We start from the raw sequence: 45,481 nt of genomic DNA on the forward strand, positions 1-45,481 counted from the left end.
GGCCAAATCTGCTTCCACAGCGGCGACGAAGCCGACTTCATCGCCCGCCGGGAGACTTCTTCAACGGCCTGCTAGGCCTTCCGCTTCATCCGCACTTCGCGCACCGTGCCGGTCGACGAGTTCATGACCAGGGTGTGGGTGTGGACGAAGCCGTCCTTGTAGGTCACCCCGTCCAGCAGGTTGCCCCAGGTGACGCCGGTGGCCGCGAAGATCGCGTCGGCGCGGACGATCTCGTGCAGATCGTACTTCTTGTCCAGCTCGGTGATGCCCCACTTGGCGGCGCGGGCGCGCTCGTCGCCGTTGCGGAACAGCAGCCGTCCCTGGAACTGGCCGCCGACGCATTTCAGGGCCGCGCAGGCCAGCACGCCTTCGGGCGCGCCGCCGGAGCCGACATAGAGGTCGATGCCGGTCGAGGGGTCGGTGGTGGCGATCACCCCGGCCACGTCGCCGTCGGTGATCAGGTTGACCCGCGCCCCGACCGAACGGACGCTGGCGATGATCTCGGCGTGGCGCGGGCGATCCAGCACGCAGACGGTGATCTGCTCGGGCGCGACGCCCTTGGCGGCGGCCACGGCCTTGATGTTGTCGGCGGGCGACTTGTCCAGGTCGATCACCCCGGCCGGCAGGCCCGGACCGCAGGCGATCTTGTCCATGTAGGTGTCGGGGGCGTTCAGCAGGCTGCCCTTGGGCGCCCAGGCCATCACAGCCAGGGCGTTGGGCATGGCCTTGGCCGTCAGGGTGGTGCCTTCCAGCGGATCCAGGGCGATGTCGATGGCGGGGCCCTGCCCCGTGCCGACCTTCTCGCCGATATAGAGCATGGGCGCTTCGTCGCGCTCGCCCTCGCCGATCACGATCTCGCCGTCGATGGCCAGCTCGTTCAGCGCGTTGCGCATGGCGTCGACCGCGGCCTGGTCGGCCGCCTTCTCGTCGCCCCGACCCACCATCGTCCACGAAGCGATGGCGGCGGCTTCGGTCACGCGGACCGCGTCCAGGACCAGCGCGCGGTCCAGGGTCTTCGAACTCATCAACGTCTCCCAGCCTAGGCGAGGCTTTTCGGTCCGACCGCTTGGCGCGGTTCTCAGATGCGCGCGACGCGCAAAAGGCGGGGACGCTCTAGCACGGCGTGCAGCTTTTCGATGCGACTAATCGCGTCCAGGAGGTTGGATTCGGGCGTCGCGTGGGTGACGAGCACGATCGGCACGCCCCCTGCCCCCTCGACGGGCTTCTGCAGGAAGCTGTCGATCGACACGGCGCATTCGGCCAGGGTCTCGGAGATGGCGGCGATGGCGCCGGGCTCGTCGCGGACCATGATCCGCAGATAGGCCTTGCCCACCGAGCGGGTCGGATCCACGGCCACGAACGGCTTCAACTGGCCGGCGGGCGCCTGGAACACCGGGCGTCGCGCGCCGGTCATCACGTCGGCGATGTCGGCCGCCACGGCGGCGGCGGTGGGGCCCGCGCCCGCGCCCGGTCCCTGGATGAAGATCCGGCCGATCCGCTTGCCCTCGATGAACAGGGCGTTGAGCGCCCCGCCCGCCTGGGCCAGGGGATGCTCCAGCGGAACCAGGGACGGATGCACCTTCACCGACACGCCGTCGTCGCTCTTGGCGGCGCCGGCCACCAGCTTGATCCGATAGCCCAAGTCCTTGGCCAGCTTGATGTCCAGCAGTTCGACCTCGCTGATGCCCTCGATCTCGGCGGCGTCGAACTTGGGCGCGCAGCCAAAGGCCAGGGCGGCCAGGATGCTGATCTTGTGGCCGGCGTCGAAGCCCCCGACGTCCATGGTCGGGTCGGCCTCGGCGTAGCCCAACCCTTGCGCCTCGCGCAGCACGTCGGCGAAGTCGCGGCCGGTCTTCTCCATCTCGCTGAGGATGAAGTTGCAGGTGCCGTTGAGGATGCCGGCCACGCCGACCACCTCGTCGCCGACCATGGCCTCGCGCAGCATCTTCACCGCCGGCGTGCCGCCCATGACGGCGGCCTCGAACAGCAGCGGGGCGTCGTTGGCCTCGGCCAGGGCGGCCAGCTCGGCGCCGTGCTCGGCGATCAGGGCCTTGTTGGCGGTGACGACCGGCTTGCCCAGCTTCAGGGCGGCCTCGACGGCGGCCTTGGCCGGACCGTCGCTGCCGCCGACCAGCTCGACGAACAGGTCGACGTCCGGCGACGAGGCCAGGGCGACCGGGTCGTCGAACCAGGCCAGGCCCGAGATGTCGACCGTGCGCGGCCGCGACCTGGAGCGGGCCGAGACCGACGTCACCACCGCCCTGTCACCGGCGGGAGCGAAGTCGGGCTGTTCGGCCAGGAACTGCAGCAGCCCCCCGCCGACGGTGCCGAGGCCGGCGACGCCGACGCGCCAGGTCTTCTGGGTCATGTTCGCGTTCCTAAACTCTGCGGCCGGGCAGCGCGTCCGCGCCCTAGACCTGTTCCATCTTGTTGTGCGCCTTGGCCAGGATCGTGTCGGCGTTGGCGATGAACTTCTTGACGTTGCGGGCGGCCTGCTTGATCCGCTGCTCGTTCTCGACCAGGCCGATGCGGACATAGCCCTCGCCATACTCGCCAAAGCCGATGCCGGGGGCGACGGCGACGCCGGCCTCCTCGATCAGCAGCCGCGAGAACAGCATCGAGCCGGCGGCCTCGAACGGCTCGGGAATCTTGGCCCAGGCGAACATCGAGGCCGGCGGGTTGGGGATCTCCCAGCCGGCGCGCTTCATCGACGACACCAGGGTGTCGCGGCGGCTCTTGTAGATGCCGCGGATCTCGTCGACGCAGTCCTGCGGGCCGTTCAGGGCGGCCGCGGCGGCCACCTGCACCGGCGTGTAGGCGCCGTAGTCGAGATACGATTTCACCCGGGCCAGGGCCGCGCAGATCCGGGCGTTGCCGACCACCATGCCCACGCGCCAGCCGGCCATGGCGTAGGTCTTCGACAGCGAATTGACCTCGACGGCGATGTCCTTGGCCCCGTCGATCTGTAGGATCGAGGGCGGCGGGTTGTTGTCGAAATAGATCTCGCCATAGGCCACGTCGCTGATCACCAGCAGCTCGTGCTTCTTGGCCAGGGCGACGGCGTCCCTGTAGAAGTCCAGGTCCACCCACTGGGCGGTCGGGTTGGACGGATAGGACAGGATCAGCACGCTGGCCGGCGGCACCGAGTGCTTGGCCGCGCGGCTGATGTTGGACAGGTACTGCTCGGGCGAGAGCGCCGGCACGTGGCGGATCACGCCGCCGGCCATGATGAAGCCGAAGGCGTGGATCGGATAGGCCGGGTTGGGGCAGATGATCACGTCGCCGGGGGCGGTCAGGGCCTGGGCCAGGTTGGCGAAGCCCTCCTTGGAGCCCAGGGTGGCGATCACCTCGGTGTCGGGGTTCAGCTTCACGCCGAACCGGCGGCCGTAATAGCCGGCCATGGCCTTGCGCAGGCCGGCGATGCCCTTGGAGGCCGAATAGCGGCCGGCCTTGGGGTCGCGCGCGGTCTCGATCAGCTTGTCGACGATATGCTTGGGCGTGGGCATGTCGGGATTGCCCATGCCGAAGTCGATGATGTCGACGCCCTCGGCGCGGAGGCGCGCCTTGATCTTGTTGACTTCTTCGAAGACGTAGGGCGGCAGGCGACGGATGCGATGGAAATCGGAGGTCATGAAATGCTCAATGCGCCGCAGCGGCGCGCCGGGAGCGGATGTCGGGCATGGATAGACCCCGAGCGGGGCATAGCCAAGCCAGCTACGGGAATTTTATGCCTCCGTCGCCCTATTGGGGCTTGGACGGAGGCGCGGTAGCTCGCTCGCGCGCCGCCTTGGCGAAGGCTTCGGTCGCGGCGCGGTCGGCATCGGTGGGAATGTCGCTCGGCGGCGCCTTGCCGATCTTGCGGGCCTTGGACGCATAGCCTTCGGTGTCGGACAGGGTCCAGGTGCTGGGCGCGGTGTCGCGCTTCAGCTTGTCGGCGGCGATCTTCTCGGCGCCCACGGCCTTCTTGAACTGGACAGGCGTGCGCACGTCGGTCGGGATCGCCGGAATGTCGATGAAGCGCGGCGCGACGGCGTCCTTGGAATCCTTGGCGGCGGCGTTGGCCGCGGCGGCCACCGGCGAGCCGGGATCGGCCGGCGGCGGCGTGAACGGCGAGATCGACGAGGCGCACGCGGTCAGTCCCGCCAGCAGGCTCGTGAGAGCCGCGCCGCGAAAGAGTACGCCAAGACGTACGATTTTACCGGTTTCGTCGTTCATCTTGTCTCAGGTCTTATGCGATGATCGCGACGAGCGAAAGGCCATCCGCACCGCCAAGGCGAGATGGCTCACGACAAGACGGCGGAAGGAAGTCCATGGCCACGACCCAAACCTCCCCCAAAACGCGAAAAAAGCCGGCGGCCAAGGCGGATGCGGCGCCATCCGCAGCCAAGACCAGGACAAAGGCCACGCCGAAGGTTTCACCGGATCGCGCGCCGGACTCCCGCGCCAAGGCGGCCGAATCGGCCACGCGCCCCGAACGGCCGGATCCGCCGCCCGTCTCCAGCGCCCTGCCCGACTTCGAAACCTTCCTGTCGCCCGACCAGCGCCAGATGCTGGAGACGCTGTCGGCCAACCTGGCCCGCGCCGCCGTCACCGCCCAGGGCGCGATCGCCGAGGCCGCCCTGCGCCAGGCCGACCGCCCGGCCGCCCTCAGCCCCGATCCCTTCCACGTCGGCCCGGCCTTCAACGAGGTGATGACCAGCCTGGCCGCCCAGCCCGACCGGTTGCTGCGCGCCCAGGCCGACCTGTTCAGCCGCTACATGGACCTGTGGCAGTCGGCGGCCCGCAAGATGACCGGCGAGCCGACCCAGCCCGTGGTCACCCCCGCCCACGGCGACAAGCGGTTCAGCGATCCCGACTGGGCCTCGAACCCGATGTTCGACATGATGAAGCAGAGCTACCTGCTGTCGTCGAACTGGCTGAACGAGCTGGTCTCGCAGGCCGAGGGCGTCGATCCCGGCGCCAAGCGCCGGGTCGAGTTCTTCACCAAGATGCTGACCGACGCGTTCTCGCCGTCGAACTTCCTGATCTCCAACCCCGCCGCCCTGCGCGAGGTGATGCAGAGCAAGGGCGAAAGCCTGGTGCGCGGCATGGAGAACTTCGCCGCCGACCTGGAGCGCGGCGGCGGCCAGCTGGCGATCAGCCAGACCGACCTGGCCAAGTTCAAGGTCGGCGAGAACGTCGCCACCGCCCCCGGCAAGGTGGTCTACCAGAACGACATCCTGCAGCTGCTGCAGTTTTCTCCCACCACCGAGACGGTGCACGAGATCCCGCTGCTGATCTTCCCGCCCTGGATCAACAAGTTCTACATCCTGGACCTGCGCCCCGAGAACTCGATGATCCGCTGGCTGACCGGCCAGGGCTTCACGGTGTTCGTCGCCTCGTGGGTCAATCCCGACAACCGCCAGGCCGACAAAACCTTCGAGGACTACATGTTCGAGGGGATCTATGACGCCTGCCAGCAGGTGATGGCCCAGACCGGCGTCGACCGGGTCAACACCGTCGGCTACTGCATCGGCGGCACCCTGTTGTCCTGCGCCCTGGCCCACATGGCCGCCAAGGGCGACAAGCGGATCAATTCGGCCACGTTCTTCGCCGCCCAGCAGGACTTCTCCGAGGCCGGCGACCTGCTGCTGTTCACCGACGAGGCCTGGATCAAGACCATCGAGGAGCAGATCGACCGCCAGGGCGGCTACCTGCCCAGCCAGTCGATGGCCGACACCTTCAACAGCCTGCGCGGCAACGACCTGATCTGGTCGTTCTTCATCAACAACTACCTGATGGGCAAGGAGCCGCGGCCGTTCGACCTGCTGTTCTGGAACGCCGACCAGACGCGCATGCCCAAGGCCCTGCACCTCTATTACCTGCGCAACTTCTACAAGGACAACGCCCTGACCCAGGGCCGGCTCACCCTGGGCGGCGAGGCGCTGGACCTGTCGAAGGTCAAGATCCCGATCTACGTGCAGTCCTCCAAGGACGATCACATCGCGCCCTATCGCAGCGTCTATCGCGGCGCGCGGGCGTTCGGCGGGCCGGTGACCTTCACCATGGCCGGATCGGGCCACATCGCCGGCGTGATCAACCATCCGGACGCCAACAAATACCAGCACTGGACCAACGAGCACCTGCCCGGCTCGGTCGAGGGCTGGCGGGCCGGGGCGGTCGAGCATCCCGGCTCGTGGTGGCCGCACTGGGCGACCTGGCTGAAGGCCAGGTCCGGCACGCAGATCCCGGCCCGCGACCCGGCCAAGGGACCGTTGAAGCCGCTCGAGGACGCCCCCGGCAGCTATGTCCGGGTGCGGTCGAACGTGGCGACGTAACAGGTTGTCATCCCGGAAGCCTCGCAGAGGCTGTCCGGGACCCAGGGGGCCGGGCGAAGGCCTTGCGGTTCACCTGGATCCCGAGGCAAGCGCTACGTGGCTTCCGGGAGGACACCATGAGGATGGGCTCGTCAGATGCCGTGCGAGCCCGCTCAGATCAGCCCCATCTCATAGGCCAGCTCGACCGGCATCGCCTCGGCGCGGTCGATCAGCGGCTGCACGCGTTCCAGGTGCTCGGTGAACCGCGGATCCCGGCGGAAACGCTCGGCGTCCTGGGCGGTCTCGAACGACGAGATCAGCACCACCACCCCCTTGGCCGGCGATTTCAGCATCCGGCTGCCGCGCACGCCCTGGACCTGACCGCGCACACGCAGGAACTGGGCGTGCTGCAGGGCGACGAACTCGTCGAACTTGCCGGGCTTGGTCTGGATGATGCTGATGCTGAAGACCGGCGGATCGGACAGGGCGGCGGCGACCGTGGCGCGATCGGGAACGGTGAGCGTGGTCATGGAGGCTCCTGGAAAGGCGTTGCCGTGGAAGGAGCCTTCCCTGTAAAACCTCAACCAAAGTTGAGGTCAAGCGCGAATGTCCAGGCTCGATGAACCTGTCTTTCCCGGCGGCACGCTGAGTGTCGGCGAGGTGGCCAAGCGCAGCGGCGTGGCGGTTTCGACCCTGCACTTCTATGAGGCCAAGGGCCTGATCCGCAGCCTGAGGACCGAGGGCAACCAGCGGCGATATCCGCGCGGGATCCTGCGCCGGGTGGCGGTGATCAAGGTGGCCCAGCGCACGGGCATCCCCCTCGCCACGATCCAGGCGGCCCTGGCCCGCCTGCCCGACGGCCGCGCGCCGACCGCCGACGACTGGGCCGAGCTGTCGCGCGCCTGGCGGTCCGAGTTGGACGAGCGCATCCGCAAGCTGGGCCAGCTGCGCGACCAGCTGGACGACTGCATCGGCTGCGGCTGCCTGTCCCTCAAGACCTGCCCGCTCCGCAATCCTCAGGACGTGCTGGGCGCGCAGGGTTCGGGCCCCAGGCTCCTGGAATCCGAGGCCAGCTGACGGCGAACGAGCTTCGCCCAAAACTCGCCAGGATTGTACTGGAGCTTGCGGGCATGGGACTCAACCGCCGGACCGCCCTGGGCATTCTGGTCGCCTCGCCGATGGTCGGCGCGCGCCAGGCCTTCGCGCGCCCGGCCGTCGCCTCGAACGGCCAGCGCCTCGCCCAGGCCGCGCGCAGCCAGGTCGGCGTCACCAAGGACTACGACCCCAGCTACCGTGCGATCCCCTACCCTAATGGCGACGTGCTGCGCTCGACCGGCGTCTGCGCCGACGTGCTGATCCGCGCCGCCCGCGACGCCTGGCGCGTGGACCTGCAGCAGCTGGTCCACGAGGACATGACCCGCAACTTCGACGCCTATCCTTCCCGACGCGCCTGGGGACTGAAGGGGCCCGACTCCAATATCGACCATCGCCGGGTGCTGAACCTGGAAACCTATCTGACGCGCCAGCGTGCTCGCCTGGCCGTCGCGCCGGCCAAGGCCGCCGGCGACCGCTTCGACGGTCTCTTGCCCGGCGACATACTGACCTGGCGCGTCTGGGGCGGCCGCCCGCACATCGGCGTCGTCAGCGAAGGCCCCGGGCGGGTGCGGGTGGTCCACAACATCGGCGGCGGGGCGCGCGAGGAGCCGCTGTGGATGTTCAAGCTCCACACCGCGGTGGGGCACTATCGCTGGCGAGCCTGAGGCGAGCTTCCATGAATAGCGGCGTCGAGAGCGACCGTTTCTGACGCCCCCTCCCTCCATGATGGATACACCCTACCGGGTGATCCTCACCCGGCGCGTGCAACGAGCGTTCGCGTCGAACGTCCATCGCATGCTCCATCTGGGTAACCAACTTTGGAGACAATTATGTCGGCCCTGGACAACGAATGGCCCAATCCAGATTTTCAAGTCGTCGATGGATCTTTGATCGTCAAAAAATGGAAAGAAGATTTTTCTGGTCGGCGCGGTGATCTTCAGGTCACCGGGATCAATTGGGTGGTGCTGCCGGACGGACGAGCGAGCGTAAATTTTTTGACCACGAACACCGACGGCCTCGTCCCTGGTGAACTGGTCCAGTGCAATTCACCCGCCCCGCCAGCCTGTCTGCAAACCCCGCTACGCGTCTTGAGCGTAACGGCGAATACGTCATTCACAGCGACGCTTGAAAAGCTTTCAGGCGTTCCAACCACATCGACCGCATTTACCGTATCCATCGTCACACGAGGCGATGATACGGGCGCCGCCGGCGGCGCGCTCACCACCCTGCTTACCAAGAACATCAATGATGGCGCTAGTGGTTGGCCCTATTACCAGGTTGGGGACTACGCCTCGCTGAGGAAACGGTTCAATGGATGCGTCCGATATCTCGTATTCCAGAAAAAGACATCCGGTCTGGAGTATCTGTATTGCCAAGCCTCTTCTGAACGTCTTCAGCAGTTTTCACGCCAGAAACGCGCATTCGCATGCGCGGTCATCCCCATCACTTCTGGGGGAGTGGCCAAGGCCTACGTCGTCAACGGCGATGGAACAACTCAGTATGGAACGCAAGCGACGACACAAAACGTCAGAACCTGGATCGAGATCGGTGCGACCTGCACTGAAAACCCGAACATCTGGCGGGAAGGTGTGGAGTTCTCGGGCCCAGCTAACGCGATATTCGTCCTCGCGGAATTCGTATCCGCATGGGCGACTTCGATTCCCGACGGCGCTTACAGCGCGGCCCGTGGATACAAGTTTGTCACCGGCAATACCGTTAACCCTTGGGTGAGCGTGGAATTCGCAACGCCCAGCACGGCCGACGCGTCAGGTTCCTATGGCTTCACGGTCGATGTCGTTCAGGCGTCGAAAGGGGTAATCGGCCCCAACGTCACAAGCATGACCGGAATGGTCGAAGGCCGGTCTGATCTGGCGCACAATCAGCTCGCCTTCAAATCCGCCGTTGTGGGAGCTGTTCTATATGGGCCGATCCTGAACATGCCGGTCGCCTCCAGCAGCGTCAGCCCAGGAGATCTTGCCTACGCCTGGGGATCCATTCGACCAAGAAATGGGTACTTCGTCGCTTACTCGATAAGTTCGGGCGCCCAATCGTTTTTCACTGTGAGCTTCGATTTCGCCGAGTTCGAGGTCGGCGGCCTACCGTAGGTGCGTCGACGCCCGCAATAGACTGAACAAACCGAGTCTTCCAAGAGTCGGGCCGAGAAATCGCGCCCGGCTTTCGGACGATCGGCCGAAGGGCCTTTACTCGCGACGAGGCTTCCAGCCAAAGCGTCACATCGAACGCCTCGCGTCTAAAGCCCCGCGCCTTCCTTCAGTCCCAGCATCAGGTTCAGGTTCTGGACCGCCGCGCCGGACGCACCCTTGCCCAGGTTGTCGAGCAGGGCCACCAGGCGCACCTGGCCGCTGCTTTCCGAACCGAACACGAACAGCTTCAGGCGGTTGGTGCCGTTCAGGCCCTCCGGGTCCAGGGTGGTCAGGCCCTTGGTCTCGTTCAGCGACGCCACCTCGACAAAGGCCTCGCGCGCGTAGTGGTCGGCCAGGGCCTCGTGGATCTCGGTCATCGAGACGCTGCCGTTCAGCATGCTCAGATGCAGAGGCAGCTCGACCAGCATGCCCTGGGCGTAGCGCCCGACGGCCGGGGTGAAGATCGGCCGGGTCAGCAAGCCGCCGTGGGCCTGGATCTCGGGCAGGTGCTTGTGGTTCAGGCCCGTGGCGTAGATGCGGTACGGGACCTTGGTGTAGTTCGGCGAGGTCTCGTCCTCGAACTCGGCGATCATCGCCTTGCCGCCGCCGGTGTAGCCCGACACGGCGTTGAACGAGAGCGGCAGGTCGGCGGCGATGATGTCGTTGGAGACCAGCGGCCGGACCAGGGCGATGGCGCCCGTCGCATAGCAGCCGGGGTTCGACACCCGGGTCGACCAGGCGACCTTGCCGCGCTGCTCCTCGTCCAGTTCTGGGAAGCCGTAGGTCCAGCCGGCCGCGGTGCGGTGGGCGGTCGAGGCGTCGATGACCTTGACCTTCGGGTCCTCGATCAGCGCCACGGCCTCCTTGGCCGCGTCGTCGGGCAGGCACAGGATCACCGCGTCGGCGCCGTTCAGCATCGCCTTGCGGGCCTGGGGATCCTTGCGCTTGTCCGGGTCGATCGAGACCAGTTGCAGGTCCTTGCGGCCGACCAGGCGTTCGCGGATCTGCAGCCCGGTGGTGCCCGCTTCGCCGTCGATGAAGACCTTGGGGGCCATGCGCCCTCCCGTACCCGAACCATGAGGAGCGGACGATCTAGCCTACTCCGCCGGGGAGCGAAACGGATCTTTGATCCAGGTCCGGGCGGTTTATTGCGCCGCAACAACCTGGGCGGCGGCCTCCGAGCCCAGGACCCTTTCGGCGATCGCCCGCGACAGTCGGCGCGTCCCCTCCCCGCGCGCGTCCAGGTGGTCGCTGTCGACGAAGAACGAGCCCTCGTAGGACTCGTCGTCATAGGCGTTGAGCATCTTGATCGGCACGGTCCAGGGAAACAGCCCCACCACCTCGATCAGCTCACGGAAAAGCACGCTGGACCGGGTGTTCAGGGTGTTTCGATAGAGCGGGGTCACCGGCGGGATGACGATGGTCACCCCGTGTCCCAGGCGATTGGCCAGGGCCAGGATCTTCAGCAGGTAATAGTCCGCCCCGGCTTCGTAGTTGCGCCGGATGTCGGCCAGCAGGCGGGTCTGGAACTGCTCCGTCGCGGCCCCCGCCTTGTCGTTCGGCAGGAAGCCGGCGCGGCCGTCCAGCGTGGCGGCCTCCTCGATCAGGGTGGCGGCCATGCCCTCCTGCAACTGCTGGGTCAGGGCCTTCGCCAGATTGTTGAGAGGGTCGGCCGGGTACTCGACATCCAGCTCGAACAGCGCGCTGAACAACGGCCCGATGTCGCTCTCGTCGAGGCTGCGCTCCAGCACGGCGCCGGGCGAGAACACCGAATAGAACAGCACCACGTTCTTCAGGTTCGGACACATCGCGATGGTCCGCTGGTACAGGGCGTAACAGTGCTTGAGGTCCAGCGACCGGTAGCAGAGGTTGAACGAATTGGGGACGTGGGCCGGGTCGAACCCGTAGTCGCCCTGCGACGGGCCCAGGACGATCGTCTCCAGGGCGTCCCGGGCCTGTTCGAGCATGACGCGCTTGGCGCCCACCTGCAGGATCGACTCCCGGACGACCTGACTGACTTCCATGACGCCCTCGACATCCGCTGCGAGATGGAAGCGCATCAGCAAACGTGACTGCGGCCATCGATCGGGCCGCAAGGTACCGGCAGATTCGGGGATTCCGGGCAAAAAAAAAGAGGCCGCGGAAACCGCGGCCTCTTTCTTCGGTGTCGGGACGCCTAGCGCTTCGAGAACTGGAAGCTGCGGCGGGCCTTGGCCTTGCCGTACTTCTTACGCTCGACGACGCGGCTGTCGCGGGTCAGGAAGCCGTGCGGCTTCAGCAGGGTGCGCAGGCCGGGCTCGTAGTAGGTCAGGGCCTTGGACAGGCCGTGACGCACGGCGCCGGCCTGGCCCGACAGGCCCGAGCCTTCCACGGTGACGACGACGTCGAACTGGCCCAGGCGGTCGGTGACCTCCAGGGGCTGGGCGATCATCATGCGCAGCACGGGGCGGGCGAAGTACACTTCCTGGTCGCGACCGTTGATCGTGATCGAGCCCTTGCCGGGCTTGATCCAGACGCGGGCGATCGCGTTCTTGCGCTTGCCGGTCGCGTAGGCGCGGCCCTGGGCGTCGATCTTGGGTTCGGCCGGAGCGGCCGCTTCGGGGTTGCTGGACAGGCTGGCCAGCGCGTCAAAGCCTTGAGCTTCGGACATGACTTAGGCGCTCCGGGTGTTCTTGGCGTTGCGCGAAGCGAAATCGATCACTTCGGGGCTCTGCGCTTGGTGCGGGTGCTCACCGTTGTTGTAGATGAGCAGGTGGGTCAGTTGCTTGCGCGCCAGGGGGCTTTCCTTGGGCAGCATGCGCTCGACGGCCTTTTCCAGGACGCGTTCCGGGAAGCGGCCTTCCAGCAGCTTGCGCGGGGTGGTCGACTTGACGCCGCCCGGGTGACCGGTGTGGCGGTAGTAGACCTTGTCGTCCAGCTTCTTGCCGGTGAACTTCACCTTGTCGGCGTTGATCACGACGACGAAGTCGCCGCAGTCGACGTGCGGGGTGTAGTCGGGCCGGTGCTTGCCGCGAAGACGCATGGCGATGAACGTCGCCAGACGACCGACAACGGCGTCCTGGGCGTCGACCACGATCCACTTCTTCTCGACCTCGGCGGGCTTCAGGGAAGCCGTGGTCTTTTGCATGGGATTGATCCGTATTCCTTGTGCGTCGGGGGCCAAGGAAAGCGGCTCCGTCTGCGTGAGGGGCGGCAGGTACAGGAGCGTTCGCGGCCTGTCAACAATGCGCGCGCAAGAAACTCCGCAAACCCTTATGCAGCAAGGAATTTCGCGATAGGGTATTATAATACCATATCGCATCCCCCTTCTCAGTTGTCATCCCGGCCGAAGCGTAGCGAAGCGCCGGGATCCAGGGCGGCCGCACCGCTTGCGCCCAGTCTCCTGGGTCCCGGACAGCGCTACGCGCTTCCGGGATGACAACTTCAGGGAAAACGGAGAGGGCGCGACGAGAGCCCCTACTTCGCCGCCGCGTCGAACCCGTAGGCGTGGCGCATGATCTGGTAGAGGTAGCTCTCCTCGACCACGCCGCGCACCAGGTAGGATCCCGGCCCGTCGGCGAACACGCCCACGTCTTCGCCCGAATGGGCCGAGCTGGCCAGGAAGGCCGTGGCGTTCTGGTGGTAGTCGATGTCGTCGGTGTCTTCCTTGGCGGGGTCGGCGCGCAGGTTGGAACCTTCGGGACCGCCGGGGCCGGTGGCGAAGCTGAGCACCGTGTAGGGCTTGCCGTCGCCGGCCACGACCGGCTCGCCCTCGTTGCCGGCCAGGCCCAGGATCGGGGCGTTGCGGGCGGCGTAGCCCGAGATCACCAGCCCGTGGCTATGGTCGGCGGTGACGATGACCAGGGTCTCGTCCAGGTTCACCTTATCCAGCACCGCCTGGACCGCCTTGGAGAACTCGACCGTCTCGCTCAGGGTCCGCTTGGCGTTGTTCAGGTGGCTGCCCATGTCGATCTTGCCGCCCTCGACCAGCAGGAAGTAGCCCTTGGGGTTCTTCGCCAGCAGGTCGACGGCCTTGGTCGCCATGGCCGCCAGGGTCGGCACGCCCTGGCCCAGCACCGGGCGCTCGACCTCGTAGGGCAGGTGCTCGTTGGCGAACAGGCCCAACACCGGACCGGTCCTGGCCGGATCCAGGGCCGCCAGCTCGGCGTCGGTGGTCACATAGGCGGCGTTCGGGGCCTTCAGCCATTCGGCGGTCAGGTCGCGGCCGTCGGCCCGCTTGCCGTCCTTGGCCTCGGGCAGGAAGCGCGAGCGCCCTCCCCCCAGCGCCACGTCCAGGCGGACGCCGGCCGGCGCCTCGACCAGCTGGCGGGCGATGTCCTTGCAGCCGGCGGCCAGGGCGTCAGTCGGCATGTCGCCGTCGCCTTCCCAGTCGCGATAGGCGGTGTGGGCGTAGGTCCCGGCCGGGGTGGCGTGGGTGATGCGGGTGGTGGTCACCGCCCCGGCCGACAGCCCATGGGCCTTGGCCAGTTCGGCGATGGTCTCGACCCGGGTCCCCGCCTCGCTGGCGCAGCTTTCGGGCTTGGCGGCCCCGCTCAGCCCGATGACCTTGTTGCGGGTCTTCACCCCGGTGGTGATGGCGGTGATGCCCGCGGCGCTGTCGGTCACCTGGGTGTCGTGGCTGTAGGTCTTGGACAGCGCCGTCCAGGGCAGCTTCTCGAACGACAGCAAATTGCTCTCGCCGTCGACGCCGCGCTGCTGGCCTTCATAGATGCGGCTGGCCACCACGGTCGAGATGCCCATGCCGTCGCCCAGGAACAGGATGACGTTCTTGGCCTTGCCGGTCCTGGGATTGACCGTCAGGGCCTTGGCCAGGGCGGCCTGGCCCGCCTGGAAATAGGCGTCGGCGGGCGCGGCGTTGGTCACCGGCGCGGGCGGCTTGGCGGCCGGCTTGGGCGCGGCCTGAGCCTGGGCGGACAGAGCCACGAGCGCGGCGGCGAGGAACAGGGAGGCGCGGGTCACGATAAGCTCCAGCAAGGACGTCGGATGTCCTCTGCTGGCGTTTCATGACAGTTCTTTGAGCGGTCGCCTCGAAAAGCCGTGCGTCCTTCGAGGCCCGCTGCGCGGGCGCCTCAGGGCCTTCTCACCCGCCAGGCGAAGGCGGTGGCCGTGGCCAGCAGGATCGCCGCCCCGGCCTGGTGCAGCACGCCCAGGGCCAGGGGCACGGCGGCCATCAGGGTCCAGATCCCCAGGCCCGCCTGCAGGCAGACGACGCCGACCAGGACGAAGGCGGTCAGCCTGGCCTCCTCGGGCAGCCGGCGCGAGCGGGCGGCGGCCACGCCCAGGACGATGGCGGCGACGAACAGGGCGTAGGCCATCAGCCGGTGATGCAGTTGCACCGCGCCCTGGCTGTGGGCGATCGTGCCCCAGAAGCCGTGGCCGGCGTATTCCGCCGGGATCAGCGCGCCATTCATAAGCGGCCAGTCATTGTAGACCAGGCCTGCATCGTTGCCGGCCACCAGGGCCCCCAGCAGGCTCTGGAAGAACACCGCGCCCAGGAAACCCAGGGCCCAGCCGCGCCAGTCGGTGCGCTCCTCGACGCGCGGCGAGCCCGACCAGGCGTCCAGGGCGGTCCAGATCAGGAAGATGAACAGGCCCAGGGCCAGGCCCAGGTGGATCATCAGCCGCTCGGGGGCCACCGAGACCCGCTCGGACAGGCCGCTGGACACCATCCACCAGCCGACCAGCCCCTGCAGCCCGCCCAGGCCCAGCAGCACCGCGCAACGCCAGATCAGGCGGCGCGGGATCATCCGGCGGACCAGGAAGAACACGAACGGGATGGCGAACGCCACCCCGACCAGTCGGCCCAGCAGCCGGTGCGCCCACTCCCACCAGAAGATGCCCTTGTAGGCCTCCAGCGTCATGCCGGCGTTGACCAGCCGGTACTGCGGGATCTTCTTGTAGAGCTCGAAATTGGCCCGCCAGGCCTCGTCCGACATCGGCGGCAGCGCGCCCATGATCGGCTTCCACTGGGTGATCGACAGGCCGGAGTCGGTCAGGCGCGTCGCGCCCCCGACCACCACCATGCCAAACACCAGGACGGCCACGACGAACAGCCAGACGGCCACGGGCCTTGAACGATCGGAACGCAGGAAGGACGTCATGACAGCCGGAAAGAACGTCAGTTGAGGGCCGAAATACGGCGAAGCCTTGCCGTACGCCCGACGCGCGCCCGCGTCCATGGCCTCATGACGCGTAAGGCGCGGCATGCGATGATGCCGTGGGCGCCAAGGGCGGGCGACGTTCGGAGACTGGCATGAGCGGGGTTGGCGTTTTCGTGGCCGTGGTGATCGGCATCCTGGCCGGCTGGATCGCCGACCTGGTGCTGGCCCGCCACCACGGGTTGTTCACCAAGCTCTTGATCGGCGTCGTCGGTTCGTTCATCGGAACCTTCATCGCCCAGCGGCTGGACCTGCGGTTCGACGGCTTCCTCGGCAGCCTGCTGGTCTCCAGCGTGGGCGCGATCTTCTTCCTGGCCGTCCTCGGCATCGTATCGAGCTTCTTCCGGAGACCCGCTTGAGCGCTCCCCTCATCCCCGCCCGCCTGCGCAAGCTGATCGGCGGGATCGGCATCCTGGTGTTCCTGGCCGCCTGGATCTGGGCCTTCACCAGCCTCTACGACGTCCTGCCGAACAATCGCGCCGTGCACCTGATCTATTTCGTGGTCGCCGGCCTGGGCTGGGGCCTGCCGCTGATGCCGCTGATGTCCTGGATGGGCAAGGCGGACAAGCCGATCGGGCGCTGAGGCAGGGGGATGTCATGGGACCGGCCTTCACCATCATCTTCCTGTTGATCGTCGCGACGATCGCGACGGCGGCATGCTTCGTCGTCGCCAAACTCTTCCTGCCGCGGCGCCACGCCCTGATCCTGGTGCCCCGGCTCGTGGCTTCCGGCGGCGCTGGCTGCATCGCCGGCCTCTTCCTGCAAATCCCTTTCACGCCGGAGGAACTCACCAGCGGCGCTCAGGTGCTGCGATATCTCGGCGTCGGTCTCGCGACCGGAGTCTTTTCAACCGGGACGGCGCTGTGGCTTTTTCTGCGTTGGAGGACACGGCGGAAGTTGCGAATGGCGTCGACACAGATGTCCACCTTCGACTGACCGCCAAAGAAAAAGGCCGCCCTTTCGAGCGGCCTTTCCATTCTTCCGGTCTCATTCCCCGCGAGGAGGAAATGGTCGGAGCGACAGGATTTGAACCTGCGACCCCTTGACCCCCAGTCAAGTGCGCTACCAGGCTGCGCCACGCTCCGTCCGGAAGGAGCGCCCTTATAGGTGCGAGCCTTGCCGGGGGCAATGGGATTTCTCGGTCAATTCCCAGGGATTTGAAGGGGGGGCCGAACGGGCCTCACAGGCCCCGCAAAAGCCCGTCCAGCCGGGCTTTGACGGCCTGCAGGTCGTCCAGCGCCATCACCAGCCGGTCCCGCGCCTCCTCGGCCAGTTCGCCGTGCGCAGTCGAATCGACGGCGGCGGCCACGGCCAGGGCGTCCAGCGAGGCCGAGCCGTTGTCGCCCAGGCCCGCGGCGATCACGTGGGTCAGGCCCTGCTCGCGATGCAGCTTCTGCACGCCCTTGATGGTGTAGCCCTCGGCGTGCAGCAGGGCGCGCACGCCGCTCAGCACGGCGATGTCCTGCGGGCGGTAGAACCGCCGCCCGCCGGCCCGCTTCATCGGGCGAATGAACGAGAACTTGGTTTCCCAGAAGCGCAGGACGTGCTGCGGCACGCCCAGCTCGTCGGCGGCTTCGGAAATCGTGCGGAAGGCGTTGGGCCCCTTCGCCACCGCATGATGTCCCTTAGCCGCCCAAGGCGCGGTCGATTCGCGCCTTCATGACCTGCGAGGCCCGGAAACCGATCACCCGGCGGGGCTCGATCTCGGCGGGCTCGCCGGTCTTGGGATTGCGGCCCATGCGGGCCCGCTTGTCGCGCACCTGGAAGACGCCGAAGCCGGAAAGCTTGACCGTCTCGCCCTTCTCCAGCGCCTCGGCGACCAGATCCAGGGTGCGTTCGACCAGACCCGCACAGTCCTGGCGGGTCAGACCGACTTCCTCGTGGACCGCCTCGCAGAGATCGGCCCGGGTCAATGTCGCGCCTTTCATGACGCCCCCTTACGCTGGATTGACAAACCCCAGAGCGCGCGCGTCGGACGGGGTGGAGCCCCGTGTTTCTGCAACGCGCTCTCATCAACTCAAGCCTGCATGCCGTGATTATCGCATGGAGTCAAAGGCTGAGCGCCGAGACTTCAGGCGATAGCGCAAGCTGGCGGCCCAAAACGGCGAAGCTTGACCCTTAAAGGCGCAGAACGCAGGCGCCCCAGGTCAGCCCGCCGCCCATCGCCTCGAGCAGCAGCAGCTGGCCGGGCTTGATCCGACCGTCGGCGATTCCCTGGGCGAAGGCCAGGGGGATCGAGGCGGCCGAGGTGTTGGCGTGCAGGGCGACCGTCGAGATCACCTTGTCCTCGTCGATGCCGACCCGATGGGCGACACCGGCCAGGATGCGCTGGTTGGCCTGGTGCGGGATGAACCAGTCGACCTCGGGGATCGTCACGCCCGCCACCTTGGCGGCTGCATGGATCGCCTCGGAGATGTTGATCACCGCGTGCTTGAATACCTGGTTGCCCAGCATGCGCAGCTTGCCCACAGTACCCGTGGTCGAAGGCCCGCCGTCGACATAGAGCAGCTCCTGCTTGGTCCCGTCGGCGCGCAGGGCGAAGCCCAACAGGCCCTGGTCGGCCGTGGTCCCCTGCCCTTCGCGGGGCTCCAGCACCACCGCCCCGGCCCCGTCGCCGAACAGCACGCAGGTGCCGCGGTCGGTCCAGTCCATCAGCCGGGTCATGGCCTCGGCCCCGATCACCAGGGCGCACTTGGCATGGCCGCGCGCCACGAAGCCGTCGGCGACGCTGAGCGCGTAGACGAAGCCCGAGCAGACGGCCTGGACGTCGAAGGCGATGCCGACCGGCGCGCCCAGCTTGCGCTGGACGATGGTGGCGGTGGCCGGAAACGTCATGTCGGGCGTGGTGGTGGCCACGATGATCAGGTCGACCTCGGCGGCGGTCCTGCCGGCCCGCTCCAGCGCCTGCTGGGCGGCGCGGAAGGCCAGGTCCGAGACCGGCTGGTCGTCGGCCACCTTGTGGCGCTGGCGGATGCCGGTGCGCTCGACGATCCAGGCGTCGCTGGTGTCGACGGTCTCGGCCAGTTGGTCGTTGGTGACGATGTTGTCCGGCAGATAGGCCCCGACGCCGGTGACGGCGCTACGAATTACGCTCACTCGGAAGCTCCCTGGCCCTCGGCGCCCGACACGCCTGCGGCCTTTTCTACTTCAGCGCCGGACTTGAGGCCGGTTTCGGTCAGGCGTTTCAGGTTGCGGTCGATCTCGGCCGAGAAGTCGCTGCGGGCCAGGTCGACCGCCACGCGGATGGCCGAGGCGTAGCCGAGGGCGTCCGCCCCGCCGTGGCTCTTGACCACGATGCCGTTGAGGCCCAGCAGCGGGCCGCCGTTGACGCGGCCGGGGTCCAGGCGCCGGCGCATCTTCTTCAGCGCCCCCGAGGCGATCAGCGCACCCAGCATGGCCAGCGGCCCGGAGGTCAGGGTGGACCGGATCTCGGCCCCGAAGAACCGGGCCAGACCTTCGGCGGTCTTCAGGGCGACATTGCCGGTGAAGCCGTCGGTGACGACCACGTCGACCGTGCCCTTGGCGATGTCGGTGCCCTCGACGAAGCCGCGATAATCGAAGTCCAGCTTGGTTTCCTTGAGGATGGCATGCGCCTCGCGCACCTCCTCATGGCCCTTCTGGTCCTCGGAGCCGACATTGAGCAGGCCCACGGTCGGGCGCTGCGAGCCGTGCACCGCGTGGTGGAAGGCCGCGCCCATGATCGCGAACTCGATCAGCTGCTTGGCGTCGCTCTCGACATTGGCGCCGACATCAAGCACCGCCGAGACGCCCTGCATGGTCGGCCAGCTGGCCACGATGGCCGGGCGCTCCAGATTGGCGCCCATGCGCAGGATCAGCTTGGAGATCGCCATCAGGGCGCCGGTGTTGCCGGCCGAGACGCAGGCGGCGGCCTCGCCGGCGCGGATCGCCTCGACCGCGTTCCACAGGCTCGTGCCCTTGCCCCGGCGCATGGCCTGGGCGGGCTTTTCCTCCATCGAGATGGCCTTGTCGGTGTGGCGCACCTCGCTGACGGCGCGGGCGTCCGGACACTTGGCCAGCTGGGCGTTCAGCTGGGTTTCGTCACCGTGCAGCAGGAAACGGACATCGGGCAGGCTCTTGGCGGCCAGCGCCACGGCGGGCACGATCACGGACGGACCGTGATCCCCGCCCATGGCGTCGATCGAAATGACTACGGGGTGAGGCACGAGGCGCTATCGGCTCCTGTAGCGGCGCACCGCCCGTTCTGGGGTGATGGCAAGGCGGCGGGACGATACAGCCGCGAGAATATCACGCAAGCGGAAGGACTCGGCCATTTCAGGCCCCTTCGCCCCCGGCGCCGGGGTCGCTCTTCAGCTTTTTCAACGCGGCGAAGGGCGAAAGGTCCACGGGCTCAGCCGGCGGTTGAAAGACCGCGCCCGGCTTGCGCGGGAACGGGTCCAGCTCGAGGGCCAGGTGCTCGATCACATAGGCCGAGACGTCGATGGTCTCGCCTTCCAGCACGTCCGGGGGATCGTCGCCGTCGGGATCGATGCCCAGTTCGCCGCCGGTGTCTTCGTCCTGGGGCGCGTATTCGCTGTCGGCCGGCAGGACGTGGACGCTGAACCGCGATTCGACCGGCTCCTCGAACTCGTCGGCCGACACGCTGCACACCTGGGTCACGCGGGCGCGGATCAGGCCCGAAACCTCGGCGCCGTCCATCCATGGCCGCAGGAAGACCTCGGCGGTCAGGGACTCCAGCGACACCAGGCCCAGGGTCTTGGCGATCTCGCGGCGCGCGGCCAGGTCCGGCTCGAAGCGCAGGTCGACGCCGCCGCGGCTGACCCGGCCCAGGGGGACGGCGCTGGGCCAGGGATCGATCACGCCTTCGGCCATTGAGCCTCTCCTTGCAGCAGGGTCTCCAGCGGCTGGGCCGCCAGCTGGTCGCGCGCGGCGACCACATAGTCGGTCAGGCCCGCCAGGTCGCCCTCGCCGCGCTCCTCGAAGGCCGTGCGGGCCAGGGTCGCGCTCAGCACCGAGCGGTCGGGCAAGGCCTTGGCGGCCTCGTCGAACGCCTTGAGCCGGCCATAGGCGGCGCCGACCAGCTTCTTCATCTTCTTGCCGACCGCGGTGTCGGACACGCCGATCTCGCGGAAGGCGTCGTCCAGGCCGCGCGTATAGGCGTTGAAGGTCTCCTGCGAAACCTCGGCCGCCGGCTCGCCTTCGCCCTTCAGCCGTTCCAGCAGCAGGGCCACGTGCAGGGTGAACAGCTCGAACCGGCCCTCCATCGAATCGTGCACGCCCATCCGGGCGTAGAACGCGGGCGAACGAGCCTGGGCCACCGCCGAGGCATAGAGCTTGCCTCCCGCCGCCTTGGCGGGCCTGGGTTTGAGCAGCCGGTCCAGAAACATCACTTCGCCTCGATTTCGCCGCGACGCGGAACTAGTTAGCCGTTCGATCCACGCGGACCATTGAACTAAGCCCGCGCGGGCGATAGGTCAAAGTCAGCCTGTCCAGGTTCTGGAGCCTCAATGTTTCGTCCCGCCGTTCTCGCCGCCGCCGTCATCGGCCTCGCCGCCGTCGCCGGGGGCTGTACGCCGCTGACGAGCTATTCGGGCTTCCAGGCCATCGAGGCCAAGCCCGCCGACATGAAGATCGGCGAGGACAGCAAGTCGACCGTCACCGAAAAGCTGGGCTCGCCCTCGGCCACCTCGACCTTCGACCAGAACGCCTGGTACTACATCTCGCAGACCACGGACCGGGTCGCCTTCTACAAGCCGCGGGTGATCAAGCGCGACGTGGTGGCGATCAAGTTCAATCCGGCCGACGAAAAGGTCGCCTCGGTCGACACCTACACGCTGAAGGACGGCAAGGTCATCGCCTATAACGGCCATGAGACCCCGACCCGCGGCCGCGAGATGACGATCCTCGAACAGCTGCTGGGCAACGTCGGCCGCGGCGGCATGCTGCCGCAAGAGGACGACACCCCCGGCAACCGTCCGCAGGACCGTCGCTAGGGTCCAGCGGACGCACGCCGCAACCCGTTAAGAATAACCACCTGATTCTCTGCGACATTTTTTCGCGGTATCAACGTTTTCTCAACGACGACGCCTCCATTCTCCGGGCCTAGGGTCGCGACGGCCTGCCGCCGCGCCGCGCCCGCCCCGGGGGGAAGATCTTGAGCGCGCCCGACCTGCGCCCGTTGACGGTGCTGATCATCGACGACAACGCGCCGATGCGCGAGATCATCGCCACGGTCCTCAAGTCGCTGGGTGTGCGCAAGATCCTCGAGGCCAGCGACGGCGTCGAGGCCCTGAAGGCGGTCACCGAGCGCGAAGTCGACATCATCTTCACCGACCTGATGATGCAGCCGGTCGACGGCCTGGCCTTCATTCGCTGGGTGCGGACCTCGCCGGCCAGCGCCAATCCGTACACGCCGATCATCATGGTCACCGGCCACGCCACCCGCGCCAGCCTGGACGAGGCCCGCATGGCCGGCGTCACCGAGTTCCTGGCCAAGCCCCTCACCGCGCGCGGGGTGCTGCACCGGGTCAACGAGGTGATCAACAACCCGCGCGACTTCGTTCGGGCCGGCGCCTATTTCGGTCCCTGCCGCCGCCGCAGGATCGATCACGACTATGTCGGCCAGGAACGGCGCGGCGTCGCCGAGGCGGCCGCCGCGCCGGCCTTCGACGCCTATGGCCGGGCCGACCCCACGCCGGTGCTCGATCCGGAAGACGTGTACTGATCATCGCCGCGCTCAGCGGCCGGCGAACGGCCAGACCAGGGCGATCAGGCTGGGCGCCACCACCAGGATCAGCGCGGTGAGCGGCGCGCCCAGCCGGGCGTAGTCGCCAAAGCGGTAACCGCCGGGGCCCAGCACTAGGGTGTTGCACTGATGCCCGACCGGGGTGAGGAAGTCGCACCCCGCCCCGACCGCGACCGCCATCAGGAACGGATCCGGACTCAATCCCAGATGCTTGGCCAGGCCCAGGCCGATCGGGGCGACGATCAGCACCGTGGCGGCGTTGTTCAGGAACGGGGTCGCCGCCATGGCCACGGCCATCATCGCCGTCAGGGTCAGCAGCGGCGGCAGGCCGTGGAACGCGCCCGACAGCCAGCCGGCGATCAGGTCCGTGCCGCCGCTGGCCTGCACCGTGTCGCTGACCGGGATCAGGGCGGCCACCAGCACCAGCACCGGGGCGTCCAGCGACGCATAGGCCTCGCGCATCCGCAGGGCGCCGGTGGCCACCACCACGACAGCCGCCGCGAAGAAGCCGCCGGCCACCGGCAGGACGCCGAACGCCACCAGCAGCATGGCCGCGGCCAGGATGGCGGTCGGCAGCAGGGCGTGGCGAAAGCCCCCCAGCCGCACCTCGCGCTCGGCCAGCGGCAGGCAGCCCAGGGCCTGCAGGGCGGCGGGCAGCAACTGCTCGGCGCCCTGCAGCACCAGGATGTCGCCGGCCTTCATCCGCACGGTCGCCAGGCGGCCGGCCATGCGATAGCCGGCGCGGCTGACGCCCAGCAGGTTGACGCCATAGGTGTCGTTCAGGGTCATGCCCCGGGCGGTCTGGCCGATCAGGTCCGACTCCGCGCCAATGACCGCCTCGACCACCCGCACCTCGTCGGTCGGCGCCTCCATGACGACCGGCCGGTCGGCGTCGCTGAGCTTCAGCCGCGCCTTGACGATCAGCTCGTTCAGTTCCTGCTGCTGGCCTTCCAGCAGCAGGACGTCGCCGGGCTGGAGCTTGCGGTTGGGATGCGGCGAGGCGATGCGCCGGCGGCCGCGCAGCAGGGCCACGACGACCACCGCCTCCCCGGCCGCCTTCCGCAGGTCGGCGATGCGGCCGAGGCCGAAACTCCAGCCCTCCGGGACCTCCACCTCGGTGACATAGGCGTTGGCCGCCAGGGCCGCGTCGATGTCGATGGCCGCCGCCCGGCTCTTGGGCAGCAGACGATAGGCGAAGGCCAGGTAGGCGATCGCCAGCACCGACAGGGTCCCGCCCACCGGCATGAAGTCGAACATGGCGAAGGGCCTGCCCAGGGCCTCGCGCCGCACCTCCGAGACGATGATGTTGGGCGAGGTGCCGACCAGCACCGCCAGGCCGCCGACCAGCGAACCGAACGACATCGGCATCAGGAGCCGCCCCGGCGACACGCCCGTGGTGCGGGCGATGCGCAGGGCCGAAGGCATCATCAGCGCCAGGGCCCCGACGTTCTTGGTGACCATCGACAGCACCGTCGTGGCGGTCGACAGCACGGGAACCTGGGTGCGCTCGTCCTTCAGACGCGGCAGCAGCGGGGCCATCAGGGTGTCGACCAGGCCTGAGCGCGAGATCGCCGCACTCAGCACCAGGGCGCTGGCGATGATCACCACGATGTCGTTGGAAAAGCCGGCGAAGGCCGACTTGATCGGGATCAGCCCGCACGCCACGCCCACGGCCAGGGCCGCCAGCGCGATCAGGTCGTAGCGCCAGCGCCCCCAGATGAAACACAGCACCGTCGCGCCGATCAGGCCGAAGGACAGTCCCTGCTGCAGCGTCACGCGCCGTCGTCTCCACCACCCTGACCATCGACCCGGCCCGCCCAGACAACGGCCGCGGCGGTGTTCCGTTCACCGCCGCCACATGAACCGAAGACAACGACGCGCTCCGGGAACGTTCAGCCGAAACCGGGTTTATGGCCTCGATCGGACGCGCCGAGCGCCCGACAGGACATCGTCGGAGACAACATCATGAAGCGCACTCTTCTCGCCCTGGCCGCCCTGGCCACCGTCGCCGCCGCCCCGCTGGCCGCCCAGGCCGCCCCGTGGCAGACCATCAACCAGCGCCAGGCCAATCTGGAGCACCGCATCGACCAGGGCGTCCGCAACGGCTCGCTGACCCGCTCGGAAGCCCTGCGCCTGCGCGGCGAGTTCCGCTCGCTCAGCCGCCTGGAAGCCAACTATCGCCGGTCGAACGGCCTGTCGATGCGCGAGCGCGCCGACCTGGACGCCCGCTTCGATCGCCTGAGCCGCCAAATCCGGGCCGAGCGCCACGATCGCCAGGACTATCGCCACGACGGCCGCCGCAGCTAGGCTGATTGTCCACCCCAATGAAAACGCCCCGGAGGGAAACCTCCGGGGCGTCGTCATGCCAGGTGAGTTTAACGCCCTGCGTCCTTGATCAGACGCCGTGGGCCAGGATCGCCAGCAGCAGCAGGGCCACGATGTTGGTGATCTTGATCATCGGGTTCACGGCCGGGCCGGAGGTGTCCTTGTAGGGATCGCCGACGGTGTCGCCGGTGACGGCGGCCTTGTGGGTGTCTCCGCCCTTCTTGTGCAGGACGCCGTCCTTGTCGGTGAAGCCTTCCTCGATCACCTTCTTGGCGTTGTCCCAGGCGCCGCCGCCGCTGGTCATCGAGATGGCGACGAACAGGCCGGTGACGATCACCCCCATCAGCATGGCGCCCAGCGAGGCGAAGGCGTCGACCTTGCCGGCGATGGCCTGGATCACGAAGAACAGCACCACCGGCGAGACCACCGGCAGCAGCGACGGCACGATCATCTCGCGGATCGCCGCCTTGGTCAGGATGTCCACGGCCTTGCCGTACTCGGGCTTGACGTCATAGGTCATGATGCCCGGGTTCTCGCGGAACTGGCGGCGCACCTCGGCCACGACCGACTCGGCCGCCCGGCCCACGGCGGTCATCGACATGCCGCCGAACAGGAAGGGCAGCAGCCCCCCGAACAGCAGGCCGACCACCACATAGGGGTTGGACAGGTCGAAGGTCACCGGACCCATGCCGTCGAAGAAGCTGCCCGGAGTGGCGTTCTCCGAGAAGAACTTCAGGTCCTCGGTATAGGCGGCGAACAGCACCAGGGCGCCCAGGCCGGCCGAACCGATGGCGTAGCCCTTGGTGACGGCCTTGGTGGTGTTGCCCACGGCGTCCAGGGCGTCGGTGGTGACGCGGACCTCCGGCGGCAGGCCGGCCATCTCGGCGATGCCGCCGGCGTTGTCGGTGACGGGGCCGAAGGCGTCCAGGGCGACGATGAAGCCGGCCAGGGACAGCATGGTGGTGGTGGCGATGGCGATGCCGAACAGGCCGGCCAGGTTATAGGTCACCAGGATGCCGACGATGATGGTCAGGGCCGGCAGGGCCGTGGATTCCAGCGACATGGCCAGGCCCTGGATCACGTTGGTGCCGTGGCCGGAAACCGAGGCCTGGGCCACCGACTTCACCGGGCGGAAGTTGGTGCCGGTATAGTACTCGGTGATCACCACGATCGCGGCGGTGACGGCCAGGCCGACCAGGCCGCAGTAGAACAGGTTGTCGGCGGTGAACATCCGGCCGTCCAGCTCGATCGGGATCGGCACCAGCTGGTGGATCACGTACCAGACCGCCGGGATCGACAGCACGCCGGTGACGATCAGGCCCTGGTAGAGGGCGCCCATGATGTTCTGCTTCTTGCCCAGGCGCACGGCGAACGAGCCGAGGATCGAGGTCACGATGCACACCGCGCAGATGGCCAGCGGCAACAGCATCATCGAACCGACCACCTCGGTGCCGCCGAAGAAGATCGCGGCCAGCACCATGGTGGCGACCGTGGTCACCGCATAGGTCTCGAACAGGTCGGCGGCCATGCCGGCGCAGTCGCCGACATTGTCACCGACGTTGTCGGCGATGGTCGCGGCGTTGCGGGGATCGTCTTCCGGAATGCCGGCCTCGACCTTGCCGACCAGGTCCCCGCCGACGTCGGCGCCCTTGGTGAAGATGCCGCCGCCCAGCCGGGCGAAGATCGAGATCAGGCTGGCGCCGAAGCCCAGCGAAACCAGCGAGTCGACCACCACCCGGTCGGTGCCCTCATGGCCCATCGACAGCAGGACGGCGAAATAGCCCGCCACGCCGATCAGGGCGAAGCCCGCCACCAGCATGCCGGTCACCGCGCCGGAGGTGAAAGCCATCGACAGGCCCTTGGCCAGGCTCTCCGACGAGGCCTGAGCTGTGCGGACGTTGGCGCGCACCGAGATCAGCATGCCCGCGAAGCCGGCCGCGCCCGACAGGATCGCGCCCAGGGCGAAGCCCACCGGCTGTTCCCACGACTTGAAGAAGAAGCCCAGCAGGGCGATGACCACCACGCCGACGATGGCGATCGTCGTATACTGGCGGTTCAGATAGGCCTGGGCCCCTTCCTGGATCGCCGCGGCGATCTCCTGCATCTTCGCATTGCCGGGCGAAGCCCGCATCAGAGACGCCGTCTGCACGGCGCCGTACAGCACCGCCAGCAGCCCGGCCCCTATGGCCACATAAAGCCAAGAACTCATCGGTCAGTCGCCCTCTTCGCGTTTCAATCACGAGGGGTCGCCGCCGCGACAGGATCACGATCATAGAGACCGCCCCCGGCCGCACGCGACGGGCGGGCCTATGGCCTCATGCCCCCTCGATGCTCCCTGATGACGCCGGGTCGGCGCCAAGGCCAGGACAGTGCCAAATGGGCGCAGGGTGTCAACCGCTTGCACGAACGGCGTTCAGCCAGGCTTTCGCCCGCGTCGGCGGCCGTGGACGTTTCCCCGGAGGCTAGGGAACGAGGTCGGAGTCGCCAGCCGGCGCAGGTCGCGGTCCCGGCTTGGGCTTGGCCGGCGGCGCGACGAAGTTGCGGGGGGTCTGCTTGACCACCGTCACTAGCGCCACCTTGCCCGGTCCGATCAGCCCGTTGGCCTCGCGCAGCACCGAGGCCTTCAGCCGGGCTTCGTCCAGGGCGACATAGCTGTCGGGACGCACGAACGGCTTGTTGTGGGCCTCGCGCACGATGGAGTCCCGCAGCAGCGGCTCCTTGCCTTCGAAGACCGTGACCAGCACGCCGGGCTTCAGGGTGATGGTCATCTGCACGAAGACGTAGTTGACCAGCTTGCCGGCCGCGATGATCGGCAGAGCCATCGACTGCAGCTTGATCACCGGATCGGGCGCCTTCTCGCCCTCGCCCTTCTTCTCGCTCCGCGCCGAGGCGGGAGTCGTGGCCAGCAGCGCCAGCGGAATGGCGGCGAGCAAGGCGCGACGAGAAGCAAGGGCGGCATGGGTCATGCCACCGCCTTAACCAACAAGACTTGAGGTTTTGCTACCAGGCCGTCACTCGGATGACGAAACAGCCTCCGAGGCGCCGGACAGGCGCCGTTGAACCGCAACCTCTTGCACATTCACGAGCGATACAGCCATATGGCGAGGCGTCCGGGGGGTCCATGAACTTTCGAAAAGATATTAATGGATTGCGCGCCATCGCCGTGGCGCTCGTTCTCTTGTTTCACTTTCAGGTACCGCTTTTTTCCGCCGGCTACCTGGGAGTCGATGTCTTTTTCGTGATTTCCGGCTTCCTGATGACTCGCATCATCTTCGGGAACACCGATCAGAACACCTTTAATATTTTAAACTTTTACCGCGACAGATTTTCCAGAATTTTCCCTGCTCTTGGCGTCGTAGTGTTCTGCGTCCTTCTGTTTGGATTGTTTTCGCTAGATCCGATAACGCTATCCACCGCCGCCAAGCACGGTTTCGGATCGCTCCTGTTCATATCGAATATCCAGTATTGGCGAGAATTCGGATATTTCTCCGAGGAAAGCAAAGCCAACTGGTTCCTCCACACTTGGTCCCTGGGGGTGGAATGGTGGTTCTATATTCTCTACCCCGCCGTCATCGTCGCCTTGAAACCCTTCGTGCGGACCCAACGCGCGCGGTTCCTGATGCTTGGCAGCGCGTTGCTGCTCTCCTTGGCGCTCTCGGCGGCGAGCGATCTGGCGCCTTCGAACCGCGCGCACGCCTTCGGCTTTTTCATGCTGCCGGCCCGCGCCTGGGAGATGTTGGCCGGCGGCGTCATCGCCATTCGCGCCAATTGGCTGGCCCAGCGCGGCGCGCGCCAACGCTTGGCGGTCGAACTGTTCGGCCTCGGCTTGATCGCGTTGAGCGTCTTCCTTCTTGGAGACGCAACCAAATGGCCTACGGCGTTGGAAGCCATCCCCGTCGTCGGCGCGTGCCTGATCCTGGCCGCACAAGCCCCTGGAACGGTCCTGGGATCGGGCGCTCTGCAGAGCATCGGCGCGGCGTCCTACTCGATCTATCTGTGGCACTGGCCGCTGATCGTCGGCCTCAACTACTTCGACCTCAAGTCCTGGCCCTACGCGCTCGGCGCCTTGGTCGCGTCCCTGATCCTCGGCGGTCTGAGCTATCGCTGGGTGGAACGTCCCGCCCAAGCCTGGTTGAAGACCGGCAAGAGCCAGGGCTACAAACTCTCGGCCGGCCTGGCCCTGGCGGGGGCGCTGGCGGTCGGCGCGGCCGTGATCGTCCTCGCGGCGGGCCTGCCCGCGCGGATCAAGGGCGATCCGATCCTCTACGCCGACGCCGTGGCCGCCTCCAGCGACCATGCGCCATCCGACAAGGCGTGTGGGGGCCTATCTCCTCTGGACGGCGCGCTGAGGCCCTGTGTGGTAGGGGTTTCAAGGCCTGGTCATGATGTCGTGGTGATCGGCGATTCCTTCGCCGAGATGTGGTTCGCCCGCGCTCACCTGCTCGCGCCGAGCCTCCAGGACCATGCCGTCGTGCTGCTCACCCAGGGCGGTTGCCCGCCGATCAGCGGCGTCGAAAAATTGCAGGCCGGATCGCTCTGTGCGCAATTCCACGAGGCCGCGATCAAGGAGATGCGCAAGCCGCGATATGGCTCGGTGCTCTATGCGTCGATGTGGACGACCTATTTCCGCGGGGAGAAACCGCTGGTGAACGTCGACGGCCCCACGGCGATACGCAGACTTGCCGTGGAGATCGCCGACCTGAACGGCCGAGGCAAACACGTCGCGATCCTGGGTACGACGCCCTACCCCGCATTCGATGTGCCGCGCGAACTCCGCCTGGCGACCTTCAGCGGCAAACCGACGCTCGCCAATCGCGATTTCGACTTCGACCAGGTCTCCACCCAATCCTACGCCATGGATCGAGACCTCAAGGCCCTGCATGGCGTCGAGTTCATCGACCCAAGGGCCTATCTCTGCGACGGATCGACCTGCCCGCTCGTCCGCGACGGCCGGTCACTGTACAGCGACCCTGCCCATCTCCGCTATTCCTCCGCCGGAGAGCATGGTCAGTTTCTGGACGCTTGGCTGTTGGCCAGGGCCGGCGTCGCCGCCAGCGGCAGGACACGAGCGATGGAAGAGGGAGGGGTCATACCCATTTCTTGACCAGGAAGACCCGAGGCCTGGCGCCCCGCACCGCCGCTTCATTGGGCTGCTGGTTTGAAACACTTTGGCCCAATTCAACGCCGATCGTGCATCGGCGCGGCCAATGGCCAGCTCAGCCGTGCAGCCAGCCCAGCCGTTCGGGCGTGATGTCCTTGCCCTTGAACAGGGCGCAGATCCCCTCGCCTTCCACGAACTCGCCGATGTCGCGCACCGGGACGCCGGCGGCCATGGCGGCGGCCTGGAAGGCGGCCACGTCGGTGGGATCGACCGCGCAGACGATCTCGTAGTCGTCGCCGCCCGAGGCCAGCGACATCCGCGCCTCGCCGGCCTCCGGCTGGGCGCCCAGCCAGTGGCGGGCGCCGGGCGACAGCGGCAGGCGGTCGAGATCGACATTCACGCGCAGGCCGCTGGCCTTGGCCACGTGGGCGGCGTCGGCCAGCAGGCCGTCGGAGACGTCGGCGGCGGCGCGGGCGTAGGCGCGCAGGGCGTCGCGGATGGCCAGGCGGGGCGGCGGCAGGCGGTAGCGGCGCACCAGGCCGCCGTCGGGGTCCTCGACCTCGCCCCAGTGGGCCAGCAGGCCCAGCCAGCCGTCGCCGATCGTGCCGCTGACCATCAGCCGGTCGCCGACTCGCGCGCCCTTGCGCAGCACCGCGTCGCCACTGGGCACCCAGCCCAGGAAGGTGGCCGAGACCACCATCGGGCCGGAAGTTGTGACCGTGTCGCCGCCCAGCAGGCTGACGTCGTAGAGCGCGCCGTCCTCGGCCAGGCCGCGCGCGAAGGTCTCGCGGTCGGTCAGGGTGGTGCCCGAGGGCCAGCCCACGGCCAGGAAATAGCCGTAGGGAACCGCGCCCTTGGCCGCCAGGTCCGACAGGTTGGTGCGCAGCAGCCGCTTGGCCACCACGTCCAGGTCCTCGCCCGCCAGGAAGTGCACGCCGGCCACCATGGCGTCCTTGGTGATCACCAGGTCGTAGCCGGGGCGCGAGGGCAGCACGGCCGCGTCGTCCAGCAGGTCGAGCGCCGCGGCGTCGCCACGGGTCAGCGGCCGCAGCAGCCGCTCGATCAGGCCGAACTCGTCGACCGGCGGCGCGGCGGCCGGGGCCGCGGCCTCGTCGAACCACGCGTCGTCGACCGCCGCCGCGTCCGGCGTCGGCTCGTCGAACCAGTCGTCGTCAGCTTCTGGCGTCACGCGCGATGGCGTCCAGGGCGCCGTTGATGAAACCGGATTCCGGTCCCTCGAAGAACGATTTGGCGATCTCGACATATTCGTCGATCACGACCTCCTTCGGCACGTCGGGCCTGTGCATCAGCTCGAAGGCTCCCGAGCGCAGCACCGCGCGGGCGGTGGCGTCCAGGCGCTCCAGCTTCCAGCCCGAGGCCAGGCGCCGGACGATGGCCTGGTCGATGCCGGCCTGGTGGGCGACGACGCCCTTGGCCAGTTCGGCGAAGAAGGCCTCGTCGGCCTGGGCCAGGCGGTCGCCGTCCGGCCCGTCGACGTCGCGGTCGAACCGATGCTCGGAGAACTCGCGGACCACCGCGTCGACGCCGACGCCGGAGACTTCCATCTGGTACAGGGCCTGGACGGCGGCCAGGCGGGCCACCGAGCGGGGCTGGATGCGATCGCCCCGGCTCATCGCGATTGCCCCGCCAGCTGGCGCTTCAGGCCAACGATCTCCAGGCATTGCTGCGCGGCCTTGCCGCCGCGGTCGCCCTCGGAGACGCGGGCCCGGCTCCAGGCCTGGTCTTCCTCGTCGACATTGACGACGCCGTAGCCGATGGCCAGGCGCTTGCCGAACGACAGGTCGTTGAGGCCGCGGGCGGTCTCGTTGGCCATGACCTCGGAATGATAGGTCTCGCCCCGGATGATCACGCCCAGCGCCACGAACCCGTCATAGCGCACGCCGACGGGCCGATGACCGGCCTCCTCGGCCAGGGCGATGGCGGTGGGGATCTGCATCGCTTCGGACACGGTGATCACATCGTACTCGGCGCCCTGGGCGTCGATCGCCTGCGCCGCACCTTGCAGCAACGCGTCGGAAAGCCCCGAATAGCGCCGGGCCTCCACGATCAGCAGGCGAATCTTGTCTTCCACCATAGTCCTTTGACTTCTCCTCGACGGGGCAGGTCACTTCGCACCAAACGGCGCCGTCGCCAAATCGAAACGTAGCCCCGGCGGCTTTGCCGCCGAAGCCGAATCGTAGAATGCGCCTATAGCTCGTCCTCGGCGACGTCGCTGAGGCCTTCCTGGCCGAGAAACTTCGCGAAATCGCTGGTTTCCCGGAAATCGCGATAGACCGAGGCGTAGCGGACATAGGCGACGTCATCGAGCGACTTCAACGCCTTCATCACCATTTCGCCCACCGCCGACGACGGCAGCTCGGTCTCGCCCTGGCTTTCCAGCTGGCGGACGATGCCGTTGACCATCCGCTCGACCCGCTCGGGATCGACCGGCCGCTTGCGCGTGGCGATCGAGATCGAGCGCACCAGCTTCTCGCGATCGAACGGCGAGCGCCGCCCCGACCGCTTGACGATGGTCAGCTCGCGCAGTTGCACCCGCTCGAAGGTGGTGAAGCGGCCGCCGCACTCCGGGCACAGCCGACGACGGCGGATCGCCGCCCCGTCTTCCGACGGGCGGCTGTCCTTCACCTGGCTTTCCATGTGGCCGCAGAACGGGCAGCGCATGATCTAGGCCCTCCCGCCTGATGCAGGCCTATTAGTTGTAGATCGGGAACCGGGCCGTCAAGGCCAGGACTTCCTCGCGCACCTTGGCCTCGACCTCGGCGTTGCCGTCCGGGCCGTTAGCGGCCAGGCCGTTGACGACCTCGCCGATCAGCTGGCCCACGCGGGTGAACTCGGCCGTCCCGAAGCCGCGGGTGGTGCCGGCCGGGGTGCCCAGGCGGATGCCCGAGGTCACGGTGAACGGCGCGGTGTCGAACGGCACGCCGTTCTTGTTGCAGGTCATGTGGGCGCGCTCGAGGCTGTGCTCGGCGTCGCGACCGGTCACGCCCTTGGGGCGCAGGTCGACCAGCATCAGGTGGCTGTCGGTGCCGCCCGAGACGATGTTGACGCCCTGGGTCTGCAAGGCTTCCGACAACGCCCGGGCGTTGTCGATCACCTGTTGCGCATAGGCCTTGAAGCCCGGCTGCAGCGCTTCGCCAAACGCGACCGCCTTGGCGGCGATCACGTGCTCGAGCGGGCCGCCCTGCAGGCCGGGGAACACCGCCGAATTGACCTTCTTGATGATCGCCTCGTCATTGGTCAGCACCATGCCGCCGCGCGGGCCGCGCAGGGTTTTGTGGGTGGTGGTGGTGACCACGTGAGCGTGCGGGATCGGGCTGGGGAACACGCCGCCGGCCACCAGGCCCGCGAAGTGGGCCATGTCGACCATCAGATAGGCCCCGACCGCGTCGGCGATCTGGCGGAAGCGGGCGAAGTCGATGTGGCGGCTGTAGGCGCTGCCGCCGGCGATGATCAGCTTGGGTTTGTTGGCCTTGGCGACTTCCTCGACCGCGTCGTAGTCGATCAGCTGGTCCTGCTGGCGCACGGTGTAGGACACCGGCTTGAACCACTTGCCCGACTGGTTGGCGGGGCTGCCGTGGGTCAGGTGGCCGCCGGCGGCCAGGTCCATGCCCAGGAAGGTGTCGCCCGGCTGCAGCAGCGACATGAACACCGACTGGTTGGCCTGCGAGCCCGAATGCGGCTGGACGTTGGCGAAGCCCGCGCCGAACAAGGCCTTGGCCCGCTCGATGGCGATGGTCTCGATCTCGTCGACATATTCGCAGCCGCCGTAATAGCGCTTGCCCGGATAGCCCTCGGCGTACTTGTTGGTCAGGATCGAGCCCTGGGCCTCCAGCACGGCGCGCGAGACGATGTTCTCGGACGCGATCAGCTCGATCTGGTTCTGCTGGCGATTCAGTTCCAGGCCGATGCGGTCGAAGATGTCGCGGTCGGCCGCGGCCAGGTCGGCCCCGAAGAAGGCGCTCTTGTCGGCGGTGATGTTGCTGGCCGGTGCGGTCATGGACGCTCTCCTGGGGCTGGGAGACTGGAAAGATGTCGAAGTGTCGGACTCGGGCGAGTTCGGTCGCGCTCTCTTTACCCCCCTTCGCGCCGCGATCAATCCGGGAACCTCATCCCAAGCCGAGGCGTTGCGAAGGAAGCGGCGCCAGAGGGTCTGGCGGAGCGGCGTTTTGGCGACTTCCAAGCAGATCGAAGACAGGGTGGAAAGAGTATGGCGACGGCGTACGGCGAGGCGGAAACCCATGACGACGGCGTCGACATTCTGGGCCTAAGCGCGGGGATCGTGGCCGCCTACGTCGCCCAGAACACGGTGGCCCGCGCAGCGATCCCCGACCTGATCCGCTCGGTGCACGGCGCCCTGTCGGCCCTGGGTTCCGCCCAGGCCGACCAACAACCCGCCGAGCGCAACAAGCCCGCGGTTCCGGTCTCGCGGTCGGTCCAGCGCGACTACATCGTCTGCCTGGAAGACGGCAAGAAGCTGAAGATGCTCAAGCGCTACCTGCGCACCCACTACGACATGAGCCCCGAGGAATACCGCCGCAAATGGTCGCTGCCCGGCGACTATCCGATGGTCGCCCCGGCCTATGCCGAGCGTCGCTCCGACTTCGCCAAGTCGATCGGGCTGGGCAAGGGCAAGATGCGGGGGCGCTAGGCGCCGCGTTCGGCGATCCAGTCCCGTGCGGCCTTTCGCGCCAGCACGACGCGCGGACGAAGGTCCAGTTCGACTTCGGGCGGCAGTCCGACCATCATCGCCTCGGCCTCGTCGAGACCGGCCACATCTTCGGCGGCGTCTCCAATATACCCCCAAGGCAGTTCGTGCTGGTTGTAGGTGATGTCGCGCAGGAGATTCTCGATGAGATCGATGCGGGCCGGCTCAAGACCGGGATCGCGCTTCAGCGCCTCGCGCAGATAGGGTTCCGCCGGCGCGTGATAGGTCGAACCACCCGTGGAGAGGCGCGCGAGCCAGACCCATGGCCAAGGATCGGCCGGTGACGCCGCCGACCAATCCTCCAGGGTCGGACGCACCAGCAGACGAAAAAGGGGAACCGGCAGCACCGCCTCGGCCTGGCCGCCATAGGCCCGACGGCGCTCGCCTACCCAGAGGGCGAAGGTGACGCGTTCCGGCAAGGACCAGAGAACGGCTTCCGCGATAAAGGCGTCCAGAGCGACGAACGCATCGCGCCGCAGGCCCTCGCCCCTTAGCCGGCAATAGGTCGCGAAGGACGTCCAGCCGGGGCGCTCGGCGGCCTCCCCGGCCAGCGCCCGGACATAACCCGGATCGTACAAGCAGGTCTCTTTACGCCGCGTGGCCGCCCATGCGGGCCACGTTGCAGTGGGCCCAGAGCTTTTCCATCGCCCCGACCAGCTTGCGCATCATGTCGTCGGTGTGGAACGGCGTGGGGGTAAAGCGCAGGCGCTCGGTGCCGCGCGGCACGGTCGGATAGTTGATCGGCTGCACATAGACGCCGTGGTCGACCAGCAGCATGTCGCTGATCAGCTTGGTGTGGTGGGGGTCGCCGACCAGCACCGGCACGATGTGGCTGTCGTTGTCCATCACCGGCAGGCCGGCGGCCTTGAACATCGCCTTCAGCGTCCGGGCGCGCTCCTGGTGGGCTTCGCGGACCTCCGGGTGCTGCTTGAGGTACTTCACGCTGGCCAGCGCCCCGGCGGTCAGGGCCGGCGGCAGCGAGGTGGTGAAGATGAAGCCCGAGGCCACCAGGCGGATGGCGTCCACCACCACGGCGTCGCCGGTGATGTAGCCGCCCATCACCCCGAACGCCTTGCCCAGGGTGCCTTCGATGATGTCGATCTGGTCCATCAGGCCGTCGCGCTCGGCGACGCCGCCGCCGCGCGGGCCGTACATGCCCACGGCATGGACCTCGTCCAGATAGGTCATCGCGCCGTACTTCTTGGCCAGGGCCACGGTCCCGGCCATGTCGGCGATGTCGCCGTCCATCGAATAGACGCTCTCGAAGGCCACCAGCTTGGGCGCGTCGGCCGGCGCGGCGGCCAGCAGTTCCTCAAGGTGCGCCAGGTCGTTGTGGCGGAAGATGTGCCGCTCGCAGCCGCCGTTGCGGATGCCGGCGATCATCGAGGCGTGGTTCTGGGCGTCGGAGAAGATGATCAGGCCCGGCAGGATCTTCTGCAGCGCCGACAGGCTGGCCTCGTTGGAGACATAGCCCGAGGTGAACAGCAGGGCCGCTTCCTTGCCGTGCAGGTCGGCCAGCTCGGCCTCCAGCTCGACATGGTGGTGGTTGGTGCCGGAGATGTTGCGGGTGCCGCCCGAGCCCGAGCCGTGCTGGTCGATCGCCGCGTGCATGGCGTCCAGCACCACGGGATTCTGGCCCTGGCCCAGATAGTCGTTCGAGCACCAGACCACGATCTCGCTCTCGCCGCCGTCCGGACGGGTCCAGGTGGCGCGCGGAAAGGCGCCGCGATGGCGCTTCACATCGGCGAACACCCGATAGCGGCCTTCGTCACGGATCTGGTCGACGGCGCTGCGGAACGCGGCTTTGTAGTCCATGGTCTTCTCACCCGACGGACTTCGACGAGTCCGATCGGTCCCTTCTCAAGGCTTGGCTTTTCGCACTGGCGACGCACGCTGTCCACATACGGAAATGTACCTAGGCCGGCGATGACGCGAATGGACGCGCCGCCTTCGTGAACGAACAGGCGCTCAAGACCCGGTTTTTTTTGGACGATCAGGCCAGGTCGGCGAGCTTGCCGCGCAGCATCTGCAGCACGGCGGAGAAGTCCTTGCCCCCGAAGCCGTTGGCGTCGAACAGGGCGTAGAGAGCCTCGGCCTGGGCGCCCAGGGGCGTGGCGGCCCCGGCCTTGGCGGCGGCGTCCTGGGCCAGTTTCAGGTCCTTGAGCATCATGGCCGTGGCGAAGCCGCCCTGGTAGCCGCGGTCGGCGGGGGTCGAGGGGCCCACGCCCGGGACCGGGCAATAGGTCGACACCGACCAGCACTGGCCCGACGACTGACTGGCGATCTCGAAGAACCGCTCGGCCGCCAGGCCCAGCTTCTCGGCCAGGGCGAAGGCCTCGCAGGTCCCCAGCATCGAGATGCCCAGCAGCATGTTGTTGCAGATCTTGGCCGCCTGGCCGGCCCCATGGTCGCCAGCGTGGATGGTGGCCCGCGACATCGGGGCCAGGGCCGCTTCGACGGCTGGGAAATCAGCGGCGTCGCAGCCGACCATGAAGGCCAGGGTCCCGGCCTCGGCGGCCATGATCCCGCCCGACACCGGGGCGTCGGCAAAGCGGAAGCCCGCCGCCCTCGCCTGCCCGGCCACGGCGCGGGCGCTGTCGACGTCGATCGTGGAGCAGTCGATCAGCAGGGCCGATGTCGGCGCATGGGCCAGGACCTGCTCGCCGTACACCGAGCGCACGTGCGGGCCGGCGGGCAGCATGGTGATCACCACCTCGGCGTCCGCGACCGCCTCGGCCACCGAGCCCGCCGCCTGGCAGCCGACCGCCGCGGCCTTCTCCAGCGCCGCCGCCGACAGGTCGAAGGCCCTGACCTGATGCAGGGCCTTGGCCTGGTTGGCGGCCATGCCGCCGCCCATGTTGCCCAGCCCGATGAAGGCGATGCGGGTCATCTGAGGTCTCCTCACGCGCAATGGCCGCGCCTTCGTGGGCGCAGAATTTTTGTTATATTTCACAATAGGTTGTCATCCCGAAAGCCTCGCAGGGGCTGTCCGGGATCCAGGGGACTGGGCGAATGCGGTGCAGCCGCCCCTGGGTCCCGGACAACGCTACGCGCTTCCGGGATGACAACTTTCAGAGTTGGAAGCGCCCCTACCGCGCCCCCGCCGGCTTGCGGAACTTGTAGATGAACTGGTCGGTCTTGCCGCGGATCGACGGGTCGAAGACGCTGAGCTTGCGGGTGTCGGACCGGTCGCGCAGCACCCGGCTCTCGCCCTCGAAGATGAAGCCGGCGGCGGTGACCTCGCGCTTGACCGCCTCGGCGTCGATGCGGTGCAGGGTTTCGGTGTCGCGCAGGCCCGAGCCGGGCTCGGCCGAATGGTCGACGACCAGATAGACCCCACCTGGCTTCAGGGCCCTGAAGATCTGGCGGTTGACCGCTGACAGGTCGGCCGGGCCCATGAACTTGTTGTGCATGTCGTGGTAGTTCTGGGCGGTGAAGACCAGGTCCAGCTTCTCCGGCGTGGCGAAGTTGGGCAGGGTGTTGAGGATCACCGACACGTTCTTGTAGGCCGGGTCCCGGGCGATGGCGGTCACGGCCGGCTCGCGCTTGGCCAGCTTGGTCAGCTCGTCCGGCACATAGGCGTAGACGTGGCCGCGCGGCCCGACGGCCTTGGACAGGATGCGGGTGAAATAGCCGCCGCCGGGGATCAGGTCTGCGACCTTGGCGCCCGGCTTGACGCCGGCGAAGGCCAGGGTCTGGCCCGGCAGGCGGTTCTCGTCGCGGACCATGTCGGCGGCGGGACGCTTCGAATCGGACAGGGCCGCGGCGATGTTGGCGGGAATCGCGGCGGGCGCGTCGGTCGCCGGCGGCGGTGGCGGCGCCCCCGGCCCCATCGGAGTCGTGGCGCAGCCCGCCAGGGCGAGCACGGCGACGAGGCTGATTAGCGGCTTACGCATGGGTATTCCTTCCGACGGCGTCTTCTCGTTGCGGGCAAGCTAGCGCAGCAATCAAGCTACGTCAGCGGCGACCACTCCTGATCGGCCGGGAGCGGCGCGAAAATCTCATCCAACATGGCGTCGGAGACATCTTCAAGCTTGGCCGGATCCCATTTCGGCGCGTTGTCCTTGTCGACGATCACGGCGCGGACGCCCTCGATGAAGTCGTGCCGCCGCACCACGCGCGAGCCGATCCGATACTCCATGGCCATGTTGTCGGCGAAGTCGGTCATCACCGCTCCCGCCTCCAGCTCGCGGAAGGCCACCTTCAGGGTCTGGGGCGACTTGGTCTTCATCGTCGCCAGCTGGGTCTTGCCCCAGTCGCTGCTGTCGGCCTCCAGGAATTCGAAGATCTGCTCGACGCTGTCGCCGACGAACAGACGGTTCAGGTCCTGCTCGAAACTGACCAACGGGGCCTTGCCGGCGTCGGCGCGGTACTTCCTCAGCGTTTCCTCGATGCGGCGCGGATCGGCGACGATCGCCTTCTTCAGCCCCTCGACGGCGCCGAATTCGACGAAGTGGGTGGCGATCCCCAGCCTCAGGCAGTCCGCGCCCTTGATCCGCGCCCCGGTCAGGGCCAGCCACAGCCCCGCCTTGCCCGGCAGGCGCGGCAGGTACCAGCCGCCGCCGACGTCCGGGAACAGGCCGATGCCGGTCTCGGGCATGGCGAAGGTCGTGCGCTCGGTGGCGATCCGGTAGTGGGCCGGCATCGAGATCCCGACCCCGCCGCCCATCACCACCCCGTCCAGGATCGCCACCACCGGGGTGTCATAGGTGAACAGCAGGTGGTTCAGCTGGTACTCGGTATGGAAGAAGGCCCGCGCCTCGACCGCGTCGCCCGCGCCGCTGCGGGCCAGCATGCGGATGTCGCCGCCGGCGCAGAAGCCCCGCTCGCCGGCGTGGTCGATGATGACCATGTAGATCTCGGGATCGTCGCGCCAGTCCAGCAGGGCGGCGATCATGGTCTCGCACATGGTCTGGGTCAGGGCGTGCAGCGCCTGGGGCCGGTTCAGCGTCAGCCGGCCGACGTTCTTCTGGACGCGGACAAGGACTTCGGGCTGGTCGTTCATACGGCTTCCTTGGCGGCTTCCTTGGCCGGCTCGGGGTCCTCGACCGGCTCGCAGTCGAAGCGGACGATCTGGCCGGCGCGCAACCGGTAGAGGGCGTCCTGCGGCACGTCCTGCTCCAGGATCTCGGCGGGCGACAGGCCGGCATAGGCGCCGCGCAGCAGGCGGCCGGCGATGCCGTGGCTGACCACGATCAGCCGGCGCTCCGGCTCTGCGGCCTGGTCGGCCAGCCAGCCCGACACCCGCGCCATCACCTGGTCGTAGGTCTCGCCGCCCGGCGCGGCGAAGAACCAGGTGCGGTCGGCGAAGAGTTCGGGATGGTCGCGCTCAAGCTCGGCCCGCAGGCGGCCTTCCCACGCGCCAACCGTCAGCTCCATCAGCCGGTCGTCGAATTCGACCGGCAAGCCCAGCTTGGCGCCAATGATCCCGGCCGTGTCCCTGGCCCGCCGCAACGGGCTGGCGACGATCCGCCAGGGCCGGTCCGTGTCGCGCTGAACCAGCTCACGCAGCAGGTCGCCCATCGCCCCGGCCTGGGCGCGCCCCAGCGGCGTCAGGTCGGACTCGCACTGGCCCTGCAAGCGATGCGCGCGGTTCCACTCGGTCTGGCCGTGGCGGCAGAGATAGATCACGCGCTCGTCGCCCTCAGATCAAAACATCGTAGCCCAACCTGGGCGGCGACGGCCAGCAAGGCTTCGTCCCTCGACGCCAGCGCCCATTCTCGATCAAGGGCCAGGGCTAGGTAGGCAGTATCGAACAAGCTCAGCCCCGTCCGGCGCGCGAGGGCCACGAGATTGTCCATGTCGATCGTCGATCCGTTGGCGCGCAGGTCGAGCCGCCTATAGATAGCGAGCGCCTCCTCATAGGCCGTTTTGGACAGCGAACCTCGCCGTTCCAAGGTGACCAGGACGTTGAGCACCTCCCAGGAAAAGATGGCCGGAACCTCGAACGTCCAGGCGTCTCCGTCCCTCAGAAACGCTGTCGCGGCCGGGGTGGCCTGTGACCTTAGCATCCACGCGAGGGCCGCCGAGGCGTCGAGGACGACCGAAGTCATTCCCGCGCCATCCGCTTCAGGTCTTCCCAAGTCAGGTTATTGGTTTCCGGATGCTCGGTCGCGATCCGATCGCGCAGGCGCTCGAATTCGGCGACGAGGTCCTTGCCGGATCGCCGCGGCGGCAGGGGATCATCGCCGGAATTGGCCGGAGACAATCTCGCCACCGCGCGGCCATGGCGGGTGATCGTCACCGTCTCGCCGTCCTTCTCGACCGCGGCCAACAGCGACGACAAATGGGTCTTGGCTTCGAGCACGCCGACTTCACGCATGAGAGCCTCCCAATCTGACCAGTTATGGTCAGATTACCACATCACTGCCGGAACATCTCGCGCGCTATGATCACTCGCATGATCTCGTTGGTCCCTTCCAGGATCTGGTGCACCCGCAGGTCGCGGACGATGCGCTCCAGGGGATAGTCCTGCAGGTAGCCGTAGCCGCCGTGCAGCTGCAAGGCGTCGTTGGCGACCTGGAACCCCGCGTCGGTGGCGAAGCGCTTGGCCATGGCGCACAGCTTGGTGGCCTCCGGGTCGCGGTTGTCCAGGGCGTGGGCGGCGCGGCGCACCATCAGCCGGGCGGCCTCCAGCTCGGTGGCCATGTCGGCCAGCTTGAACTGCAGAGCCTGGAAGTCCTTCAGCGCCTTGCCGAACTGCTTGCGGCTCTCGAGATAGGCCTTGGCGGTGTCGAGCGCGAACTGGGCCCCGCCCAGCGAGCACGAGGCGATGTTCAGCCGCCCGCCGTCCAGGCCCATCATGGCGAAGCGGAAGCCCTCGCCTTCCTGGCCGATGCGGTTGGCGGCCGGCACGCGGCAGTCGTCGAAGTTCACCGCCGCGGTCGGCTGGGCGTTCCAGCCCATCTTGCGCTCGTTGGCCCCGAACGACAGCCCCGGCGTCCCCTTCTCGACCACGAAGGCCGACACGCCTTTGGCCCCGTCGCCGCCGGTGCGAGCCATGACCACATAGACGTCCGACACCCCGCCGCCCGAGATGAAGGCCTTGCCGCCGTTCAGGACATAGTGGTCGCCGTCCAGCCGCGCCGTCGTGCGCATGCCGGCCGCGTCCGAGCCGGAGCCTGGCTCGGTCAGGCAGTAGCTGGCGATCAGCTCCATGCTGGTCAGGCGCGGCAGGTAGCGGCGGCGCAGGTCGTCGGAGCCGAACCGGTCGATCATCCACGAGGCCATGTTGTGGATGGTCAGATAGGCCGCCGTCGGCACGTCCCCGTAGCTGAGAGCCTCGAAGATGATCGAGGCGTCCAGGCGCGACAGGCCGCTGCCGCCGACGTCGTCCTGGACATAGATGCCGGCGAAACCCAGGGACGCGGCCTCGCGCAGGACGTCAACCGGGAAGTGTTTCTTCTCGTCCCATTCGGCCGAATGCGGGGCAAGGCGTTCCGCCGCGAAGCCCGACGCCATGTCCTGGATAGCGCGTTGATCGTCGTTGAGCGCGAAATCCATGCGCGATATCCTCCCAAGCGGGGCAGAGTGAACCCCTCGCCTCTCTTGGCCGCTGACGTGCCGCGCCGCCGCGACTGTGTCAATCATATCCCACCTGGCGACTTTGAACGCCGCGGTGCGCAAAAAGCCCGCACCAAGTGTCGCACCGCCCTTGATCCGCCCGTCCTCCAGTATCAAATCGCGGCCATCGGAGGCGTTATCGTTCTGTCATGCGTAAGTTCACTGCCGTTTTCGCCGCCCTCGCGGCGCTGGTCACCCTCGTGTCCGCACCGGCCCAGGCCGCCGATCTCGGCGTGTGGACCGGCCCCAAGGACAATGTCCGGGTGGCGATCAAGAGCTGCGGGACCAGCACCTGCGGCACCGTGGTCTATGCCAGCCCCAAGGCCGAGGCCGACGCCCGCAAGAGCGGCCTGACCACCCTGGTCGGCCAGCAGCTGCTGCGCGACTTCGAGCCGACCCGCAACGGCAACATGCGCGGCAAGGTCTTCGTGCCGACCCTGAAGGTCACCCTGGTGGGCACCGCCGAGTTCATCGACGGCCGCACCATGAAGGCCAAGGGCTGCGTCCTGGGCGGGCTGATCTGCAAGTCCCAGGTCTGGCGGCGGATCGACGGCGTCCAGCAGGCCCGCGTCGACAACGTCAACTACGCCCCGTAATCCGCCCCCCTTTCTGGCGCCCTTAAGCAACCAACCGCCTTGCCTCGCGCCGCCCGTCGCGCGACACCCTAGGCCATGACCACGCCTCCGCTCGCCCCCTACCCCGCCACTCGCCTGCGCCGCCTGCGCCAGGCCGACTGGACCCGCCGCCTGGTCCGCGAGACCACGCTTGCCCCCTCCGACCTGATCTGGTCGATGGTGGTGCACGAGGGCGAAGGGACGATCCCGGTGGCCTCGATGCCCGGCGTCGAGCGCCTGAGCATCAGGGACGCCGCCAAGGCGGCCGTGCGAGCCCGCGATCTGGGCATCCCGGCCATCGCCATCTTCCCGCACATCGACGGGGCCCGGAAGGACGCGGCCGGCTCGATCGCCGCCGATCCGGACGGCGTGATCCCCCGCGCCGTCAAGGCCATGAAGGACGCCGCCCCCGAGGTCGGCATCATGTGCGACGTGGCCCTGGACCCCTTCACCGACCATGGCCACGACGGCGTGGTCGAGGGCGGCAGGATCCTCAACGACCCGACCATCGAGCGCCTGATCGAGCAGGGGCTGATGCAGGCGCAAGCCGGCGCCGACATCCTGGCCCCGTCCGACATGATGGACGGCCGCGTCGGCAAGCTGCGCGCGGCCCTGGAGGGCGCCAACTTCCAGGACACGATGATCATGTCCTACGCCGCCAAGTACGCCTCGGCCTTCTACGGCCCCTATCGCGACGCCATCGGCTCGGCCAAGCTCGGCGGCGGGCCCAATGGTCAAGGACTGGGCGACAAGAAGACCTACCAGATGGACCCGGCCAACAGCGAGGAGGCGATCCGCGAGGTCGCCCTCGACATCGCCGAGGGCGCGGACATGGTCATGGTCAAGCCCGGCCTGCCCTATCTCGACATCCTGCGCCGCCTGGTCGACGAATTCCGCATGCCCACCTACGCCTTCCAGGTGTCGGGCGAGTACGCGATGATCAAGGCCGCGGCCCAGAACGGCTGGATCGACGAGGAGCGCGCGGTCCTGGAGAGCCTGACCGCCTTCAAGCGGGCCGGCGCGGCGGGGATCATCACCTATTTCGCGCCCTGGGCGGCGGAAAAGCTGGGCTGAGATGCGGTTCGGCAAGCTCAAGTCGATCGCGCATAATTTCGCGGACTCGATCTCGAGCGGCATCGGCCTGCCGATCGGCATCTACGGCAGAGCGACCCAGGCCAAAGCCAAGTGATCGCGACCGAGCCCGTCATCGACATCGTCACCGCCGTGATCCGCGACGAGGCCGGCCGCATGCTGGTGGTCCGCAAGCGCGGCACGGCGATCTTCATGAAGCCGGGCGGCAAGCGCGAACCCGGCGAGGACGACCTGACCGCCCTGGCCCGCGAGCTGGACGAGGAGATCGGTTGCCGGCTGGTCGGCGCGAGCTTGCTGGGCGCCTTCGAGGCCCCGGCCGCCAACGAGCCCGGCTTCACCGTGCGGGCGGCGACCTATCTGGCGACGGTCGAGGGACGGATCGCCGCCCGCGCCGAGATCGAGGAACTGGCCTGGATCGACCCGGCCGCGCCGGGCGAGATCGTCCTGGCCCCGCTGATGCGCACCGTGCTGGCGGCGCTGGCGGCTAGATCCGGGTTCTAGCAAGGCCCCAAATGTTGTCATCCCGGCTGTAGCGAAGCGGAAGGCCGGGACCCAAGACCGCCGCACTGCGCCGGCCCCTGGGTCCCGGACAACCTCTGCGAGGCTTCCGGGATGACAACGCTTCTTGGGTTCTAGCGTTCGCGTTCAGTTTCGCGTGTGGCGGCCTAGATCCGCTCGAAGGCCTCACGCAGGATCGACGCCCGCCGCCCTTCCGGCCGGATCATCAGGAACTTGCCCGACCAGGTCCCGGGAACCGACCATCGGCCCTCGATCTCGGTGGCGTCGTCGCTCAGCGCGCCCTCGTAGGCGACCGAGTGGGTCCAGCCATTGCCGCCGTCATAGGTCTTGGTGAAGCTCACCGCCTGGCTGGCGCGCTTGCCCAGCAGGGTGGAAAACGCCTCGCACCAGTCGCCCCATTCGTCCTGGACGGTTTCGTGGATCGAGCCGCTGAGCCAGGCGCCGCTCTCGATCAGGGTGGCCGTGAAGCCGACCGGCGCCCGCGCCCTGGGATAGTGATAGAGCCCTTGCCAGATGCCCGTCAGATTGCCGTTCGCCGCCATGGTCGCGCCCCCGCCCTCGCGCCGACATAGACGCCGGGCCCGCGCCTCCCGTCAAGGTCGAGGCCCTCGCGCGAAACCCGGAACAGGCTTAGGGTGTTCCCAGTGTTCGGCCCGAGGCCGCGTACGACGGCCCGGGTCGACCTCGATAACGGAGGTGACGCATGGACGCCGATTTCAACGACACCGGGAAGCCCGAACTGCTCGCCCACGAGCAGACCTATCACGGATTCAGCATCCTCCTGCGATGGTGCATGCTGGGCCTGGCCACCACCATCTCCACCCTGACCCTGTGGTTCGCCACCCCGGCCGGCTTCTGGGGCGGGCTGGTCATCGGGATCGTGGTGTTCGCGGTCGGCTACGCCATCCTGGTCCGCCACGAGGAAAAGCAGCCGCTGAACCTGTGGGTCGAAGGGCGGTAGGCGACGGCCAGGGACGCTCCCTTACGGCAGGCGTCGGCCAGGCGACGCGCTGGCCATGGGGCGTGTTCCACAACCTCCCCTTCCAACCGTCATCCCGGGCCTCGCTGTTCAGTTCGGGGACATGGCGGACACCTGTTCGGGGACATGACTGACAGGTTTGGGG

At 67.8% G+C, this 45,481-nt stretch carries 51 protein-coding genes and 1 tRNA gene; 16 read left to right on the top strand and 36 right to left on the bottom strand.

Annotated elements, in window-relative coordinates; all coding sequences use genetic code 11:
* Positions 1-71 precede the first annotated feature (71 nt).
* The 4 genes from glpX to AC07NX_RS23305 all read right to left on the bottom strand — a co-directional run bounded on the left by glpX (position 72) and on the right by AC07NX_RS23305 (position 4,215).
* On the bottom strand, positions 72-1,025 hold the full coding sequence (gene glpX, locus AC07NX_RS23290; protein ID WP_494645119.1) for a class II fructose-bisphosphatase: 954 nt from the start codon (positions 1,023-1,025) through the stop codon (positions 72-74).
* Between the two features lie 53 nt (positions 1,026-1,078).
* Positions 1,079-2,368, bottom strand: coding sequence for a homoserine dehydrogenase (locus AC07NX_RS23295; RefSeq protein WP_494645120.1), 1,290 nt, complete (start codon positions 2,366-2,368; stop codon positions 1,079-1,081).
* Positions 2,369-2,411: 43 nt separating this feature from the next.
* A complete protein-coding gene (locus AC07NX_RS23300) occupies positions 2,412-3,632 on the bottom strand; it encodes an LL-diaminopimelate aminotransferase (RefSeq protein ID WP_494645122.1) in 1,221 nt (406 codons plus the stop codon).
* 109 nt (positions 3,633-3,741) lie between these two features.
* Positions 3,742-4,215, bottom strand: coding sequence for a hypothetical protein (locus tag AC07NX_RS23305; RefSeq protein ID WP_494645123.1), 474 nt, complete (start codon positions 4,213-4,215; stop codon positions 3,742-3,744).
* A 95-nt stretch (positions 4,216-4,310) separates the two neighbouring features.
* Between AC07NX_RS23305 and AC07NX_RS23310 the strand changes: the two genes are divergently transcribed.
* Positions 4,311-6,317 carry a class I poly(R)-hydroxyalkanoic acid synthase gene (locus tag AC07NX_RS23310; RefSeq protein WP_494645125.1) on the top strand — a complete coding sequence of 669 codons (2,007 nt, stop codon included), beginning with the start codon at positions 4,311-4,313 and terminating at the stop codon, positions 6,315-6,317.
* A 152-nt stretch (positions 6,318-6,469) separates the two neighbouring features.
* Here AC07NX_RS23310 and AC07NX_RS23315 read toward each other — a convergent pair whose 3' ends face one another.
* The gene (locus tag AC07NX_RS23315) at positions 6,470-6,826 is read right to left on the bottom strand and encodes an antibiotic biosynthesis monooxygenase (protein ID WP_494645126.1); all 357 of its coding nucleotides are present in this window, start codon (positions 6,824-6,826) and stop codon (positions 6,470-6,472) included.
* Positions 6,827-6,902: 76 nt separating this feature from the next.
* On the opposite strand from AC07NX_RS23315, the gene soxR reads away from it, so the two are divergent.
* From soxR to AC07NX_RS23330, 3 genes are all read left to right on the top strand, one after another.
* Positions 6,903-7,373: a redox-sensitive transcriptional activator SoxR gene (gene soxR / locus AC07NX_RS23320; RefSeq protein ID WP_494645128.1), complete on the top strand. Its 471-nt coding sequence runs from the start codon at positions 6,903-6,905 to the stop codon at positions 7,371-7,373.
* 53 nt (positions 7,374-7,426) lie between these two features.
* A complete protein-coding gene (locus AC07NX_RS23325) occupies positions 7,427-8,056 on the top strand; it encodes a DUF1287 domain-containing protein (protein ID WP_494645130.1) in 630 nt (209 codons plus the stop codon).
* Positions 8,057-8,221: 165 nt separating this feature from the next.
* A complete protein-coding gene (locus AC07NX_RS23330) occupies positions 8,222-9,496 on the top strand; it encodes a hypothetical protein (RefSeq protein WP_494645132.1) in 1,275 nt (424 codons plus the stop codon).
* 146 nt (positions 9,497-9,642) lie between these two features.
* Here AC07NX_RS23330 and argC read toward each other — a convergent pair whose 3' ends face one another.
* The 6 genes from argC to AC07NX_RS23360 form a co-directional block, all read right to left on the bottom strand.
* Entirely contained in the window at positions 9,643-10,590 is a 948-nt protein-coding gene (gene argC / locus AC07NX_RS23335; RefSeq protein WP_494645134.1) for an N-acetyl-gamma-glutamyl-phosphate reductase, read from the bottom strand.
* A gap of 90 nt (positions 10,591-10,680) precedes the next feature.
* A complete protein-coding gene (locus AC07NX_RS23340; protein WP_494645136.1) occupies positions 10,681-11,559 on the bottom strand; it encodes a hypothetical protein in 879 nt (292 codons plus the stop codon).
* Positions 11,560-11,711: 152 nt separating this feature from the next.
* Entirely contained in the window at positions 11,712-12,185 is a 474-nt protein-coding gene (gene rpsI, locus AC07NX_RS23345; protein WP_035079299.1) for a 30S ribosomal protein S9, read from the bottom strand.
* Positions 12,186-12,188: 3 nt separating this feature from the next.
* On the bottom strand, positions 12,189-12,662 hold the full coding sequence (gene rplM, locus AC07NX_RS23350) for a 50S ribosomal protein L13 (protein ID WP_028040416.1): 474 nt from the start codon (positions 12,660-12,662) through the stop codon (positions 12,189-12,191).
* A 329-nt stretch (positions 12,663-12,991) separates the two neighbouring features.
* Positions 12,992-14,494, bottom strand: a complete 1,503-nt coding sequence (locus AC07NX_RS23355) for an alkaline phosphatase (RefSeq protein WP_494645139.1) — start codon at positions 14,492-14,494, stop codon at positions 12,992-12,994.
* Between the two features lie 110 nt (positions 14,495-14,604).
* Positions 14,605-15,636: a COX15/CtaA family protein gene (locus AC07NX_RS23360; RefSeq protein WP_494645141.1), complete on the bottom strand. Its 1,032-nt coding sequence runs from the start codon at positions 15,634-15,636 to the stop codon at positions 14,605-14,607.
* A 152-nt stretch (positions 15,637-15,788) separates the two neighbouring features.
* Between AC07NX_RS23360 and AC07NX_RS23365 the strand changes: the two genes are divergently transcribed.
* The 3 genes from AC07NX_RS23365 to AC07NX_RS23375 are packed head-to-tail and all read left to right on the top strand — an operon-like array spanning position 15,789 to position 16,629.
* Complete coding sequence (locus AC07NX_RS23365) at positions 15,789-16,052, top strand: GlsB/YeaQ/YmgE family stress response membrane protein (protein ID WP_494645143.1); 264 nt, start codon at positions 15,789-15,791, stop codon at positions 16,050-16,052.
* Complete coding sequence (locus AC07NX_RS23370) at positions 16,049-16,276, top strand: DUF2842 domain-containing protein (RefSeq protein ID WP_145683146.1); 228 nt, start codon at positions 16,049-16,051, stop codon at positions 16,274-16,276. Before AC07NX_RS23365 ends, AC07NX_RS23370 begins: the two co-directional genes overlap by 4 nt.
* A gap of 14 nt (positions 16,277-16,290) precedes the next feature.
* On the top strand, positions 16,291-16,629 hold the full coding sequence (locus AC07NX_RS23375; protein WP_494645145.1) for a hypothetical protein: 339 nt from the start codon (positions 16,291-16,293) through the stop codon (positions 16,627-16,629).
* Between the two features lie 72 nt (positions 16,630-16,701).
* On the opposite strand, the gene AC07NX_RS23380 is transcribed toward AC07NX_RS23375, so the two are convergent.
* From AC07NX_RS23380 to AC07NX_RS23410, 7 genes are all read right to left on the bottom strand, one after another.
* Positions 16,702-16,778: transfer RNA gene (locus AC07NX_RS23380), tRNA-Pro, on the bottom strand.
* A 95-nt stretch (positions 16,779-16,873) separates the two neighbouring features.
* Positions 16,874-17,305 carry a MerR family transcriptional regulator gene (locus AC07NX_RS23385; protein WP_494645147.1) on the bottom strand — a complete coding sequence of 144 codons (432 nt, stop codon included), beginning with the start codon at positions 17,303-17,305 and terminating at the stop codon, positions 16,874-16,876.
* Between the two features lie 13 nt (positions 17,306-17,318).
* The gene (locus tag AC07NX_RS23390) at positions 17,319-17,621 is read right to left on the bottom strand and encodes an integration host factor subunit alpha (RefSeq protein WP_012287059.1); all 303 of its coding nucleotides are present in this window, start codon (positions 17,619-17,621) and stop codon (positions 17,319-17,321) included.
* A 190-nt stretch (positions 17,622-17,811) separates the two neighbouring features.
* Positions 17,812-18,789, bottom strand: coding sequence for a beta-ketoacyl-ACP synthase III (locus tag AC07NX_RS23395; RefSeq protein ID WP_494645149.1), 978 nt, complete (start codon positions 18,787-18,789; stop codon positions 17,812-17,814).
* On the bottom strand, positions 18,786-19,877 hold the full coding sequence (gene plsX, locus AC07NX_RS23400; protein ID WP_494645151.1) for a phosphate acyltransferase PlsX: 1,092 nt from the start codon (positions 19,875-19,877) through the stop codon (positions 18,786-18,788). Before plsX ends, AC07NX_RS23395 begins: the two co-directional genes overlap by 4 nt.
* A 109-nt stretch (positions 19,878-19,986) precedes the next feature.
* Positions 19,987-20,544: a YceD family protein gene (locus AC07NX_RS23405; protein WP_494645152.1), complete on the bottom strand. Its 558-nt coding sequence runs from the start codon at positions 20,542-20,544 to the stop codon at positions 19,987-19,989.
* Complete coding sequence (locus AC07NX_RS23410; RefSeq protein WP_494645154.1) at positions 20,529-21,059, bottom strand: ubiquinol-cytochrome C chaperone family protein; 531 nt, start codon at positions 21,057-21,059, stop codon at positions 20,529-20,531. Before AC07NX_RS23410 ends, AC07NX_RS23405 begins: the two co-directional genes overlap by 16 nt.
* 120 nt (positions 21,060-21,179) lie before the next feature.
* Here AC07NX_RS23410 and AC07NX_RS23415 point away from each other — a divergent pair, with 120 nt between their 5' ends.
* Positions 21,180-21,665, top strand: a complete 486-nt coding sequence (locus tag AC07NX_RS23415) for an outer membrane protein assembly factor BamE (RefSeq protein WP_494645156.1) — start codon at positions 21,180-21,182, stop codon at positions 21,663-21,665.
* Positions 21,666-21,826: 161 nt separating this feature from the next.
* Positions 21,827-22,396: a response regulator gene (locus tag AC07NX_RS23420; protein ID WP_494645158.1), complete on the top strand. Its 570-nt coding sequence runs from the start codon at positions 21,827-21,829 to the stop codon at positions 22,394-22,396.
* Positions 22,397-22,408: 12 nt separating this feature from the next.
* On the opposite strand, the gene AC07NX_RS23425 is transcribed toward AC07NX_RS23420, so the two are convergent.
* Entirely contained in the window at positions 22,409-24,193 is a 1,785-nt protein-coding gene (locus AC07NX_RS23425; RefSeq protein ID WP_494645160.1) for an SLC13 family permease, read from the bottom strand.
* Positions 24,194-24,382: 189 nt separating this feature from the next.
* Here AC07NX_RS23425 and AC07NX_RS23430 point away from each other — a divergent pair, with 189 nt between their 5' ends.
* Positions 24,383-24,724 carry a hypothetical protein gene (locus AC07NX_RS23430; RefSeq protein ID WP_494645162.1) on the top strand — a complete coding sequence of 114 codons (342 nt, stop codon included), beginning with the start codon at positions 24,383-24,385 and terminating at the stop codon, positions 24,722-24,724.
* A gap of 88 nt (positions 24,725-24,812) precedes the next feature.
* Here the strand turns inward: AC07NX_RS23430 and AC07NX_RS23435 are convergent, their stop codons facing one another.
* Positions 24,813-26,951 carry a sodium-translocating pyrophosphatase gene (locus AC07NX_RS23435; RefSeq protein ID WP_494645164.1) on the bottom strand — a complete coding sequence of 713 codons (2,139 nt, stop codon included), beginning with the start codon at positions 26,949-26,951 and terminating at the stop codon, positions 24,813-24,815.
* A 253-nt stretch (positions 26,952-27,204) separates the two neighbouring features.
* Positions 27,205-27,708 (bottom strand): hypothetical protein, encoded by a 504-nt coding sequence (locus tag AC07NX_RS23440; RefSeq protein WP_494645165.1) that lies wholly within the window; start codon positions 27,706-27,708, stop codon positions 27,205-27,207.
* Between the two features lie 155 nt (positions 27,709-27,863).
* Here AC07NX_RS23440 and AC07NX_RS23445 point away from each other — a divergent pair, with 155 nt between their 5' ends.
* Entirely contained in the window at positions 27,864-29,846 is a 1,983-nt protein-coding gene (locus AC07NX_RS23445) for an acyltransferase family protein (RefSeq protein WP_494645167.1), read from the top strand.
* 112 nt (positions 29,847-29,958) lie between these two features.
* On the opposite strand, the gene thiL is transcribed toward AC07NX_RS23445, so the two are convergent.
* The 5 genes from thiL to glyA all read right to left on the bottom strand — a co-directional run bounded on the left by thiL (position 29,959) and on the right by glyA (position 33,861).
* Positions 29,959-31,107, bottom strand: coding sequence for a thiamine-phosphate kinase (gene thiL / locus AC07NX_RS23450; RefSeq protein WP_494645168.1), 1,149 nt, complete (start codon positions 31,105-31,107; stop codon positions 29,959-29,961).
* Positions 31,016-31,477, bottom strand: a complete 462-nt coding sequence (gene nusB / locus AC07NX_RS23455) for a transcription antitermination factor NusB (protein WP_494645170.1) — start codon at positions 31,475-31,477, stop codon at positions 31,016-31,018. Before nusB ends, thiL begins: the two co-directional genes overlap by 92 nt.
* Positions 31,474-31,938 (bottom strand): 6,7-dimethyl-8-ribityllumazine synthase, encoded by a 465-nt coding sequence (locus tag AC07NX_RS23460; protein WP_494645171.1) that lies wholly within the window; start codon positions 31,936-31,938, stop codon positions 31,474-31,476. Before AC07NX_RS23460 ends, nusB begins: the two co-directional genes overlap by 4 nt.
* Before the next feature lie 113 nt (positions 31,939-32,051).
* Positions 32,052-32,525, bottom strand: coding sequence for a transcriptional regulator NrdR (gene nrdR, locus AC07NX_RS23465; RefSeq protein ID WP_028040434.1), 474 nt, complete (start codon positions 32,523-32,525; stop codon positions 32,052-32,054).
* 31 nt (positions 32,526-32,556) lie between these two features.
* The gene (gene glyA, locus AC07NX_RS23470) at positions 32,557-33,861 is read right to left on the bottom strand and encodes a serine hydroxymethyltransferase (protein ID WP_494645172.1); all 1,305 of its coding nucleotides are present in this window, start codon (positions 33,859-33,861) and stop codon (positions 32,557-32,559) included.
* Positions 33,862-34,071: 210 nt separating this feature from the next.
* On the opposite strand from glyA, the gene AC07NX_RS23475 reads away from it, so the two are divergent.
* Positions 34,072-34,512 carry a MucR family transcriptional regulator gene (locus tag AC07NX_RS23475; RefSeq protein WP_145683117.1) on the top strand — a complete coding sequence of 147 codons (441 nt, stop codon included), beginning with the start codon at positions 34,072-34,074 and terminating at the stop codon, positions 34,510-34,512.
* Here AC07NX_RS23475 and AC07NX_RS23480 read toward each other — a convergent pair.
* From AC07NX_RS23480 to AC07NX_RS23520, 9 genes are all read right to left on the bottom strand, one after another.
* The gene (locus AC07NX_RS23480) at positions 34,509-35,147 is read right to left on the bottom strand and encodes a hypothetical protein (RefSeq protein WP_494645174.1); all 639 of its coding nucleotides are present in this window, start codon (positions 35,145-35,147) and stop codon (positions 34,509-34,511) included. The two genes, AC07NX_RS23475 and AC07NX_RS23480, sit on opposite strands and share 4 nt — an antisense overlap.
* 10 nt (positions 35,148-35,157) lie before the next feature.
* Positions 35,158-36,384: a 5-aminolevulinate synthase gene (gene hemA, locus AC07NX_RS23485; RefSeq protein WP_494645175.1), complete on the bottom strand. Its 1,227-nt coding sequence runs from the start codon at positions 36,382-36,384 to the stop codon at positions 35,158-35,160.
* Between the two features lie 178 nt (positions 36,385-36,562).
* Positions 36,563-37,474 (bottom strand): 3-hydroxyisobutyrate dehydrogenase, encoded by a 912-nt coding sequence (gene mmsB / locus AC07NX_RS23490; protein WP_494645177.1) that lies wholly within the window; start codon positions 37,472-37,474, stop codon positions 36,563-36,565.
* 184 nt (positions 37,475-37,658) lie between these two features.
* The gene (locus tag AC07NX_RS23495; protein WP_494645179.1) at positions 37,659-38,465 is read right to left on the bottom strand and encodes a class I SAM-dependent methyltransferase; all 807 of its coding nucleotides are present in this window, start codon (positions 38,463-38,465) and stop codon (positions 37,659-37,661) included.
* 56 nt (positions 38,466-38,521) lie between these two features.
* Complete coding sequence (locus tag AC07NX_RS23500) at positions 38,522-39,574, bottom strand: enoyl-CoA hydratase/isomerase family protein (RefSeq protein WP_494645181.1); 1,053 nt, start codon at positions 39,572-39,574, stop codon at positions 38,522-38,524.
* Positions 39,571-40,200 carry a histidine phosphatase family protein gene (locus AC07NX_RS23505; protein ID WP_494645183.1) on the bottom strand — a complete coding sequence of 210 codons (630 nt, stop codon included), beginning with the start codon at positions 40,198-40,200 and terminating at the stop codon, positions 39,571-39,573. The genes AC07NX_RS23500 and AC07NX_RS23505 overlap by 4 nt, the downstream gene beginning before the upstream one ends.
* A complete protein-coding gene (locus AC07NX_RS23510) occupies positions 40,197-40,622 on the bottom strand; it encodes a type II toxin-antitoxin system VapC family toxin (RefSeq protein WP_494645185.1) in 426 nt (141 codons plus the stop codon). The genes AC07NX_RS23505 and AC07NX_RS23510 overlap by 4 nt, the downstream gene beginning before the upstream one ends.
* A complete protein-coding gene (locus tag AC07NX_RS23515) occupies positions 40,619-40,891 on the bottom strand; it encodes a type II toxin-antitoxin system Phd/YefM family antitoxin (protein WP_494645187.1) in 273 nt (90 codons plus the stop codon). The genes AC07NX_RS23510 and AC07NX_RS23515 overlap by 4 nt, the downstream gene beginning before the upstream one ends.
* A 41-nt stretch (positions 40,892-40,932) precedes the next feature.
* Complete coding sequence (locus AC07NX_RS23520) at positions 40,933-42,072, bottom strand: isobutyryl-CoA dehydrogenase (RefSeq protein WP_494645189.1); 1,140 nt, start codon at positions 42,070-42,072, stop codon at positions 40,933-40,935.
* A 209-nt stretch (positions 42,073-42,281) separates the two neighbouring features.
* Here AC07NX_RS23520 and AC07NX_RS23525 point away from each other — a divergent pair, with 209 nt between their 5' ends.
* The 3 genes from AC07NX_RS23525 to AC07NX_RS23535 all read left to right on the top strand — a co-directional run bounded on the left by AC07NX_RS23525 (position 42,282) and on the right by AC07NX_RS23535 (position 44,339).
* A complete protein-coding gene (locus AC07NX_RS23525) occupies positions 42,282-42,728 on the top strand; it encodes a DUF2147 domain-containing protein (RefSeq protein WP_035080619.1) in 447 nt (148 codons plus the stop codon).
* 75 nt (positions 42,729-42,803) lie between these two features.
* Positions 42,804-43,820 (top strand): porphobilinogen synthase, encoded by a 1,017-nt coding sequence (gene hemB, locus AC07NX_RS23530; protein WP_494645191.1) that lies wholly within the window; start codon positions 42,804-42,806, stop codon positions 43,818-43,820.
* Positions 43,821-43,931: 111 nt separating this feature from the next.
* The gene (locus AC07NX_RS23535; RefSeq protein ID WP_494645193.1) at positions 43,932-44,339 is read left to right on the top strand and encodes an NUDIX hydrolase; all 408 of its coding nucleotides are present in this window, start codon (positions 43,932-43,934) and stop codon (positions 44,337-44,339) included.
* 164 nt (positions 44,340-44,503) lie between these two features.
* Here AC07NX_RS23535 and AC07NX_RS23540 read toward each other — a convergent pair whose 3' ends face one another.
* Positions 44,504-44,899, bottom strand: coding sequence for a hypothetical protein (locus tag AC07NX_RS23540; protein ID WP_494645195.1), 396 nt, complete (start codon positions 44,897-44,899; stop codon positions 44,504-44,506).
* Between the two features lie 161 nt (positions 44,900-45,060).
* On the opposite strand from AC07NX_RS23540, the gene AC07NX_RS23545 reads away from it, so the two are divergent.
* Entirely contained in the window at positions 45,061-45,318 is a 258-nt protein-coding gene (locus AC07NX_RS23545) for a hypothetical protein (protein ID WP_494645197.1), read from the top strand.
* The last annotated feature ends 163 nt before the right edge of the window (positions 45,319-45,481 follow it).

The sequence above is a fragment of the Caulobacter sp. GW821-FHT09A05 genome (assembly GCF_059418465.1).

Coding starts and splice junctions, on each gene's coding strand:
- glpX (WP_494645119.1), bottom strand. CDS start 1,025: ATGAGTTCGAAGACCCTGGACCGCGCGCTGGTCCTGGACGCGGTCCGC.
- AC07NX_RS23295 (WP_494645120.1), bottom strand. CDS start 2,368: ATGACCCAGAAGACCTGGCGCGTCGGCGTCGCCGGCCTCGGCACCGTC.
- AC07NX_RS23300 (WP_494645122.1), bottom strand. CDS start 3,632: ATGACCTCCGATTTCCATCGCATCCGTCGCCTGCCGCCCTACGTCTTC.
- AC07NX_RS23305 (WP_494645123.1), bottom strand. CDS start 4,215: ATGAACGACGAAACCGGTAAAATCGTACGTCTTGGCGTACTCTTTCGC.
- AC07NX_RS23310 (WP_494645125.1), top strand. CDS start 4,311: ATGGCCACGACCCAAACCTCCCCCAAAACGCGAAAAAAGCCGGCGGCC.
- AC07NX_RS23315 (WP_494645126.1), bottom strand. CDS start 6,826: ATGACCACGCTCACCGTTCCCGATCGCGCCACGGTCGCCGCCGCCCTG.
- soxR (WP_494645128.1), top strand. CDS start 6,903: ATGTCCAGGCTCGATGAACCTGTCTTTCCCGGCGGCACGCTGAGTGTC.
- AC07NX_RS23325 (WP_494645130.1), top strand. CDS start 7,427: ATGGGACTCAACCGCCGGACCGCCCTGGGCATTCTGGTCGCCTCGCCG.
- AC07NX_RS23330 (WP_494645132.1), top strand. CDS start 8,222: ATGTCGGCCCTGGACAACGAATGGCCCAATCCAGATTTTCAAGTCGTC.
- argC (WP_494645134.1), bottom strand. CDS start 10,590: ATGGCCCCCAAGGTCTTCATCGACGGCGAAGCGGGCACCACCGGGCTG.
- AC07NX_RS23340 (WP_494645136.1), bottom strand. CDS start 11,559: ATGGAAGTCAGTCAGGTCGTCCGGGAGTCGATCCTGCAGGTGGGCGCC.
- rpsI (WP_035079299.1), bottom strand. CDS start 12,185: ATGTCCGAAGCTCAAGGCTTTGACGCGCTGGCCAGCCTGTCCAGCAAC.
- rplM (WP_028040416.1), bottom strand. CDS start 12,662: ATGCAAAAGACCACGGCTTCCCTGAAGCCCGCCGAGGTCGAGAAGAAG.
- AC07NX_RS23360 (WP_494645141.1), bottom strand. CDS start 15,636: ATGACGTCCTTCCTGCGTTCCGATCGTTCAAGGCCCGTGGCCGTCTGG.
- AC07NX_RS23365 (WP_494645143.1), top strand. CDS start 15,789: ATGAGCGGGGTTGGCGTTTTCGTGGCCGTGGTGATCGGCATCCTGGCC.
- AC07NX_RS23375 (WP_494645145.1), top strand. CDS start 16,291: ATGGGACCGGCCTTCACCATCATCTTCCTGTTGATCGTCGCGACGATC.
- AC07NX_RS23390 (WP_012287059.1), bottom strand. CDS start 17,621: ATGAAAGGCGCGACATTGACCCGGGCCGATCTCTGCGAGGCGGTCCAC.
- AC07NX_RS23405 (WP_494645152.1), bottom strand. CDS start 20,544: ATGGCCGAAGGCGTGATCGATCCCTGGCCCAGCGCCGTCCCCCTGGGC.
- AC07NX_RS23410 (WP_494645154.1), bottom strand. CDS start 21,059: ATGTTTCTGGACCGGCTGCTCAAACCCAGGCCCGCCAAGGCGGCGGGA.
- AC07NX_RS23415 (WP_494645156.1), top strand. CDS start 21,180: ATGTTTCGTCCCGCCGTTCTCGCCGCCGCCGTCATCGGCCTCGCCGCC.
- AC07NX_RS23430 (WP_494645162.1), top strand. CDS start 24,383: ATGAAGCGCACTCTTCTCGCCCTGGCCGCCCTGGCCACCGTCGCCGCC.
- AC07NX_RS23435 (WP_494645164.1), bottom strand. CDS start 26,951: ATGAGTTCTTGGCTTTATGTGGCCATAGGGGCCGGGCTGCTGGCGGTG.
- AC07NX_RS23440 (WP_494645165.1), bottom strand. CDS start 27,708: ATGACCCATGCCGCCCTTGCTTCTCGTCGCGCCTTGCTCGCCGCCATT.
- AC07NX_RS23445 (WP_494645167.1), top strand. CDS start 27,864: ATGAACTTTCGAAAAGATATTAATGGATTGCGCGCCATCGCCGTGGCG.
- thiL (WP_494645168.1), bottom strand. CDS start 31,107: ATGTCGAGATCGCCAAATCGTTCTTCGAGGGACCGGAATCCGGTTTCA.
- nusB (WP_494645170.1), bottom strand. CDS start 31,477: ATGAGCCGGGGCGATCGCATCCAGCCCCGCTCGGTGGCCCGCCTGGCC.
- AC07NX_RS23460 (WP_494645171.1), bottom strand. CDS start 31,938: ATGGTGGAAGACAAGATTCGCCTGCTGATCGTGGAGGCCCGGCGCTAT.
- nrdR (WP_028040434.1), bottom strand. CDS start 32,525: ATGCGCTGCCCGTTCTGCGGCCACATGGAAAGCCAGGTGAAGGACAGC.
- glyA (WP_494645172.1), bottom strand. CDS start 33,861: ATGACCGCACCGGCCAGCAACATCACCGCCGACAAGAGCGCCTTCTTC.
- AC07NX_RS23475 (WP_145683117.1), top strand. CDS start 34,072: ATGGCGACGGCGTACGGCGAGGCGGAAACCCATGACGACGGCGTCGAC.
- hemA (WP_494645175.1), bottom strand. CDS start 36,384: ATGGACTACAAAGCCGCGTTCCGCAGCGCCGTCGACCAGATCCGTGAC.
- AC07NX_RS23495 (WP_494645179.1), bottom strand. CDS start 38,465: ATGCGTAAGCCGCTAATCAGCCTCGTCGCCGTGCTCGCCCTGGCGGGC.
- AC07NX_RS23500 (WP_494645181.1), bottom strand. CDS start 39,574: ATGAACGACCAGCCCGAAGTCCTTGTCCGCGTCCAGAAGAACGTCGGC.
- AC07NX_RS23510 (WP_494645185.1), bottom strand. CDS start 40,622: ATGACTTCGGTCGTCCTCGACGCCTCGGCGGCCCTCGCGTGGATGCTA.
- AC07NX_RS23515 (WP_494645187.1), bottom strand. CDS start 40,891: ATGCGTGAAGTCGGCGTGCTCGAAGCCAAGACCCATTTGTCGTCGCTG.
- AC07NX_RS23520 (WP_494645189.1), bottom strand. CDS start 42,072: ATGGATTTCGCGCTCAACGACGATCAACGCGCTATCCAGGACATGGCG.
- AC07NX_RS23525 (WP_035080619.1), top strand. CDS start 42,282: ATGCGTAAGTTCACTGCCGTTTTCGCCGCCCTCGCGGCGCTGGTCACC.
- hemB (WP_494645191.1), top strand. CDS start 42,804: ATGACCACGCCTCCGCTCGCCCCCTACCCCGCCACTCGCCTGCGCCGC.
- AC07NX_RS23540 (WP_494645195.1), bottom strand. CDS start 44,899: ATGGCGGCGAACGGCAATCTGACGGGCATCTGGCAAGGGCTCTATCAC.
- AC07NX_RS23545 (WP_494645197.1), top strand. CDS start 45,061: ATGGACGCCGATTTCAACGACACCGGGAAGCCCGAACTGCTCGCCCAC.